The organism is Agrobacterium sp. CFBP 3001 (assembly GCF_027871605.1).
GTDB classification, from domain to species: domain Bacteria; phylum Pseudomonadota; class Alphaproteobacteria; order Rhizobiales; family Rhizobiaceae; genus Agrobacterium; species Agrobacterium leguminum.
Genome location: NZ_JAQAHD010000010.1, coordinates 113598 through 170130, shown reverse-complemented (window position 1 = coordinate 170130; position 56533 = coordinate 113598). Strand labels below are relative to the sequence as shown.

Sequence of the window (56533 nt, the reverse complement as noted above, 5' to 3'; positions counted from 1 at the left end):
ACGGACTGGATACCGGCCTTCTCGATTGCAGCCACGTCGGCTTCGTCGATCAGCGTGCCGGCCTTGACGATGTTCTCGCCGGAAACCGGATGATCGATGTCGTCCAGAGCCGTACGGCCGAGGATACGTGCGCCGAGCGAGGCAACGACCTGACCGGCATCGACAATGGCGGTCATGGTGAGGCCCTTGTCGGTGCCGCAATCCTTGGAGTTGACGATGCAATCCTGCGCGACGTCGACGAGACGACGGGTAAGGTAACCCGAGTTCGCCGTCTTCAGGGCGGTGTCTGCGAGACCCTTACGGGCACCGTGGGTCGAGTTGAAGTACTCGTTAACGGTCAGGCCTTCCTTGAAGTTCGAGATGATCGGCGTCTCGATGATTTCACCCGACGGCTTCGCCATCAGGCCGCGCATGCCGCCCAGCTGACGCATCTGGTTCGGAGAACCACGAGCACCCGAATGCGACATCATATAGATGGAGTTCATCGGCTTCTGACGGCCCGTTTCCGGATCGAACTCGACAGCCTTGATGCGTGCCATCATCTCTTCGGCGACCTTTTCGGTAGCCTTGCCCCAGGCGTCGACAACCTTGTTGTACTTTTCGCCCTGGGTGATGAGACCATCATTATACTGCTGTTCGTATTCCTTCACGAGAGCTTCGGTGTCGCCGACGATCTTCACCTTGCTGTCCGGAATGACCATGTCGTCCTTGCCGAACGAAATGCCGGCGCGGCAGGCATGGGCAAAGCCGAGCTGCATGATGCGGTCGCAGAAGATGACCGTGTCTTTCTGGCCGCAATGACGGTAGACCGTGTCGATCATCTTGGAGATGTTCTTCTTGGTCATTTCCTGGTTGCAGACGTCGAAAGGCACGTTGACGTTCTTCGGCAGAAGTTCGCCAATCAGCATACGACCGGGGGTCGTCTCATGAATCTTCGAAACCGGCTTGCCATCGGCATCCACGGTCTTGAAGCGGCCGCGGATCTTGGCATGCAGCGTCACGACCTTGTTTTCAAGCGCGTGATGCAGCTCACCGATATCCGAGAAGGCCATGCCTTCGCCCGGCTCGTTCTGGTTCATGATCGACAGGTAATACAGGCCGAGAACCATGTCCTGCGAAGGAACGATGATCGGGTGGCCGTTTGCCGGATGCAGGATGTTGTTGGTCGACATCATCAGCACGCGCGCTTCCAGCTGGGCTTCCAGCGAGAGCGGAACGTGAACAGCCATCTGGTCACCGTCGAAGTCGGCGTTGAAGGCCGTGCAGACGAGCGGGTGCAGCTGGATGGCCTTGCCTTCGACCAGCATGGGTTCGAAAGCCTGGATACCCAGACGGTGCAGCGTCGGTGCGCGGTTCAGGAGAACCGGATGCTCGCGGATGACCTCGTCGAGGATATCCCAGACTTCCGGCTTTTCCTTTTCAACCAGCTTCTTGGCCTGCTTGACGGTCGAGGAGTAACCCTTGGCGTCGAGGCGGGCATAGATGAACGGCTTGAACAGTTCGAGCGCCATCTTCTTCGGCAGGCCGCACTGGTGCAGCTTGAGCTCCGGACCGGTCACAATAACCGAACGACCGGAATAGTCGACGCGCTTGCCGAGAAGGTTCTGGCGGAAGCGGCCCTGCTTGCCCTTGAGCATGTCGGAGAGCGACTTCAGCGGGCGCTTGTTGGCACCCGTGATGACACGGCCGCGACGGCCGTTGTCGAACAGCGCATCGACGGATTCCTGCAACATGCGCTTTTCGTTGCGGATGATGATACCCGGCGCACGAAGCTCGATCAGGCGCTTCAGACGGTTGTTACGGTTGATGACGCGGCGATAGAGATCGTTGAGGTCGGACGTCGCGAAACGGCCGCCATCCAGCGGAACCAGCGGGCGCAGGTCCGGCGGAATGACCGGAACGACCTTCATGATCATCCATTCCGGACGGTTGCCGCTTTCCATGAAGTTCTCGACGATCTTCAGGCGCTTCATCAGCTTCTTCTGCTTCAGATCAGAAGTCGTTTCAGCAAGCTCGACGCGCAGGTCGCCGGCGATCTTTTCGAGGTTCATCGAAGCCAGCATCTCATAGATGGCTTCAGCGCCGATCATGGCGGTGAACTGGTCTTCGCCGAACTCGTCGACGGCGATCATGTACTCTTCTTCGGACAGAAGCTGGTTCTGCTTCAGCGAAGTGAGGCCCGGTTCGGTGACGATGTAGTTCTCGAAATAGAGAACGCGTTCGACATCCTTCAGCGTCATGTCGAGCAGGGTCGAGATACGCGAGGGAAGCGACTTCAGGAACCAGATGTGGGCAACCGGCGCTGCGAGCTCGATATGACCCATGCGCTCACGGCGAACGCGCGACAGCGTGACTTCGACGCCGCACTTTTCGCAGATGATGCCCTTGTACTTCATGCGCTTGTACTTGCCGCACAGGCACTCATAGTCCTTGATCGGTCCGAAGATGCGCGCGCAGAAGAGACCGTCGCGTTCAGGCTTGAACGTACGGTAGTTGATGGTTTCCGGCTTCTTGATCTCGCCGTAGGACCACGACAGGATTTTTTCCGGCGAAGCGATCGAAATCCGGATGGAATCGAAATGCTGCGCAGGCACCTGAGGATTGAAAAGATTCATGACCTCTTGGTTCATGCCTTGTCTCCTTGAGAGGCTAGCTGCTGCCCCTGTTTGCATCTGGACCGGCTTCTTCCCGGGTCACCGTCCAGAGCTTTAAATACGGATTAACCGCATAATGCGGCGAAAGTGTCCCGAACCGGCCAATGCCGCCCGGGAAACCGGCAGGCGCCCTTGAAGGCGCCCGCCTCTATCGTCTTATTCCGCCGCGTCGGGCAGCTGGTCTTCGGGCTGGTTCTCGATCTTCGAGTTTTCCAGTTCGACCGAAAGACCGAGCGACCGCATTTCCTTGACGAGAACGTTGAAGCTCTCCGGAATGCCGGCCTCGAACGTGTCGTCGCCACGGACGATCGCCTCGTAGACCTTGGTACGGCCCGCCACGTCATCCGACTTGACGGTGAGCATTTCCTGCAGCGTGTAAGCCGCGCCGTATGCTTCCAGAGCCCAGACTTCCATTTCCCCGAAGCGCTGTCCGCCGAACTGCGCCTTGCCGCCCAGCGGCTGCTGGGTAACGAGCGAGTAAGGACCGATCGAGCGAGCGTGGATCTTGTCGTCGACAAGGTGGTTCAGCTTGATCATGTACATGTAGCCGACGGTGACCTTGCGGTCGAACGGCTCACCGGTACGACCGTCGTAAAGGACGGACTGACCGGATTCATGCAGACCTGCCTTCTTCAGCATCGTGGCAACGTCAGGCTCATGCGCACCGTCGAAAACCGGGGTCGCGATGGAAACACCGCGCTTGGCTTCTTCGGCAAGCTTGACCAGCGAGTCGTCATCGAAACGCTGAACCTCGTCATTGGCTTCAGACGCGTAGATTTCCGTCAGCTCGCTGCGAAGCTCGCTGATGTCCATCGTCTTGCGATACTCTTCCAGCATCTCGCCGATCTTCTTGCCCATGCCTGCGCATGCCCATGCGAGGTGGGTTTCGAGGATCTGGCCGACGTTCATGCGCGAAGGCACGCCGAGCGGGTTCAAGCAGATGTCGACATGCGTGCCGTCTTCGAGGAACGGCATGTCCTCGACCGGAACGATACGCGAGACGACGCCCTTGTTACCGTGACGGCCGGCCATCTTGTCGCCCGGCTGGATCTTGCGCTTAACGGCAACGAAGACCTTGACCATCTTCATGACGCCCGGAGGCATTTCGTCGCCGCGCTGGACCTTTTCAACCTTGTCCATGAAGCGCTGTTCAAGGCGCGACTTGGATTCGTCGTACTGGCCACGAAGCGCTTCCAGCTCGGACTGAGCCTTTTCGTCTTCGACCGCGAACATCCACCACTGCGAGCGGGGATATTCGGAGACGACGGCGTTGGAAAGCTCGACGCCCTTCTTGAAGCCCTTCGGACCGGCAATGGAAACGTGGCCACGCAGCATGTCGATCAGACGGCCGTAGACGTTACGGTCGAGGATCGCCTGCTCGTCGTCGCGGTCCTTCGCCAGACGCTCGATCTCTTCGCGCTCGATAGCCATCGCGCGCTCGTCCTTCTCCACACCGTGACGGTTGAAGACGCGAACTTCCACGACCGTACCGAACGTGCCCGGAGGCATGCGCATGGAGGTGTCGCGAACGTCGGAAGCCTTTTCACCGAAGATGGCGCGCAGAAGCTTTTCTTCCGGCGTCATCGGGCTTTCGCCCTTCGGCGTGATCTTGCCGACGAGGATGTCGCCCGGCTGAACTTCCGCACCGATGTAAACGATACCGGCTTCGTCGAGGTTCTTCAGCGCTTCTTCCGAAACGTTCGGAATGTCGCGCGTGATTTCTTCCGGACCAAGCTTCGTGTCGCGCGCCATCACTTCGAATTCTTCGATGTGGATGGAGGTGAACACGTCGTCGGAAACGATACGCTCCGACATCAGGATCGAGTCTTCGTAGTTGTAGCCGTTCCAGGGCATGAACGCGACGAGCGCGTTGCGGCCGAGAGCCAGATCGCCGAGGTCGGTCGACGGACCGTCCGCGATGATATCGCCCTTGGAGATGTTGTCGCCGACGGAAACCAGCGGGCGCTGATTGACGCAGGTGTTCTGGTTCGAACGCTGGAACTTCTGCAGACGGTAGATGTCAACACCGGACTTGCCGGCATCGAGGTCTTCCGTGGCGCGGATAACGATACGGGTCGCATCCACCTGATCGACCACACCGCCACGACGGGCTGCGATGGCAGCGCCGGAGTCACGGGCAACGATCGGCTCCATGCCGGTACCGACGAACGGTGCCTCGGCGCGCAGAAGCGGAACGGCCTGACGCTGCATGTTCGAGCCCATGAGAGCGCGGTTGGCGTCGTCGTTTTCCAGGAACGGAATGAGAGCCGCTGCGACCGAAACGAGCTGCTTCGGCGAAACGTCCATCAGGTTGATGTTGTCGCGCGGTGCGAGCATAACTTCGCCCGAGTGACGGCAGACGACGAACTCTTCCGAGAACGAACCGTCTTCATTGAGCGGCGCGTTGGCCTGCGCGACGTAATACTTGGCCTCTTCCATGGCGGAGAGGTAGATCACGTCGTTGGTCACCTTGCCGTCGACGATCTTGCGGTACGGGCTTTCGATGAAGCCGTACTTGTTGACGCGGGCGAAGGTTGCAAGCGAGTTGATCAGACCGATGTTCGGGCCTTCCGGCGTCTCGATCGGGCAAATACGGCCGTAATGGGTCGGGTGAACGTCGCGGACTTCGAAGCCGGCGCGCTCGCGGGTCAGACCACCCGGCCCAAGAGCCGAAAGACGGCGCTTGTGGGTGATTTCCGAAAGCGGGTTCACCTGGTCCATGAACTGCGACAGCTGCGAGGAACCGAAGAATTCGCGAACGGCGGCGGCTGCCGGCTTCGCGTTGATCAGGTCCTGCGGCATCACGGTGTCGATTTCGATCGAGGACATACGTTCCTTGATCGCACGTTCCATGCGCAGAAGGCCCAGACGATACTGGTTTTCCATCAGCTCGCCGACAGAACGGACACGGCGGTTGCCGAGGTTGTCGATGTCGTCGATTTCGCCCTTGCCGTCGCGCAGTTCGACCAGCATCTTGACGACGGCGAGGATGTCTTCCTTGCGCAGCGTGCGCACGGTGTCTTCCGCATCGAGGTCGAGGCGCATGTTCATCTTGACGCGGCCAACGGCCGACAGATCGTAACGCTCTGCGTCGAAGAACAGCGAGTTGAACATCGCTTCCGCCGATTCCATGGTCGGCGGCTCACCCGGACGCATGACGCGGTAGATGTCGAACAGGGCTTCCTGACGGTTCTCGTTCTTGTCGGCAGACAGCGTGTTGCGGATATAGGCGCCAACATTGACGTGGTCGATGTTGAGGACCGGAATCTCGTCGAAGCCGGACTGCAGGATGAGGCCGAGGGTCTTCTCGTCGATTTCATCGCCGGCTTCGAGATAGATTTCACCCGTCTCGTAGTTGACGATGTCTTCGGCCAGATAGTTGCCGTAGAGGTCTTCGTCGGTCGCCTTCAGCGCCTTCAGGCCCTTCTCCGTCAGCTGACGGATCAGGCGCGGGGTCAGCTTCTTGCCACCTTCGACCACGACTTCACCGGTATCGGCGTCGATCATGTCGGTGATGACCTTGGCGTTCTTCAGCGTCTCGGGCTGGAACGGAATGCGCCAGCCGTCGCCGTCGCGCTCATAGGAAGCCTTGGTATAGAAGGTCGACAGAATGTCTTCGCCATCCATGCCAAGCGCCATCAGCAGCGAGGTCACGGGGATCTTGCGGCGACGGTCGATACGCGCATAGACGATGTCCTTGGCGTCGAACTCGATGTCGAGCCAGGAACCGCGATACGGGATGACGCGGGCAGCGAAGAGCAGCTTGCCGGAAGAATGGCTCTTGCCCTTGTCGTGATCGAAGAACACGCCCGGCGAGCGGTGCATCTGCGAAACGATGACGCGCTCGGTGCCGTTGACGATGAACGTACCGTTATTGGTCATGAGCGGCATGTCGCCCATGTAGACGGACTGTTCCTTGATGTCCTTGATGGACTTCGCGCCGGTATCTTCATCGATATCGAACACGATGAGGCGCAGCGTCACTTTCAGCGGCGCAGCATAGGTCAGATCGCGCTGACGGCATTCCTCGACGTCGAACTTCGGCGCTTCGAATTCGTAGGACACGAATTCAAGCATGGAGGCGCCGGAAAAATCGGTGATCGGGAATACGGACTTGAATACCGCATTCAATCCCTCGTCGGGACGGCCACCCTTGGGCTCGTCAACCATGAGAAACTGGTCGTACGAAGCCTTCTGAACCTCGATGAGGTTCGGCATTTCCGCTACTTCTGGAATTTTGCCGAAAAACTTGCGTACGCGCCTGCGACCGTTAAACGAAAGGGTCTGAGCCATCGTCGCTCCTTTAAAATTGCATCCGGGCCTGCAACGGACGGGAACCGATGGCCAGTCGATCCCGTCAAGCAATGGGTGTCATCAATCTCGTTCCACATCCCGGATCGATCAGGCCGGATTGCCTAGATGAGCCGGTTCGGAACCATTCTCTTGAAGAACCCATTACCCAAAAGCCATTTTCACGCGGCTTTTGGGTAATGAGTTTTAAAAACGATGACGACGGAAAGGGGCATGAAGCCCCTTCCCGCCAGCAATCGCAAGATTACTTAACGTCAACCTTGGCGCCTGCGTCCTCAAGCTTCTTCTTGAGATCAGCAGCTTCAGCCTTGGAAACGGCTTCCTTGACCGGCTTCGGAGCGCCTTCAACGAGGTCCTTGGCTTCCTTGAGGCCGAGGCCGGTGATGCCGCGAACTTCCTTGATGACGTTGATCTTGTTGGCGCCAGCGTCAACCAGGATAACGTCGAACTCGGTCTTTTCTTCTTCCGGAGCAGCAGCAGCAGCAGCGCCGCCAGCAGCAGCAACGGCTACCGGAGCAGCAGCGGAAACGCCCCACTTTTCTTCGAGAAGCTTGGACAGTTCTGCAGCTTCCAGAACGGTCAGCGAGGAGAGGTCTTCTACGATCTTTGCGAGATCAGCCATTTTGATAGTTCCTTTTGTTCAGTTCGAACCAGTTTGAATATTTACAGCGAAAAACCGCCTTAAGCGGCTTCGTCCTTCTTGGCGTAAGCCGAGAACACCCGTGCCAGCTGGCTTGCAGGTGCGGCGACAACCGTAGCGACGCGAGTTGCCGGGGCATTGAGAAGGCCCAGCAGCTTTGCGCGCAGCTCGTCCAGCGAAGGCAGGGTCGCAAGCGACTTGACTGCTTCGGCGTTGAGCGTGGTTGCACCCATGGCGCCACCGAGAACAACGACCTTGTCGTTGGTCTTGGCGAAATCCATGACGACTTTCGGAGCGATCATCGGGTCGACGCTGTATGCAATCAGCGTCTGGCCCTTGAAGAGATCTGTCATCCCTTCCGACTCCGTGCCCTGAAGAGCGATCTTGGCCAGGCGGTTCTTCGCGACCTTGACGGTGCCTCCGGCAGCGCGCATCTTCGAACGGAAGTCGTTCATCTGCGCAACGGTGACACCAGCATAGTGGGCCACGACAACCGAACCGGAAGCCTTGAAGACTTCGTTCAGCTCCGTGACGAATTCGCGTTTTTCCGCTCTTTCCACTGTCTGTCTCCAGTAGACGGGAACACAACATGTGAACCCGTCGGGTTTGCCTTTGCCCCAAGGGACCTTTTTACAAAGATCCCGAGCGACGCTCGAGGATCCTGTCCCCCGCTCTGTCGCCGCAAACGGCTTCAGGCACAGGCACACCAGGTTCGAACCGGACAGTCAGGCATCCACGATGCCTCAAATCCAGCCTCACCCGTCTCATGCAGGTTGAATGATTAAGGCCAGGTCCCGAAAGACATGGCCACCCGCAATCTCGGACAGGAGTTCCGGGTTTCCCCGGAAATCTCCGGCTCCTGGGAGCCGGAAATTCTTTTATTCACACTTCCCTCGGGAAGCGCGAGAATTGATTAAGCCGTAACCGACGAAGGGTCGATCTTGACGCCCGGACCCATGGTCGAGGAAATCGCGACGCGCTTGACGTAGTTGCCCTTGGCACCGGTCGGCTTTGCCTTGATGACGGCATCCGCGAAAGCCTTGATGTTTTCTTCAAGAGCCTTGGCGTCGAACGAAGCCTTGCCAACGCCAGCGTGTACGATACCGGCCTTTTCGACGCGGAACTCGACAGCGCCGCCCTTGGACGCCTTGACGGCGCCGGCAACATCCATCGTCACCGTACCGACCTTCGGGTTCGGCATCATGCCACGCGGGCCGAGTACCTTGCCGAGACGGCCGACGAGCGGCATCATGTCCGGGGTCGCGATGCAACGATCGAAGTCGATCTTGCCGCCCTGAACGATTTCAACCAGTTCTTCTGCACCAACAACGTCAGCACCGGCAGCCGTGGCCTCATCAGCCTTGGCGCCACGGGCGAAGACGGCGACGCGAACGTCACGGCCGGTGCCGTTCGGCAGGTTGACAACGCCACGAACCATCTGGTCCGCATGGCGCGGGTCAACGCCGAGGTTCATCGAAACTTCAACGGTTTCGTCAAACTTGGCAACTGCACGTTCCTTGACCATCGAAATGGCGTCGGTGAGGACGTAGAGCTTGTTCGGATCCACGCCTTCGCGGATCTTCTGAATGCGCTTTGCTACCTTGGCCATGATCAACCTACCACTTCCAGGCCCATGGCGCGGGCAGAGCCCTCAACCATTGCCATTGCGCCTTCGATGTCGGCTGCGTTCAGATCCTTCATCTTGGCTTCAGCGATCGTCTTGACCTGAGCCTTGGTAATGGAACCGACCTTGGCGCCCTTGCCAGGCGTCTTGGAACCGGAGGTGATCTTCGCTTCCTTCTTCAGCCAGTAGGTCATCGGCGGCTGCTTCATGACGAAGGTGAAGGACTTGTCCTGGTAATAGGTGATGACGACCGGAATCGGCATACCCTTTTCCATTTCCTGCGTGGCGGCATTGAACGCCTTGCAGAATTCCATGATGTTAATGCCACGCTGACCAAGTGCCGGACCGATCGGCGGGGACGGATTGGCCGCCCCGGCCTTTACCTGCAACTTGAGCTGGCCTGCAACTTTCTTAGCCATATCTCTCTGCCTTTCAATTCAAACCGGTTACCCGGCTTCTCTTAAGCCGGATTGCTCCGGCGGCTGCGGTTGCGTGGTGCGGCGCCCTGCCCCGGCTTAAAGAGCCAGTTAGCCTTCCACGCGCTTGGGGCATCGCCCCGCCAATCAGACCTTCTCGACCTGATTGTATTCCAGCTCGACCGGCGTAGCGCGGCCGAAAATCGACACTTCCACCTTCAGGCGCGAACGCTCTTCGTCGACATCCTGAACCACGCCGTTGAACGACGCGAACGGACCGTCGGAAACGCGAACCTGCTCGCCGATCTCGAACGAAACCGAAGACTTCGGACGCTCGACACCTTCCTGAACCTGACCGAGGATACGCTCGGCTTCATAATCGGGAATCGGAACAGGCTTGCTGTCCGAACCGAGGAAACCGGTAACCTTCGGCGTGTTCTTGATGAGGTGATAGGCCTCATCCGTCAGATTGGCGCGCACCAGCACGTAACCTGGAAAAAACTTGCGCTCGCTGTCGACCTTGCGGCCACGACGCACCTCGACCACCTTTTCGGTCGGCACGAGGATTTTCTCGAAAAGATGATCCAGACCCTTCTGACGGGCCTTTTCCTCGATCGACTCGGCGACCTTCTTTTCGAAATTCGAATATGCGTGAACGATATACCAGCGCGCTGCCATTTTTATTCTCCGTTCGATCCTTCCACCGGGCCTTTGACCGCGCCGTTACCGGCCTACGTTCAGCACCAGGCTGAGCAGCCAGCCGATGAGCTGATCCGCAGCAAAGAAGAACAGAGCCGCAAAAATGACCATCACCAGCACCATAGCCGTCGAAATCATGGTCTCGCGGCGCGACGGCCAAGTGATTTTTGACGCTTCGGCGCGAACCTGCTGCAGAAACGTAAACGGATTGGTTTTGGATGCCATTGACTGCCCACGCAATTACGGCGCGTAAAGCCGATACTGATCAGCCCCACGCACCGCGTGTCTGTTTTGACCCTACATAAACACCGATTCCCTTTTTAACAAGAGGAAATCGACATTCCGCGAAATTCGCCGGAAATCCGGCACCCATCTGCCATGCAGCGAGAACCCGCGCTTGCGAATGGAAAGTGGCAGGGGCAGAGGGGCTCGAACCCCCGACCTGCGGTTTTGGAGACCGCCGCTCTACCAACTGAGCTATACCCCTTAATCACCTGAACCGGCCGCGAAATCGCTTGGCCAATTCGGTATGCGCTCCTTTAAGGTGCAGGGAAAAGAATGGCAAGTGTGTTTTTTGTTTTTTCACATTGTCTGGCAAAATACCCCAGCATGCCCCTCCCACGGGTACATCGTTCAATTCGCTGATCTTCCCCGCATTTCACAGGAACGCCCATGAGCATCTATCTCGTCCGTCACGGCCAGACCGAATTCAACGCCGTTCGCCGCTGGCAGGGTCAGGTCGATTCGCCGCTGACGGAACTGGGGCGACAACAGGCGATGCGCATGGGCCGCAGGCTCGCCGCGCTGATCGAAACCGATGAAGTCCATATTTTCTCCAGCCCGCTCGGCAGGGCGAGGCAGACTTGCGAAATCGTCGCAGGCGAAATCGGCATGATCGACGGCATCACCCTCGATCCCGGCCTGATGGAGATCGGCTTGGGGGTATGGGACGGCATGACGGATTACGAGATCGATTATGAATATCCCGGCATGCGCGACGGGCTGGATCGATACGAATGGTTCTTCCACGCGCCGGGCGGTGAGACATTCGAAAGAATGACAAGCCGGGTGGCCCGCAGCCTGGAGACCATTCAGCAGCGACAGGCGCGCGACGCGATCGTCATCTGCCACGGCATCACCAGCCGCCTGTTGCGCGGCGTCTATGCGAACCTTCCAAAGGAGGACGCATTGCGCCTTGATGTGCCCCAGGACGCATTCTTCCATCTCAAGGATGGCGATATCGTCCGCATCGACTGCTGAGCCTTTTAGGGCAATAAAAAACCCCGCCGTTTCCAGCGGGGTTTTCTTCAATCCCTTGCGGGTTTGAAATTACTCGACGATCGAAGCGACGATGCCAGCGCCGACGGTGCGGCCGCCTTCGCGGATAGCGAAGCGCAGCTTTTCTTCCATCGCGATCGGAACGATCAGCTCGACGTCAACGGTGACGTTGTCGCCAGGCATAACCATTTCCGTGCCTTCCGGAAGCGTAACGATGCCCGTTACGTCCGTCGTGCGGAAGTAGAACTGCGGACGGTAGTTCGTGAAGAACGGCGTATGACGGCCGCCTTCTTCCTTCGTCAGGATGTAGGCTTCAGCCTTGAACTTCTTGTGCGGCTTGACAGAACCCGGCTTGCACAGGATCTGACCACGCTCGACGCCGTCACGGTTAACACCGCGAACCAGTGCACCGATGTTGTCGCCGGCCTGGCCCTGGTCGAGCAGCTTGCGGAACATTTCAACGCCGGTAACCGTCGTCTTCGAGGTCGGACGAATGCCGACGATTTCGACTTCTTCACCAACCTTGACGATACCGCGCTCAACGCGACCCGTCACAACCGTACCACGGCCGGAGATCGAGAACACGTCTTCGATCGGCATCAGGAACGGCTGGTCGATCGGACGCTCAGGCGTCGGGATGTAGGCGTCAACCGCAGCCATCAGCTCGCGGATCGCGTCTTCACCGATCTTCTTGTCAGAATCTTCAAGAGCAGCAAGAGCCGAACCCTTGATGATCGGGATATCGTCGCCCGGGAAGTCGTAGGACGACAGAAGTTCGCGAACTTCAAGCTCGACGAGCTCGAGAAGCTCGGCGTCGTCAACCTGGTCGACCTTGTTGAGGAACACGACGATCGCCGGAACGCCAACCTGACGGGCAAGCAGGATGTGCTCGCGGGTCTGCGGCATCGGGCCGTCAGCAGCCGAGCAAACCAGGATCGCGCCGTCCATCTGGGCAGCACCGGTGATCATGTTCTTCACGTAGTCGGCGTGGCCGGGGCAGTCGACGTGCGCGTAGTGACGGGCAGGCGTTTCGTATTCAACGTGTGCCGTCGAAATCGTGATACCACGGGCCTTTTCTTCAGGCGCGGCGTCGATCTGGTCATACGCCTTGAATTCGCCGAAGAACTTCGTGATCGCTGCCGTCAGCGACGTCTTGCCATGGTCAACGTGACCGATCGTGCCAATGTTGACGTGCGGCTTATTGCGCTCAAACTTGCTCTTTGCCATGTGAATTGCTTCCTGTGAACGTGAAGTAGTTTCCCCGGCGTACCGGTTTGGTGTCGCCGTTTAAGGCTTTGTAAGCGAATGCGCAAGACTTAATTGTGAAAGCGCCTTCGCGCGCGCCCTAAGCGTGCCTTGAGGCCCGTATATGGTATCTGATTTGCGACATTCAAACCTTCGCAAGGGCGAAGCGGACATCGGCCCGACGAGCCCCTCCCCCCGAATAGCCGATCACTAAATAAGATATTTCTATCACAACTTCTTTACCTGCACCGGCATGATGGCTTAAGGACATTTCATCGCCGGGGGGAGACGGGCGACTGGAATCCGGCGCAGGCGCGCCATCCCAAGCCATATCTCGATCCGTCGCTTCCCTCGCGACCTCTCTATCCGTTTCAGGACCATCCCATGGAAATCTTCACAGCCGCCGGTTTCACGGCATTCTTACAGGTCATCGCAATCGACCTCGTGCTGGCGGGCGACAACGCCATCGTCATCGGCCTTGCCGCCGCCGGTCTGCCCGCCCACCTCCGCCGCAAGGCGATCCTGGTCGGCATCATCGCCGCCACGGTTCTGCGCATCGGCTTTGCCGCCGTCACCGTGCAGCTTCTCGCCATTGTCGGCCTGCAATTGTTCGGCGGCCTGCTGCTCGCCTGGGTGTGCTGGAAGATGTGGACGGAACTGCGTGAGGCCGCAGGCTCCATCGAAGACGAGGTGACGGACGAAGAGGCCGACCTGACGAAGGGTCACAAGACCTTCTTCCAGGCCGCGACCCAAATCGTCATCGCCGATGTTTCCATGTCGCTGGATAACGTCCTTGCCGTCGCCGGCGCCGCGCAGGAACATGTGACGGTGCTCATCATCAGCCTCGTCGTTTCGATTGCACTCATGGGTCTTGCCGCCAACTTCGTCGCCAAGCTGCTGCACCGCTATCGCTGGATTTCCTATCTCGGCCTGATGGTCATCATCTACGTCGCCCTCAACATGCTGTATCACGGCACGCTCGAGGTTCTGCCCTATCTCCAGCCCTATCTGAGCTGAAACGACCAGCAGACACGCTTCTCCACGAGGCCCGGAAACGCCAGTTCCGGGCTTTTTTCATGGCCTGCGCCCATCAGGCCCCCTCACCCTCCTTGCCGTCGCAGGACAGGAAGAATCAATCGCCGCGTTTGCTGCAACATCGGGAGAAGACAGGGAAATCGTGAATTTTCGCCGATGGATTCTGGCAATTGAGGTCAGCCACGGGCAAGCCTAGGGAGCTAGTCAATAAGTCATAATAATAAAAAGAAAGGTAAAGCTGCCAATGGCTTATGACTGGAGCGGCGGTCGTACCCGCCGCCTTCGCAGGGTGAGGCTCGGTGTTGTCGCCAGCTCTCTTATCCTGCTGGCGCTTCTTGCGTCGCTCGTTCTTGGCTGAACGCGCCGCGCGCGCACTCCCACGCTGACCGGCGGCATGGCAAGGTTTTCAAAAAACCGCCCTGCCGCCGCTCCTTTGCGGGAAGGAGCAGATGCTCAGGATTTCCTGGCCTCGACGCAATGAACCGGCTTCTTCATCTCCGGATCCGCCATCAGATCGTAAAGATCCGCCTCCTCGCCCTTCGACCACCAGACATAAATACCGCCCTGATATTTGGCACCTGACCCGGCAATGACATTTGCGGCAACGGTGACGCCATCCTTCAGCCCAAGCCGCACGAGGCTGATCTCACCGGCATTGAAATAGACGGCCTCCACCTTGTCGGCGGCGCATTGGTAGACGGTCTCCACCTTTTCAACCGTCGTGTCATTCGGAAGCGGAATCACCAGCTCTTCAGCCATGGCGCCGGTAGCGACCGACATGGAGAAAGCTGCAAGGCATGTCGCGGCAACGGATTTTTTCATGATGACCCTTTCCTGATCTCACCGAACCATAAGGTCACGCCAGCAAAACCGAAATGGGGCGGCCGCCTCTCACCATATCAAATTTTCGGGAATATCGGCCTCGCAGGCATGTGGCGGCTTTATCGCCGCACAGGCCCTGCGGCACTTTCATTCAGGGCGGCAAGCTGTGATAAAACCTATCGAAACAGCCAATAAACGACGCCAAGGATCACCGTCCACATCAGCAGCGATATGGCCAGCACGGTGAGATAGTTTCGAAATCGTCTGGTCATCCGCCCACATTGCCGACGAGCCGTCATCGGACAGCCGCAGCCGTTGAATTGCTGGATGCGGATCAAGCCGCAGGGTCAATTCTTTCTATCAAGAGACTGAATCGCAAGCCATTCGCAGATTTTACCCGCCCGAAAACGGGGTTGCCCCATGCGACACGTTTCCACCCCTCAAGGAATGGACTCATCCGCGATCAGGACCTGATCGCGGCCAGGAAGGGATATCCGCATCTGCCGGCGAATGACGGGAAGGAGAAAAGGGGCGAGGAGAAACGATCGCGACCGAATCGACTCGCGCGTTATCCGAAACTCTGCCGGATAACGCGCTAACGCCAGAGGTAATCCGCCCCCGCCTGTCTCAGCTCTTCAGGGCCGTGTTGCACAGGCTCCAGTAGCCGCCACCCTTCTGGATCCATTTCAGATCGCCGAGCGTGCCGTCATTCTTGTTCTTGTGATAGGAGTCGACACAGGTTTTCAGGCGCGCCTTTGCGGGCGTCTCGCTTGAGTATTTCTTATCGACAGCACTCGGGAAAGCGACGCCCTTCGGGGCCTTTGTCGTCGCTTTTTCGGGTTCTTTTTCGGTGGTGGCCGCGACCTGCTTGTCGTCGGCCGCATCCTCGGCTGCCGCCTCGCTGCCGCAGAACTTGGCGCGATAGTCGTTCCACTTGACGTCCTTGGCCGACCCGTCGGCTTTCGCCGCCTGATATTTCACGCTGCACTCCTTCATGGTGAGTGCGGCTGCTGGGGAGACAAACGCCGCCGATGCCAGCAGCGCAAAGGATGAGAGAATGACAACCCTGTTAAACATTGAAGACTCCCGTTTGCATGATTGCCGGCCGACTATCTGACCGGATTTTCCGCTTGTCAACGAGCAGTGCGAAAGGACGGAGAAGCGAAGCAGGCGGGAACGGAACTTGCTCACCGGACACGCCATTTTCCCGTTGAAGGCAACATCGCACCGTCATCATGAAAGCCGTCGCAGGACGCGCAGCATCCCCACATTGCCGCTTCCACCGCCTCCCGCGCCCAGCCTGTAGAATCACGTGTTCGTGTGGCGTCAATCCTTCGCCGGAACGAATTTCCTAAGTTTTCGTTAGCATACCGAACGAATAACGAGGATTTATCGATGTTGAGGATGCCGAAGACCATCTCCGCGCTCGCTCTTGGCGTCGCGATATCTGCCGCTGCTGTCGTGCCCGCCCATGCGTTGAGCCTCATACAGCCGGCCTACGAAACACAGGCGCAGGCGCAGAATTCAAATCAGCGAGGCTACCCGGCGTCTGCCTTTGCGGCAGGCAAAGGCGAAGAAGCCGTGCCTAACGGCTACGCCCTGTCTCAAGCCGAGATCAACCATATAAAATGGTGTGCGGCGCGTTACACATCCTACCACCCCACCGACAACAGCTATATGGCGCCTGCCGGCACGCGGACGCAGTGCCGCTCACCCTATTGATTCGGTGAGGCCCGGGGGAACATCTCCAGCCCGGGCCGTTGCCGACAAGATAAAATTTACCTTAAATTCGACTGATCTGAACCTTTTGCCCGGCGAACCGTTTGAACGCGTGCCAACGGGGAAAATGCGATGTTCTGGAATCTGGAAAAGCTTGAGCAGGAGCGACTTGATCTGATCGAGGTCATCACGGCCCTGCGTCGCGTGGAGCGCCTGTCGAAAACGGATCGCACCTCGATCTTTGAGGAAATCACGGCGCATATGGGAAGGCTGAGTGAACTGGACGCGGAAAAACTGCGGATCCAGTCGGCGCTGGAGCCATCCTGAACACGCGTTCTGCATGGCCGCAGCTCCCAGACGCAGTCAGACCTCATAACAGGGCGCTCAGGAAGAACGCTTCCTACAGGTGGAAAATGCCAGAAGACGGCCGCATGTTTCCGCCGAGGCTAAAGGCACCAACCCGCTTGTGGCTGAGCTTGCGACAACCGACAGTCAGGTCAATCTCCTTGCGTCCTACGATGCGGAATCGGGCCGGATGCGTATCGTACCGGTCGCAACCGGCAAGACGGACGAAAAATCGTTAGAATTGTGGCTCGTCATGGATGGTTCAAGACACTCTCGCTTGGCGTTTTCCAGCCGGGCACGAACGGCGACCTCGTCATTCCCGCCGACATGCACGGCAGCATAACGGATGGCACGACCTTCGCAATCAGCGTGGAGCCTTTCGGAGGCTCTTCGACCGGTCAGGCAACCGGCCCGTTCATCGCTATCGGCACGGCGCGGCATCTGTGAGTTTTCAAACCGGTTTAGCACCGCCAGAGAGAAGCTTCTGCGCCGCTCTCATTATTGGCGGTGGTAACAGCGGAAAATCAATCCTGCCGCTTCTCATGCCATGTCATCGTAAAACGCGTTCCCTGCCTCAGCTCGGGATGCGTATGGGTCTGTTCGACACGTGCACCGATATTCTGCGCCATCGCCATGATCAGCTTGGTACCGAGGCCTGTGCCACGCGGAGTCGAATTTGACGGCACGCCGACGCCGTCATCCTCCACCAGCAGAACAAACTGTCCATTATCTTCGGAGAGTTTGACGCGAACCGTACCGGTCTGGTCAGGATAAGCATATTTCAGCGCATTGGTCAGAAGCTCGGTTATGATGACACCAAGCGCCACGGCATGATCCGCCTTGAGATCGATTTCGCAAAGCGAAGTCTCGACCGTGACGGAAGAAGAGCCGGGCACCGCCTGGAACAGGTCGCCGATGATGGAGGTTAGATAGGAACTCAAGGAGACCAGCCCGACATTGGCGGTATTATAGAGGCTGCGGTGCACGCCGGCGATGGCCGAAATTCTGCTTTGCGTTTCCAGCAACGCGGTTTCCGCTTCCTGCGATTTCAGGGTGTTTATTTGCAAGCGGATCATGGCCGACACCAGCGATAGGCTGTTCGCGACACGATGGTTCATCTCCTTCACCATCATTTCCGCGTGTTCTTTGGCCTTTACCAGCAAACGATCGGCCTCTTCCTTGGTCTGGCGCAGGCGATGGTTTTCCAATGCCTGCTCGATTGCCGTGAGCAGAAGCGGAAAGAAGTCGTCCCCGACATTCTTGATGACGTAGTCGGCAGCACCCGCCTTGAGCGCGTCTATGGCGATCTGGGCCTCGTTGGACCCCGTCACATAGAGAACTGGAGCCCTTGCCGGTATCGTCTGGATCGCGGCAAGAAATTCCATGCCAGTTGCCGTCTGGAAATAGTGGTCGAGAACGACGACATCGAACTGCCCGTTTTGAAAAAGCTCGAGACCGGAAGCGACCGAGGTGGCGTGAACCACCTCCATACCGTGACGACCAAGAACGCGGCTCGAAAGCCGAGCCAAAGCCGGGTCGTCATCGACGTACAAAACGCGCAAAGCCATCATGCCTTCAAGGTATCTGAATTACGGAAAAGAACAGGCCGAGATTTTTGATGGCGTTGGCAAAGCCCTCATAGTCGACCGGCTTGGTTATATAAACATTCGCGCCAAGATCATAGCATTTCTGAATTTCAGTCTCATCGTCGGTCGTTGTCAAAACCACCACAGGCAAGCGGCGGGTATATTCATTGCTCTTGATCTGCTCGAGAATGTTAAGGCCCGACATATCCGGAAGATTGAGATCGAGCAGGACGAGAAGATAGCGGTCCTTGCTGACAAGCCCATCCCGACTTTCGCCTAATATGAAATCCAGCGCCTTGGCGCCAAGCGTAAAAGGCACGATCTCGTTGTTCACGCCGGCACGCCGCACGTTCTTCTCGATCAGCCGGGCATGGCCTTCGTCATCTTCGATCATCACGATCGTTACTTCCTGACCGGTCGCTTTCATTTTTCGCCTTCCTTGGTGACTCGTCTGAGATCGCTCGGCATCAGCAGGATGAATGTACTGCCCTCACCGAGTTTAGACTCGACTTTAATGTCACCTCCTAAATTTCTGATTAGCGAACGAACATGCGCGAGACCAATGCCCTCTCCCGGCTGGTCCTGACTGCCCGCCCGGCGAAAGAGCTCGAAAATCCGTTCAAGATCCTGTTCGCCGATACCGCGCCCGTTGTCGGCGACCTCGATACAAATCGCCCCCCGCCCGGCTGGATAGGCTCGTGCCGTCAGCCTCAGCGGACGGCCAGGCATCTGGTATTTCACCGCATTGTCGAAAAGATTTCCAAGAATCTGATCAAGGGATATTCGATCGGTCACGATCGTCAGCTTCGGCGTATCGACCTCAATCTCACCGCCATTGGCGTTGATCTGGTGACGCACCGTCTCAGACAGCGACGAAAGCAACATTTCGATATCAACCTTTTCCGGCTGTAGCTTTCGCTGGCCGTCGCGGGATATTTTAAGGATGGCGTTGATCAGCTGATCCATTTTGCGGGTAGACGAGCGAATGAAGCCGATAGCCTCTGGAATATCCTCTTCAACAGCCAGCCGCGCCTCACGGATAACATCTTCCGGCAGCGACTCGCCATCTGCGAGAACATAACGGCTCACCGGCTTCAGCGATGTATCGAATTCGGAGAGGAAGCCCATGATATTGACGAGCGGCGCGCGCAGGTCATGCGTTACGATATAGGCGAAGCGCTGAATTTCCTGATTGGCTCGCCGGAGATCGCGCGTTCTTTCCTCTACACGTTCTTCAAGATGACGATTGAGTTCATCGACATCCTCCCGCGACCTTGTCAGGGCGCGGATATAGGTGAAGACAAGGAAGATCGAACCACCCACCACAATGAGGATGGCGAGCGCACCGCCGACCGTCACCCACCGCAGCGTATTGGCAGCCCCCAGCTGATCCGCAACGATGATGCGCAAGCGATCATCTGTGTCCGATTGCAGGTCAGACAGAATACTCCTGATCTCGTTCATGAAGCGTTTGCCGTCATTATTGCGGACGACCTCAACCGCCTCCGTTATTCGGCCCGCACGCTGCAGATCTATGGTCTCGCGGGTCTCGGCCAACTTCGCGTCGATTGCCTGCCTCAGGCCCGAAAGAGACTGCTTGTATTGCTCGTCTTCCGTCAGAAGATCGAAAAGTCTTGACTGGCGTTGAGGCAAGCCACGCAGGGCTTCTTCATAAGGCAGAAGATAATCGCGATTATTGGTCAGCAGATATCCCCTCTGGCCGGTTTCGATGTCCTGCATCGTCGTCAGCACATCCAAAACAGCGGCACGGAAACGTCGGAGTTCCGCTGTTTCCTGGGAATAGCGGTTATTCACCTGCACAAGCCACAACGACATGGAGACCATGCCAATCAAAATCGCAACACCCACGGCAAGCATCAAAAGGCTTCGTTGGGCAAACGGTGAAAAACCAGTCACAGAAACACATTCCCGGTAGGCACGAATTGAGTTTGCAAACTAGAGTACGACGACATCACAGGCGACTGTTTTCTTTTTATTTATGGAAGGAACCAGTTGGGGACTTAGGGGTTTTGCAATGTTGATTGGCGGTGCCAGACTGAGTCCAAATGACGAAAATGCGGTAACAATGAGCTATAGTTTCCAGGGAAAACAAATCCTCGTGTTGGAGGACGACGCGCTTCTGGCGATGGATATGGAGGATTTCCTTTCCGATCTGGGAGTCAATGTCGTCGGGCCGGTTTCGCACATCGGTGCCGCCCTGGAGAAAATAAGCGACACCGATCTGGATGGCGCCGTCATCGATCTCAATTTGCGAGGCGAATTGTCCTTACCCGTCATTGAAGAGCTCAAGGCGGCAAACATCCCCTTCGTCATCTGCAGCGGATATGCGGAGATACCCGGGGTCCGCGCGCAGCTCGACGGGCTGACGGTCGTCTCCAAACCCTGCGATTTCGACAATCTGTCGCGTGTTCTGGCGAACGAGTTTTCACTGACCAACTAAGTGCGGGGCCAATCTCGGTCTGATGCCCCACTCCGCTTCTTTTCGTCTGGCGACTTAGTCCAGGGGAAAAATGACCTGATATCGCAAGCCGTCGCGATCATAGCGAATTTCGCTTTCCGCCTGCAATTCGTATTGCACACCCCTTGTTATAAGGGTTGTTCCAAATCCGGTATCCTGCGGCACGGAAACAGGCGGGCCGCCGCTTTCCTGCCACCGCAGGTCGATGCAGTCATGGCCGTCTCCGTTCAGAATCTTTTTCCAGACAACCTCGACCTTTCCGTTTGCGCCGGAAAGAGAACCGTATTTCTGGGCATTTGTGGCTAGCTCGTGCAGGATCATTCCCAGCGCCAGCGCCGATTTCGGCGACACCTGTACGTCATCCGGACCGTCGAGCTCGATCCTGCTCGCAAAGGTATTATGCGGCTCGATCGCCCGCGTCACGACATCCCTCAGATTCGTCTCACCCCAATTACTCTGAAAAAGCAGCGCATGGCTTTCCGCAAGGGCACTCACACGGGCCACCAGCCGTTCTTGGTAATCCTTGATGGAGGTGCTGCCTTTGGCCGTTCTGCGAATGATTGAAACGACCATCGCCATCGTGTTCTTGACGCGATGGCTGAGCTCACGGACGAGCAGCTCCTTGTGCAGCTCCGCCCGCTTTCGCTCCTGTTTCTCCCGGGCTTCCGCCAGCGCGCGCTCGACAGCGGATGGCAGTCTCACAAGCCGCTGCTTGAGAACATAATCCGTCGCCCCGCGGCGGAATGCATCGATCGCCGCGTCCTCGCCTAAGACACCGGACACGAAAATGAACGGCGTATCGGGTCTTCTCGCCATAACGACATCGAGCGCCGACATGCCATCGAAGTCCGGCAAGGAGAAATCCGCGAGAATGATATCGAACTGCTGTTTTTCCAACGCCTCAATGAACGATGCCTTGCCGACGGCTCTCGTTACCGCAGGTGGCGGCGAAAGGCGTGAAAGCTGTTCTTCGATCAGTTCGGCATCCACAGAACTGTCTTCCAGGAGAAGAAGTCTGCTTGCCTCCATTCGCGACACCGCCTCATCCGCCATTGCGATGTGCACCCGGTGGCGGTTCGTTCAGAAGAGCCCAGAAGACGCCAAGATCCTGTATCGCCTTGAAGAACTGGTTGAATTCCACAGGCTTGACGACAAAAGCGTTCACGCCGAGTTCGTAGCTCCTAACGAGATCCTGTTCTTCTCGCGAAGACGTCAGCATGACGACCGGAATGTGCCGCAAGTGATCGCTGCCCTTGACCGTCTGCAACACCTCAAGCCCATCCACTTTCGGCAGTTTGAGGTCGAGAAGAACTACTGCCGGATCACCAGCCGAGCGGTTATGATAGCTACCGGTTACATTCAGATAGTCGAGTGCCTCGGTGCCATCGCGTGCCACCACCTCATTCGCCAATTGGCATTTTTCAAGAGCGGTCAGCGTTAGTTCCAGATCGCGTGGATTGTCTTCCACCAGCAGAATGGGTCTGAGTTCAGGCAATTTTTTCCTCTTCAACTTTCATAACCGGCAATGTGAAGAAGAACGTGGCTCCCTCACCGACAGTTCCCTCGGCACCGACCGAACCGTGATGGCGTTCGACAATTCGTCGCACCAGCGCCAGTCCAATGCCCGTTCCCTCGAAATCCTCTACCCGCTGCAACCTCTGGAACACACCAAAAAGCTTGCTGTAATAGGCCATATCGAAGCCAACACCATTGTCTTCGACCGAATAAGTGACGTCATCCTCGGTTTCAACCGCAGAAATGGTGATGATCGACACCGGCTCCCGAGACGAATATTTGATGGCATTTTCGATGAGATTGTACCAGACCTGCCGCAGCAGGGTCGCATCCCCGAATATCACCGGTAACTCTCCGATGCGCCACTCGATCTGGCGATCCGCAACGGCGGGCGCCAGAGAGCGACGAACTTCGCTCACCACCTTCTGCATATCCACCGGTTTCAGGGTGAGTTGCGTGCGGCCAAGCTGTGAAAAATTCAGGAGATCATCCACCAGCCTGCCGGCACCCAGCGCCGCCTCTGATATCATCTGCAGATAATGCAGGGATTTCTCGTCCAGAACATTGCTGCGCTCCCGCAGTAACTGCGCAAACCCGACAATATGACGGAACGGGGCACGCAGGTCGTGCGAAACGGAATAGGAAAATGCCTCCAACTCTTTGTTGGTCCGCTGCAATTCCCGCGTCAGATCCGCCATCTCCTCGGCCTTGCGCAGGACAATGCCGATGATCGCGCTGCGAAGCTCCCTCGCCGCCGCAAGCTCGGCCTCCGACCAGGGAGATGACGTATTGCGCAATTGCTCCTTCCAGATTTCAAAGGACTTGCGCGGATGAATGCGCCCGCTCTCCTGCACCGTTTTGTGCGGATCACCGCCCCAGCGCACCGTTTTTATGACTTCCGGCCGAAACCAGATAAGCCAACTGCCGTGCAATTCCGAAACCCGCATCGCAATAATTCCGCTTGCGGCGGCAGCATAGGCCTCAGCGGCAGCGTAATCGCCGGTCAGATTGTCGGTTGCAAAAACATCCACAACGTCCTTCTCTGCGAACCATAAGACAAGCTCTTCAACTTGCTGCCGTGACGGCGTTCTGCCGACAAGCTCATAGTCGTCGCCAAGGACGAGTGCAGCGCCGTCCGCTCCCACCTGTTTCAGCAGGTCGTTTTTTTCGTCGTCACCCGCAAGCAGTCCATCAACCCATTTTTCGGCGGCGGCCATGCCTTTCAAGAGACGCGCCTGAATTTGGCCAAGCTCCACCCGGCGGAATGCATCCTGGGAACTCTGCTCGGCCGCGATCCGCATAGACAGGAGCTGTGCCGCAAAATCACAGGCTTCACGGACGGCAAAGGATGCCGAATGGGGTGTCGCATGGTGGCAGGCGATCAAGCCCCAGAGAGTGCCATTAACGATGATCGACACGGACATCGAAGCGGCCGTGCCCATATTGCGCATATATTCGAGATGAACCGGCGACACGCTGCGGAGCTGCGAAAAGCTCATATCGAGCACCGCTCCCGTTTCCGCATTGACCGGCGGTCTGATCGGGACAGGCTTATAATCGACATCGGGAATCATCCGCAGGCGATTGATGGTGTAGAGCTGCCGCGCCTGCGGCGGGATGTCGCCCGCCGGAAAGCGAAGTCCGAGATAAGACGGCAAAGTCCCGCTTCCGGCTTCCGCCACGACATGGCCGCTCCAGTCCAGTCCGAAATCATAAATCAAGGTACGATCATAACCGCTGATCGAGGACACCAATTGCGCGGTCCGCGAAAGAGCGTCCTCCAGCGATGGCGCGCTGTTCAGATATTGCGCCAGATTGGTAAGTTCGCCCATCAGCTTTTCAGCCGACTCGCCCTCTCTTGCCTTTTCCACCTCGAGAATAACCAAAGTCCCTGATCGATGCGCCGAAACATCGAGTTTCTTTTCGGCCCACGCATATCGGAAGTTGCTCTCTTCGGAGGAATACCAGACGGAGAGTGCGGAGATGAAAGGCAAGATTTTTTCGGTGACGACGACCCCGATTGGCAGGGCCACACCAATATAGTCGGCAAGATTATCGCTCGCCTGCACCAGGGAAAATTCCCGCGCGGACAGAGCCAGAAGGGCCCCATGTTCCTGAATAGCACCGGGAATGTGGATGGGCTCGGCGCCGCAACTATCCAGTTTCGGCGTATTTGAACTCATAACTTTCTCCAGCCGCTCTCTTTGCAAGAACGTTCAACCTGCTCAAAAGATGCCGCCAACCTATTGATTATTGCGAAGATGTAAACGCTCGTTTTGGCAAGAGGTTGAAATGGCGCCCATATGACGTCAATGCGATTCATGGTTGGCAGAACCGTGACGGTGAAAAGCTCGCGTGCCGGACCATCCCACAGAAATAGGCGCTACACGCGCACGGCAAAGCGAAGGGAAGCCAGCAATTGAGGGAATTTATCGATTTTTTCAGGGCTAGCTGGAGCGGGTAGCGGGAATCGAACCCGCGTATTCAGCTTGGAAGGCTGCTGCTCTACCATTGAGCTATACCCGCGGTGGTGATTTCGATCCGTGCAGAATGGTGGAGGGAGTTGGATTTGAACCAACGTAGGCGTAGCCAACGGATTTACAGTCCGTCCCCTTTAACCACTCGGGCATCCCTCCAGCTTTCTGCTAGGATCGAGCGACCAAGCTCTTCAGATTTCGCTGCGGCGAAGCGCCGTTGCGTCGTCTGTGGCGCGTATATGACGGCCTCATTCGTTTCTGTCAACACGCCCTTTCACGAATTTTCGGGAAAAAATTCAAACCTCTTTACGGCCCTGTGAATTATCGCGGGGGCTGGTGCGCGCCTCCCGGCGGAGATATAAGGCGCCATGAGCAAAGACGATCCCAAGAACAAATCCACCCGCGACACGCACTATGCCAACCTGCGCCGCGCCGTGCGCGACGCCAAGCGGGAGCGCGGCGAAATTCCGACCCCGCAGCAGCCGAGGCGCAAGAACCGCGGCGCGGACGACTGGAAGCCGCCGCAGCTAGCGCCCGATCAGGTGCATCTTTACGGCCTGCATACCGTGCGTGCCGCACTCGCCAATCCCGAACGGCAGATCGTCAAGCTCTCCGTCACCCAGAACGCCTTTGCGCGTCTCGATATCGGCGAGGCCGATGCCCAGCCCTTCCCGGTCGAGATGGTTTCCCCTCAGGATATCGACAGGGTCCTCGGCCCCGAGGCCATCCATCAGGGCGTGATGCTGGAAACCCGGCCGCTGCCGGTCAAGCGTCTCGGCGCGCTGAAGGACAGCCCGCTCATTCTCGTGCTCGATCAGGTCACCGATCCGCACAATGTCGGCGCCATCATGCGCTCGGCGGTCGCCTTCAACGCCGGCGCCGTCATCACCACCATGCGCCACAGCCCGACCGAGTCGGGCGTGCTGGCGAAATCGGCTTCCGGTGCGCTGGAGCTCATTCCCTATATCCAGATCACCAATCTGGCCGATGCGCTCGGCGAGCTGCACAAGCTCGGCTTCTTCTCCGTCGGTCTGGATTCGGAAGGCCCCGCCCCCATCGAGCAGACATTCAGCGGTGAAAAAATCGCTCTGGTGCTGGGCGCCGAAGGCAAGGGCCTGCGCCAGAAAACGCGCGAAACCGTCTCGGCGCTCGCCCGTCTCGATATGCCCGGCGAGATCAAATCGCTCAACGTTTCGAATGCGGCAGCCATCGCCCTTTATGCAACGCAGCAATTTCTGGGCAAAGCGTCGTCCTGACGCTTCGCCTTCCTTGCGAAATCACAAAGCGCAACGCATGCTGCGCTTTTTCGCAAGGAGCAAATTTCAACATGACCGAGCAGACCATCAAACCGACCGGCGAGCTGACGCTCAGAACGCTTGCCATGCCGGCCGACGCCAATCCCGCCGGCGATATTTTCGGCGGCTGGGTCATGTCGCAGATGGACTTGGCGAGCGGTATCCGTGCAGCGGAGCGTTCCCGCTGTCGCGTCGTCACCGCGGCGGTCAAGGAAATGGCCTTCGAACTGCCGGTGAAGATCGGCGACACGCTGTCCATCTATACCGACATCGCCCGCGTTGGCCGCACCTCCATCACCCTGACGGTGGAAGCCTGGGCGCAGCGGTCGCGTTATGACAAGCTGGAAAAAGTCACCGCCGGAACCTTCATCATGGTGGCGATGGACGAAAACGGACAACCCACGCCCATTCCGGCAGCGGAATAAGCGCGCTGCGGCGCTGGGCTCCAGCGCCGCTCAACAACAAGCAGCATCGGCATCCCACGCTTTGTCGGGATCGTTATTGCCCCTCACTTCCCGTCATTGTGTCGCGGTGACATTTCGCCGCAAATATGACATTCCGATTGCATGGGATTTATTCGCAGGATCATGCAGGACAGAAGTTCGGCTGGCGCCATCGCCATGCTGGCGGTTCTGCTTTTCCTTTTGCAGGGCCTCGCCAACGGCCTGACAAGCGGCAACATGGCGATGGCCGCGCTGGCGGCGGATGAGATCATCTGTTCCAGCCATTTGCCGGAAGGCGGCTCCGGCAAACAGAACCCTGCCGGCAAGATCGCAGACGACTGTTGCGGCACGCTCTGCCGTCTGGCTTCGGCCACAGCCGCCGCTCTTCCGGTTATTCCCGTCGAGCGCGCGGACAATATTCTCCCTGCGGTCGAAGTCACCTTCCTGAACATCGACGCGGCGTTGCCGCCATCGCCGCCCAATCTGGAATCGCGCCCACGCGCACCCCCCTCAGCTCCGCGACGCTAGAACACTGTCCGGCCTGCCGGAAAATCAATTCTCTTGCGGAGACATCCATGTCTGTTACGACCTCTTTCGAGGGCGAGCGTGCGCCTGCGCATTCCTCGTCCGCAAATCTTTACCGCGCCGTATGGCGCTGGCATTTCTACGCCGGTCTCTTCGTCCTGCCCTTCATGATATCGCTCGCCGTCACCGGTGCGCTTTATCTCTTCCGGGACGAGTTCGATAATCTCATCCACCCAGACCTGAAGCGGATCGAAGTGGTGCAAAACGCGCCGAAAGCGCTGCCTTCCGAGATCGTGAGTGCAGCACTTGCGGCCGTTCCCGGCGCAGCCGTCAAATATATCACCCCCGCCGATCCGGGCGCGTCGGCGGAAATCACCGTCAATACGGCGGATGGAAAGCGGGCCGTCTACGTCAATCCCTACACTGCTGAGGTTGCCGGCTCCCTGCCGGATCGCGGCACCGTCATGTGGACGATCCGCTATCTCCACAGCCTGAAATATTTCGGCACCTATGCCCGCTATCTGATCGAAATCGCTGCCGGCTGGTCCATCCTTCTTGTCGCCACCGGCATCTATCTCTGGTGGCCGCGAAAACAGACCGGCGGTGTCGTGACCGTGCGCGGCACGCCGAAAAAGCGGGTGTTCTGGCGCGATACCCATGCCGTCACCGGCATTTTCGTCGGCTTTTTCATCGTTTTCCTTGCGGTCACCGGCATGCCCTGGTCGGGCGTCTGGGGTGCGAAGATCAATGAATGGGCGAATGGCAGCAACTTCGGATATCCGGCGGGCATTCGCACCGATGTTCCGATGTCGGGCGAACATCTCGACCACGTGGCGAAGACAAGCTGGTCACTGGAGCAGGCGAAAATACCGGAATCCACCCATTCCGCCGAAGACCAGCCTATCGGGATCGACGAGGCGATAGCACGTTTCGACGCGCTCGGTCTTGCCGCCGGTTACGCTGTCTCCCTTCCGGGAAAACCGACGGGCGTTTATAGCGGCTCCGTCTATCCCGACGATCTGGCGCAGCAACGGGTCGTCCATCTCGATCAATATAGCGGCGAGCCGCTGATCGATATGAGCTACGCCGATTACGGCCCGCTCGGCAAGGCGCTGGAATGGGGCATCAACGTGCATCTGGGCCAGCAATATGGCCTTGCCAACCAGATCGTGCTTCTAGCGGCCTGTATCGGCATTGTGCTGCTTGCAGTGTCTGCCGGCATCATGTGGTGGAAACGCCGTCCGAAAGGGTCACTCGGCGTGCCGCCCCTCCCGCAGGAAAAACGCGTCCTGCACGGTCTGCTCGCCATACTCGCCATCGGCGGCATCATTTTCCCGCTGGTGGGCGCGAGCCTGCTGGCCATGATGGCGCTGGATCTGATCGTACAGTCGCGCCAGAAACGACGCGCGATCTGAAATGAAAACAGCCGGGCGAAAATCCCGGCTGTTCCCTGTTATCGGCAATGCGACGGCAACGGCTCTCAGAACATCGTATTGGTGTTCGCCGCCTTTTCCGGCACCTCCTGGATCACGTCCCAGTGCTCGGTGATCTTGCCGTCGGTAACCCGGAAAATATCGACGATGGCCCTGCCGCGATCGCCTTCATTTTCCGTCGAATGGATGTGCAGATAGACCAGATCGCCATCCGTGGCGCTACGCACGATCCGTGCTTTCGACTGCGGGTTTTCCTTGAAGTGGCCGGTGAAATAATCCACGAACGGCTTCTTGCCATCCGGCACCATCGGGTTGTGCTGCTTGTAGCTGTCGACGAGGACGGCGGCGCCCTTGTCAACCTCATGCTTGTTGAAGACCGTATCGTAGAACTCGATCACCAGTTTGCGGTTGGCTTCTTCCTGCGCGAAGTCCCGTGCTGCGGTTTGCGCCAGAACGGGCGCTGCCATCAAGGCGGGCACGAGAGCGAATGCGGCGATGGCAAGACGGCGTGTTACGAAATTCATGGGTGTTACCTCTCAATAACCGACGGTGAAACGCTGGCGGGAATGCTGCGGCTTCTCGATTTCATCGACAAGCGCGATGGCATAGTCTTCGAAGGAAATGCGGCTGCCCTCATCGTTGCTGAGGAGATTATCCTTGCCGATGCGGAATTTGCCCGTTCTTTCGCCCGGCACGAATTCGGCGGATGGCGACAGGAAGGTCCAGTCGAGCTGCTTTTCCTGTTTCAGCCGGTCCAGGAACTCCGCGCCCTTGGTCGCTTCGGCCTTGTAGGCGGCCGGGAAATCCGGCAGGTCGACCACACGCTGGCCCGGCGCAATTTCAAGGCTGCCGGCGCCGCCGACGACGAAATAGCGCTGAACGCCGGAGGCGCGCACTGCCTCGATCAGCGTTGCCGGATCGCTGGCGGTGAAATGCACCGAACTGATCACGGCATCGTGACCCTTCAGCAGTTCCGAAAGCCCTGCCTGATCGAAAACATCGCCCTTCTTTGCCACCACATTCGGCAGGCTGGCGATCTTTTCGGGATTGCGGGCGATTGCCGTCACCTGATGTCCCCGGTCGGAAAGTTCCTTCAGAATACGGGACCCGGCATTGCCGGAAGCGCCGATGAGCGCGATTTTAGCCATGGCTTCTTTCCTCTTGTCACTATCGTTACCGGTCTAGATTATAGACCGCGAAGAAGAGCTATGGTATCGCAGCCATAGCCGCAAGAAGTCAGCGGCGGCTGATCTGGTCACATGGCGATGACCTGCAAGGGTAAAAGGGCAAGGGGTAAGGACATGGCGGATACGCAGACGAAAGAGGTTTTTGCCTTCGACCAGCCCTGCCCCATCCGCGATGTGCTCGACCGTATCGGCGATCAATGGAGCCTTTTGGTTCTGGAAGCCCTGCAGGGCGGCGTGCTGCGCTTCAACGAGCTGAACCGCAGGATCGACGATATTTCCAAGCAGATGTTGTCCCGCACGCTGAAACGGCTGGAAGAAGATGGCTTCATCCGCCGCACGCTTTATGCGGAGGTGCCGCCGCGCGTGGAATATGAGCTGACCAATCTCGGCCGCTCGTTTCTGGTGCCGATGCAATTGCTGGTGCAATGGGCTGACGAGAACCACGTTCGCATCTGCAAGGCCCGCCTGCAATATTCCGAAAACGACAATCGCGGCTGATCCGGAAGCAGGCCGCGTCTAGCCCAGCCGGTAAACCTTGCAGACCAGCCCTTCCGGTTGGCGATAGGTCGTAAATCCCATAGCGTCGTAATAGCTTTGGCCGAGCATGTTGTCCGCACCGATACTGGCATCGATATTCTGAATACCCCGCGCCTCCGCCGCCCTGCGCGTTGCCGCGAAGAGGGCGGATCCCACACCTCTTCGTGCCGCCTGCGGGCTGACATGGGTGCCGATGATGCCCCAGCCTTCCGCCACGCCATAGGGATTGTCCGTGCGCGCATAACGCAGCGACTGGAAGCCCAGTATACGCCCGTCATCGTCCTCGGCGACCGAGCATTCGATACGGTCGGCGTGCTGGAGGTAATTCTCCAGCACGGCCGTAATGTCCGTCGGCGCTTTTCGGAGGCCGGCCGAGAATATCTCATTCTGAACCGCCGCCATTCCCGTTGCATCGTCAACTGTCGCAGGCCGTATTTTCATCGATACATCACCTCATATCCGTTGCGACTGGTTCCGGGCCGGCAAGCGCCGGGTATTTATTCCTTTTCAGGAGCGGAAAATGAAGGACGCACCGAAAGCGATCAGCGCGAAACCGATCACGTGGTTGATAGTGATGCTTTCCTTAAGCCAGAAGATCGAAAACAGCGCGAAGACCGCGAGCGTGATGACTTCCTGAATGGTTTTGAGCTGCGCGGTCGAATAGACCTCCGAACCGATGCGGTTGGCGGGAACGGCAAGCACATATTCGAAGAAGGCGATGCCCCAGCTGGCGACAATCGCCAGGAAGAGCGCGCTGCCCTTGTGCTTGAGATGGCCGTACCAGGCGAAGGTCATGAAAACATTGGAGGCGATGAGCATCAGGACAGGCCAGATATGGGCAGGGCTGATTGAGAACGGCATGATGGGTCCTGGAAAAAAGGGAGGGATGTCATGAAATGCGGCAGGAGAAGGCAGTCAGAAGGAAACCCTCATTCCGCCCGTATGGATTTGCTCTAGCGCATCCGCCCGAAAACCGAAATCGATTTCCGACGGATTTGAACAAAGCTGTCTTCAGCCGCTACGCAACGCATCCGGCCGAATTTTGTTCCGCACGCTTCGTTTCCTTTTTGTACTCATTTTTTCACCACATCCCCTTCCCTTTATGCGTGACTCCCTCCATATTTCGCCTATGGCCAGATCACCGAAAAACTCCACCTCCTCGCCCTCGGGCTTCGAGGAAGCTCCGCAATCGTCCTTCGAAGGCGCGCCGCTCAGCGGCAGCGTCGCCGATTGGGTGAAGCAGCTCGAGGCGGAAGCGGAGGCTTCCTCCGTGGAAACCCAGCGCGAAATCGCCTCGAAGGCGGGCAAGCACCGCAAGAAGATCGAGATCGAAGCGCGCAAGGAGGCCCAGAAAGCCCCCCCGAAGACGGCCAAGAACACCACGGCCTCCAAGACCGCACGCGGCGTTTCCATCGGCGCATCGAGCGATCCGAAAACCCGCGCCGCCGCCGGTCTCAATCCGGTCGCCGGCATGGACGTATCGCTGGAGGATGCCGCCAACCTCGCGCCCGGCGCCGTCACCGCCACGGTGGACGCGCTGTCGAAACTGATCGAGAGCGGCAATCCGCTGTTCAAGGACGGCAAGCTGTGGACGCCGCACCGCCCGGCCCGCCCGCCAAAATCCGAAGGCGGCGTCGCCATCCGCATGGCTTCGGACTACAAGCCCGCCGGCGACCAGCCGACGGCCATCAACGACCTCGTAGAAGGTATCAATTCGGGCGAACGCAGCCAGGTGCTGCTCGGCGTTACCGGCTCGGGCAAGACCTTCACCATGGCCAAGGTGATCGAGGCGACGCAGCGCCCGGCTGTCATCCTCGCGCCCAACAAGACGCTGGCCGCGCAGCTATATTCGGAGTTCAAGAACTTCTTCCCCGATAATGCGGTGGAATATTTCGTCTCCTACTACGATTATTATCAGCCGGAAGCCTATGTGCCGCGCTCCGATACCTTCATTGAGAAGGAATCCTCGATCAACGAACAGATCGACCGGATGCGCCACTCCGCCACCCGCTCGCTGCTGGAACGCGACGACTGCATCATCGTCGCCTCGGTTTCGTGCATCTACGGTATCGGTTCGGTCGAGACCTATACGGCCATGACCTTCCAGATGCAGGTGGGTGACCGGTTGGACCAGCGCCAGCTTCTGGCCGACCTCGTGGCCCAGCAATACAAACGCCGCGACATGGATTTCCAGCGCGGCTCGTTCCGCGTGCGCGGCGATACCATCGAAATCTTCCCCGCCCACCTTGAGGATGCCGCCTGGCGCATATCGATGTTCGGCGACGAGATCGATTCCATCACCGAATTCGACCCCTTGACGGGCCAGAAGACCGGTGACCTGCAATCGGTGAAAATTTACGCCAATTCGCACTATGTGACCCCACGCCCGACGCTGAACGGCGCGATCAAGTCGATCAAGGAAGAATTGAAGGGCCGCCTCGCCGAACTGGAAAAGGCCGGGCGTCTGCTGGAAGCCCAGCGGCTGGAGCAGCGTACCCGCTACGATATCGAGATGCTGGAAGCGACCGGCTCCTGCGCCGGCATCGAGAACTATTCGCGTTATCTCACCGGCCGCAATCCCGGCGAGCCGCCGCCGACTTTGTTCGAATATATCCCTGATAATGCCCTGCTGTTCATCGACGAAAGCCACGTCTCCGTCAGCCAGATCGGCGGCATGTATCGCGGCGACTTCAGGCGCAAGGCGACGCTGGCCGAATATGGCTTCCGCCTGCCCTCCTGCATGGACAACCGGCCGCTGCGCTTCGAGGAATGGGACGCAATGCGCCCGCTCACCGTGGCGGTTTCGGCAACCCCCGGCTCATGGGAGATGGAACAGTCCGGCGGCGTCTTCGCCGAACAGGTCATCCGCCCGACCGGCCTCATCGACCCGCCGGTGGAAGTGCGTTCTGCCCGCAGCCAGGTCGACGATGTTCTCGGCGAAATTCGCGAGACCGCCGCCAAGGGTTATCGCACGCTGTGCACCGTGCTGACCAAACGCATGGCCGAGGACCTGACCGAATATCTGCATGAACAGGGCGTCCGCGTCCGTTACATGCACTCGGATATCGACACGCTGGAGCGCATCGAAATCATCCGCGACCTGCGCCTCGGCGCCTTCGACGTGCTCGTCGGTATCAACCTGCTGCGTGAAGGCCTCGACATTCCCGAATGCGGTTTCGTCGCCATCCTCGATGCAGACAAGGAAGGCTTCCTGCGCTCGGAAACCTCGCTGATCCAGACCATCGGCCGTGCCGCCCGTAACGTTGACGGCAAGGTCATCCTTTATGCCGACAACATCACGGGCTCGATGAAGCGGGCGATGGAGGAAACCTCCCGCCGCCGCGAAAAGCAGATGGCCTATAATGCCGAACACGGCATCACGCCGGAATCGGTTAAGGCGAAGATTTCCGACATTCTTGATTCTGTTTATGAGCGCGATCACGTAAGGGCCGATATTTCTGGCGTTTCCGGCAAGGGCTTCGCCGATGGCGGCCATCTCGTCGGCAACAATCTTCAGGCCCATCTCAACGCGCTGGAAAAATCCATGCGCGACGCCGCAGCCGATCTCGACTTCGAAAAGGCCGCCCGCCTGCGCGACGAAATCAAACGCCTCAAGGCCGCCGAACTGGCGACCATGGACGACCCGATGGCCAAGGAAGAGGCCCGCGCCATCGAAGGCGGCGGAAAAAACAACAGACGCAGCCACTTGTCGATCTCCCCACCGGAGGGCGAGACATCCGGCGGGACGGAGACGGGTGCCGCAGCGAACGAAAGCGGCAAATCCCTCTTCGCCAAACCCTCGCTGGATGAAATGGGCCCCGGCTCGGATGCGGGAAAACCGCTGTTCCGCAGGAACACGCTGGATGAGATGACGGTGGGCAGGACCGAAAAACCCGTGCGCGGCGCAGTGCCCGACAAGCCCGAGACCGAGCCCGGCAAACGGTTCTCACCGTTGCTGGAAGGCCAGCCGGAGCGCGCCACGGACGATCCCCGACCGCTGGTTCGTGGCAAGATCGGCGCAGGTTCCTATGAGGACGCCGGCGAGCAGAAGCGCAAGAGCCGAACCAAGGGCAAGACGGGCCGGCCGGGGCGGTGACGCACGCGCCCGCGATATTCGATGCCAGCAGGCATATGTATTGCGAAACACATGACCGGAGCACCCGCGCGCTCCGGCAGCGGCGATCAGCTTTCGCACTGCCTGATCCGCGCTGCGACCTGATCCGGACCAAAAACTTTCACCAAGTCGGCATCCAGGGCCATGGCAATGTAGTCATCATTTTCCGCCGACTTGATGTAGGTAGAGAAATAGATCGGACCGGTCGGGAGGACCCCCGCGACACAGGCGCGCAATATCTCGATCTCCGTGCTTCCCCTGATGCGTTGACCCTTGATGCGGGAACGGCGCACGTTGATATGGTCTGGAAATGGCAGCAGGGAGCGACCGCATGTATCAAAAAAATCTGGCGGCATTCTGCCTCCTCGTCACCTACACTCCGGCCTTTGCCGGACAGATCGAGGATGCGACCTTCCATAGTCCCGCCCTGAACGCGCCGCTCCCCGTCAACATCTATCGCCCGGACGGCGTGCCGCCGGGAAACGGCTGGCCGGTGCTTTACCTCCTGCACGGCCACGATGGCGACCAGAACAGCTGGCGCGATCTCGGCAATATCGAAAAGACGCTCGATACGCTCATCGCTGCCGGCGCCATCCGCCCGCTGGTTGTCGTCATGCCCGGCGTCAAGAACAGCTGGTATGTGGATTCCGCCGCTGTCGGCGGCCCCGGCGATTACGAAACGGCCCTGACCGGCGATCTGCGCCACCAGATCGAGAAAACGCTGCCGGTGCGGAAAGATCGGCAAGGCCGCGCCATCGCCGGCCTCTCCATGGGCGGTTTCGGCGCCCTGCATCTCGCCTATGGCCATGAAGACCTCTATGACGCAGTGGCCAGTCTGTCGGGCGCCATCTGGCAGAATGTCCCCGCCTCCGATCTCGACAAGACGCCGGCCGAACTCAAGCTCATTCAGGACAGCGCCTTTTTCCACCGGGTCGACCGCACCACCGTCACCAGCGGCATCGTGCTTCCCTCAACCGGGGACCATTTCTCCGGAGCCTTCGGCACACCTTTCGATGCAAGGCTCTTCAACGAAAAGAACGTATTCACCCTCGTTGCACAGCATGTGGCCGAAAGCCAGGATTTGCCTGCCACCTATCTGACCGTCGGCGACGATGACGGCTTCTTTCTCTGGCGCGGCGCCATCGCCCTGCACGAGACGCTGCAAGCCGACAAACGCAAATCCGAGCTGCGAGTGACCGACGGCGATCACGTCTGGTCGGTGTGGAAGGTCTCGATTATCGACGCGCTGAAGTTCATCGATGGGGAATGGGACAAGGCTGCCGACAAAGCCAAGGATTGAGGCGTGGGCCTCTTTCTCGTCGCCGGATAGGTCCATTACTTTCCGGCCCGCTTTTTCCCGCTCTTCCCCACCGCGTTCAACGCCACCGCTGCCCGGATCAGCGCCGCCAGCGCCTCCTCATCCACGACATCCCCCTCGTGAAAATCAATCGCCCGCCGTGTGTTTCCCTCCAGACTTGAATTGAACAGGCCTGCCGGGTCCTCCAGCGAGGCTCCTTTGGCGAATGTCATCTTCACCGCGTTCTTGTAGGTTTCGCCGGTGCAGAGGATGCCCGCATGCGACCAGACCGGCACGCCGCGCCATTTCACCTCTTCCACCACCTCCGGATCGGCCTTCCTGATCACCGCGCGAATATGCGCGAGCGTCTCACCGCGCCAGTCGCCGAGTTCCGCGATCTTCCGGTCGATGAAGTCCGATGGTGCGGTCTCCTCTGCATCTTTCGCCACCGTGTTTTTCGCCATGACATCCTCCCGATTTCGACGCACGCCTGATCCTTTTTTTCAGCATAGACGAAATTTTCCTGTCCTCCCATGAGGAACCAAATCCGCCTCCCGCCGTTTCCTCCCCGAACGCAACGTTCAGCATACAAAGGGAAGAAACATCATGAAAATCAATGTCATCGCTCTCGCTGCCGCAGCAGCGCTCTCCTCTTCCGTGGCTTTTGCCCAGACGGCCGCCACTGCTCCTGCTGCCGGCGCGGACGCCACTTTGTCCGGCCCCGGCATTACCATGGGCACCAAGGCCAGCGGCCCGCTGAAGTTCGTCAATGTCCAGAAGACCGACCTCACCGCCTCCCAGCTCGATGGCATGGACATCTATAACGCCCAGAACGAAAACATCGGTGAAATCGAAGATGTCGTCATCGGTGACGGCAAGTCCGTGATCGGCCTTGTGGCCAGCGTCGGCGGCTTCCTCGGCATCGATAAGAGCTATGTGGTGCTCGACCCGGCTTCCGTTGCGGTCCACAACGACAACGGCACCTGGAAGGCCTATGTCGACACCACCAAGGAAGCGCTTCAGAACGCTCCGAAGCTCGATTACGACAAGCTGGACGACTGATTACCCCTGCAGTCCGCAAGCTTGTCCCCCCGCGCCCTGTCGCGGGGGTTTTCATATGTGGCGACCTATCGGAAAACCCGGCACTCCCCGCAGGAGGGCCCTTGCCTGAGGGCGCGGCTCTCGCCTATCTTCGGCGCGCAAATCACCAAGGATCGCTGCGTGCCCGCCAATAGCCTCTTTTCCTTTGCCATCAGCACCGCCATCACGCTCGGCGCCCTGCCGCTGTCAGCGCAGGCGGCCGACTGGAAACCGGCCGAGCAGATAAAAACCTATGCCATCAGCGGCAATACGGGCGGCGCGCTTTATCAATCGATCGGCGAGCGCGGCCCGACCGCCGGCGTGCAGGCCATCGCCCACACCACCTTCAAGCTGACATGGCGGCGGGATTACCGTCCGCAGCCGGATGGCGCCTGCGTGCTGGCCACCGCAAGGCCCAATCTCACTATCATCTACACCTGGCCGAAAGCGCCCGCCAATCTGCCGCCCGCAGTCGCCGCCAGCTGGAGGACCTTCATTTCCGGCGTGGAAACCCACGAACGCGTCCATGGTGACCATATTCTCGACATGGTGAAAAAGATCGAAGCCTTCAGCATCGGGCTGAGGGCGGAGAACGATGCCAAATGCCAGAAGGTGCGCGCCGTTCTGCAACAGCGTCTGGGTGAGCTTTCCAACGAGCAGCGCCAGCGCGGCCGCGATTTCGACCGGGACGAGCTTTCCCCCGGCGGGCGGGTGCATCAGCTCATCCTCGCCCTCGTCAACGGCCCCTGAACGGCCGCCTATTCCGCCGCCTCGCCTTTCAGCAAGGGCTCGGCCAGCGTCACGCTTTCCAGCTCGTAGGAATAACCTTCGAGCATCGTATAGGCCTGTTCGATTGCCTCGATCTGGGCTTCGGCATTACGGATGGCTTCGGCGATGGACTGGCTGCGGGCGCGCAGCATCGAACTCAGCACATCGGTTTCCGGCTTGCGGCCGAGACGGTCCATATGTTTGCGAACCCGGGTGCGGTGCCGTTCCAGCTCGAGAATATGGAAACGGCTTTTCAGAATATCGTCGGTCAGCTTGCGGCGCATGGCGGCCACGGGGTCGAAACTGCCAGGTTCGCGTTCGTCCAGAATGAATTCATTCACCAGCGTTTCCAGCATCAGCAGGCCCTTGAGGTCCTTGGCGTCGGCAAGCTGCGGATCGTAACCGGTATCGTCGAATACCTTACGGCGCACCGGATCCTTCAGCAGCTCATAGGCCGTCTGCAGACGCGCGAATTGCTCGGCATCGCCGCCGCTATCGGGATGCGCGGCCTTGGCCACCTTGCGGTAGGCCGACTTGATCGCCGCCTCGTCGGCATCGCGCTCCACGCCAAGCAAAACATAGGGATCAATCACAAAAACACCTTCAAACGCAAACTGTTACCCGCATGCCCAACACCGCTCCCGTCTGGCACGCGGGCGGATCATAGGCCAATTCCGCCCGGCGCGGCACCCCGCCCCGGCGGTTAAACCGGCAAAGCCCACACAAAGCCTCGCCGCGCGCCGCATCGGAACGGGCGGAAAAGCCCTTGATGCCGAAATTTGTCGGACCCAAGGCGACTATAATGACAGGCAGGACAAAATTGTGGAAAGCGGCGGCAAAACATGCCGCACGGTTTCGCACAGCACCTGCCGCAGCCGGCGGAAAAACACCGCAGGAAGAAGCGTAACCGGCGCGTTTTCAGGGGGTTATGGTGAAAAGACGTCAACGGGTGTAAGCTTGGCCTTTGGATTAGAAGGGAGGATGATCCGATGCCGCAAACGATTACCCAGACCGTCACGGACTATGTCCATGCCATGGCCTATGCGGATGAGAGCCTGATGCGTGACGTTTTCGACCCGCGCGCCAGCATCGTCGGAACCTTCGAAGGCGAGATCGAATGGCTGTCCCTGGAGGACTTTGTCGACCAGATGCGCAAAAGCGAACGCGGCCTCCCCGATCACGATCCCGCTTTTGAAATCATGGGCATCGACAAGGAAGGCGACAGCGCCTCGGTGAAGCTGACGACCCGTTTCGACGGTATGGATTTTTACGAATATCTGTCCCTGCTGGAACGCGACGGCAACTGGTCTATCGTGCACAAGCTCTATCACATAAAGCCGTAGGCGATCATCGAAACCGCCACGCTGCATTGTGCGCTTGCGCGTTCCACTCGCAGGGCCGTCCCGCGATCCGGTTATTTTGCCGCTGAAAGAACTAGAACAGGTCGCTGTAGATCGCTGTTATCCAGAGCGCGTTAAAGAAGAGCCAGATAACACCGAGCCACATGATTTTGCGGCTGCTATCGGTTCTCATCGCCACAATCGCGATAAGCAGACCGCCGACTATCCTTGCCAGATACCATGGCCCGAGCTGTTCGAAATGTTCCCTGCCCTTGATGTAGGTGTCCACCAGATCAAAGACGAACGAGGCGGCAAACAGGGCAAAGAACGCATGTCGCCTGCGCACGAAAAAACTTTCCCGTTCGGACAGCTCCTGAATGTGATCGGGATAAAGCAGCGTCGACATCAAAAAGAACAGCGACGTGTAGACCAGAACGAAAATGTAAATCCAGAAATTCCAGTTGTGGATCAGCCGCAGGGCAAATTCCCACCACCAGAAATGGACAGCTCCCAGAAGCAGGGCAATCGACCAGACGATCTGCGCATGCATACGGTCGGTTTTCTGCGGCTCCTGCAGCCTTCTGGAAAGTCCGGACAACACCCTGGTAATGGCCAGGCCGAGGATGAGGCTTACCAATATCCGCAAATGACCATATGCATCCATTGAAAGCGCCCGCTGTTGCTCAACTTATCTGCCGAACAATATGCTTAAACCTTGGGGCTTTACAACTCTGGCGGATGCCCCGCCCTTCCCGATCTCGCCTTCTAGTGGGCTAAACCGGCTTCCCGATGCGAGAGTCTCCCGGGCTGGCAGGCCGAAGCCAGTCACTCCAGTTTCATCAGGGCTCAACCACCGGCAGCGGCAAACGCAAAGCGTCACCCGTCACACGGTTCATTCAACCAAATAGATTTCAGGATTAAGCGATTGATTTTACTGGTGCCCCCGGCAGGGTTCGAACCCGCGACCCCCTGATTACAAATCAGGTGCTCTACCAACTGAGCTACAAGGGCAAGCCAGTGCCTTGCCAACTATCAGATTCTGACTTGGTGTAAAGTAAAAACTAACGCCGTGGCATCGACAAACCGCTTTTCCACACCGTCGCCGGCCGGGCTGTCTTCATGATCGCAATTGTAGCAGAAGGCCCGGAAAATAAGCGAAGTATTTACGCAGCACCACTAGAATGGCGATGAAACATAACCATTCCAGTGAGAACAACGCATCATATGCGCGCGAGCATACAGAAAATCCAGCTGACGGGCACGATCATCATCGCCGTAAGCTCCATCCTGCTGGCAACCCTTGCCGCGCTGCCCAGCGTCTATAATTATCTGCGCTATCGCACCAATGCCGCGCAGCTCAGCCGCTTTGAAACCGCTCTCCAGTCCGCATGGCTGGTGTCGGCCGAGCGAGGCCCCGCCAATAATTTGATGGGTGCATCCGTGCCGGATGCAAGGCTGACAGAAGGGCTTGCCGCCGCGCGCAAGGCAACGGACGACAAGCTGTCGGAGCTGGAGAAATCCTTCGCCAACGATATCAGAACACAGCCTGAACTGGCGAAGTCGCTTGCTGATACCCGCCAAAAGCTCGAGCAATCGCGAGAGCTGGTCGATCAGGTTGCCGCGCTCCCCCCTGACGCGCGTAACCACGGCGCGATGTCCAATGCGATTGCATCAATGTTCAAGGCGGCGGACAGCGTCAATCTGCTGCGCGGCAGGGCCGCACGCGCCATCATCAAGGTGACGCCCGACGTGGCGATCGACATCGCCATGACGGGCACGGCGGGCGTGATGCGCGACCGTATCGGTCGCCTCGGTTCCTATGTCATCATGAGTCTCAAGGCGAACAGGCAGGAAAAGCTCGGTTATCGCGCCAAGTTCGATACCGAGATGCAGAGCCTGCTGTCGCTGAAAGCATCGCTGACCAATTATACCGCCGCCTATCTCTCGACGCCGCGGCTGGACGGCGCATTGCGCGATCTTGAAACCCAATATTTCGGTCAGGCTTTACGTTACGCGCAGAACACGATCGTGATGGCGGTGCCATCCGCCCAGCCAAGCGCACTTGAGTTCTCCAGAAACTATATTGCCGGCATGCGGTCGTCCGACACCCTGCGCGACCTTATTCTGTCCGAAACGCGCGCGCGGATCGAAAAGAAAAAGCAGGAGGCCCTGATCTATGGCGGAACCTCGCTCTTTCTCGCCGGCATCGCTGTGCTGGTGCTGTTGCGGCTGACATCCGTTTACAAAACCGCGCTGTTCCGTCCCATGCAATCCGTCCAGACGCAGATCGCCGCCATCGCCGGCGGTGATCTTTCCGAGGGCCGTCATGAGGACAGGGTTGCGCCGGAAGTGAAGAAGATGTTCGAGGAACTGGATTTCCTGCGCGAACAGCTTCGCCAGAAGGGCGAAATGGAAAACCAGCAGCGTGCGCTGGCCGAGCAGCTGCGCACCCTTTCCGAAACCGACGCACTGACGGGCGTCTTCAACCGCCGCGCACTCGAAAAGGCGGTTCGCTCCATATTGACGGGCGAGGAGCAATGTCAGTCGCTCGGCGTGATGATTGTCGATATCGACCATTTCAAATCGATCAACGACCGTTACGGCCATGCCATGGGTGACATCGCGCTTCAGAAGACCGCTGGCCTGTTGCGCAGCGCATTGCGCAAGAACGACATTCTCGCCCGATATGGCGGTGAGGAATTCGTCGTCGTGCTGCAGGATGTCAGCCACGCCACGGCGACGGCCACGGCCGACCGCCTTCGCCGCCTGATCGAAGCCCAGACCATCGATGAGCAAAGCGGCCTGTCGCTGACGGCAAGTTTCGGCGTGGTCTGGCAGGAAGCGCGTGCGATCAACAGCTGGGACGAGTTGATCGCCATCGCCGACGACCGGCTTTACGAAGCCAAGCGTGCGGGCCGCAACCGGGTCTGGGCAACCTATTTCCCAAAGGTCGCGAACGGCTAACAACATCGCCGGCGGCGGACTTCGCTTCGACTAGATCAAATCCAGTGTCATGACCACGGGGCAATGATCGGAAGCCTTGGGGCGATCCCAGCCGGTGCGGGGATAACGTTCGACCTCCTGCCCCGGCGGGAATATCGTCCGGAAAGGTTGCCCATTGCGAATGATTTCGGGAACATGCGTGGCGTTCGTCTCCGCCAGACGCGGGGACAGCCAGATATAGTCGAGCTGGCACAGATGCTGCTCCTGCGGCCCGCGTGAATGGTAAAGCGTCCAGCGATCCATGACGTCACGGCGCATCATCGGATTGACCACGAAACCATCGGCCGAGAGGATATCGAGCGCGCTGCGCTCCTCCTCGACGGGCGCGAAGCTGTAACCGCTGCGCCTGTCGCCGGAAATCGCGACACGCTCCTGATAATCGTTCAGATCGCCGCAGATTGCGAAATTCTTGTTGTGGGTATTGCCCACACCCCAGCGGTTTTCAATGATACGGCGCACGGCCATGGCCTCCGCCTCGCGGATCGGCATGGTGGCGATGCGGGCGTCAACCGCATCGCGGGCATTGGTCATGGATTTGAAATGCGTGACGTAAAGCGTCAGCGGCTTGCCACCGATCCTCAGATCGATTTCCAGGCAATCCCGTTTGAAAATCTTGTCATCGATCTGGTTTGTGGCGGCAAGCGCTGGATTGAAGAGATCGAGATTGCGATAGGTCAGCGCCGCATGGCTCTTGATGTCGACCACCTCGATCCTGTCGCCGTCCCGCGTCTCCTCGCGCATGACGACGGCGACATCGATGCCGCGGCTGTCATTGCCCTCGACCAGATATTTCTGCAGGTAGCCATTGCCGACCATGCGATAGAGATAGCCATATTCGAAGGCCTGCAGCGCGGCCATGTTGTCCACTTCCTGCAGGCAGAGAATATCGGCATCCGCATCGGCGATGGCGAGTGCCGAAAGCTGGCGCGTGTCGTCGGTGGAAGAGACCATCCGCGCGCTTTCCAGCGCCTGATAGGTCGCCTCGTCGCGAATATCGAAAAGCTGGATCGCCCTGTCGCGCCGCGTCTGGTTGCGAAAGCCGGTGAAATCGAAACGGGTGAGGAGATTTTCGATATTGAAGGTGGCAAGCCGAAGCGACATGAATCAATCCTATTGCTACAGGGAAGCTTAGCCGGTGTCGCTCCGCCTCGCCAGTAGCCAGGGCAACGTCCTTCACCCGCCCTTGTTCCTGTGCATGGCACAGGAAGCCAGTCACCCCATGTCCTTGGGCTGAAAGGACTCTTTTCGCCGCGCAGACGCGCGTCGGCTGGATACCTGTGACAAGCACAGGGATGAGGGACGGAACGCCTATCAGCCCCGAATACCGATACACTGTCCTTGCATGTTAGAGCCGCCACGCCGCGCGAATGGCCACCGGCAGACGGTCTCCGACTGCAACCGCTTCGCGCGAATAGGCTCTGAGCGCCTGCCCATCCGGCAGGTGGAGACGCAGGGCATAACGCTCGCCCTCGTAGAGAACCGAGGTGACGGTGCAGGCGATGCCCTCTGCATCCCGCACCACATCCTGTGGCCGCACAAGAATATCCGCGTGCGGCGATTGCCCGCCGCTCTCCATCGCTGCCCTAAGCAACGACCAGTCGAGATCGCGCGAAGTCCCTTCGGGCGCCGGCAAGGTCACGATCGCCCCCTGCCCCACCAGCGAGCCGACCAGCCTGCCTTCGGGCCGCGCATAAAGCTCCGCCGGTGGCGCGACCTGCAACAGCCTGCCCTGCGACATCACGGCGACATCGGTTGCCAGCGCCATGGCTTCCGCCTGATCGTGGGTGACATAGATCATCGTCGCACCGGAGCGGATGTGGAACTCGCGGAATGTCTCCTCCATCTCCTGCCTGAGATGCCGGTCGAGATTGGCGAGCGGCTCATCGAGCAGCACCACGTCAGGCTCGGTAACGAGGCAGCGCGCGAGCGCCACGCGCTGCCGCTGGCCACCGGACAATTCGGCGGGACGGCGATCGGCGAAGCTCTCGAGGCGGACGGCGGCAAGCGCCTGACGCACCTTGTCGCGATATTTCTCACCTGAAATACCGCGCACCTTCAAGGGATAACCGGCATTGTCGGCAACCGACATATGCGGCCACAGCGCATAGGACTGGAACACCATCGCCATGTTGCGCCGCTCCGGCGGCACCATGCTGCCGGCATCGGCCAGCACCCGCTCGCCGAGCAGGATGGAACCGTCGGTCGGCTGTTCGAAACCGGCGATCATGCGCAGCACCGTCGTTTTGCCGCAGCCGGAAGGCCCGAGAAGAGCGAGAAAACCGCCGTCACGCACCGTCAGCGACACATCGTCCACGGCTGGTTTCGAACCGGCACCAAAACTCTTCGACAGGCGGTTGAGGATCAGTTTCGCCAAGGGACCACTCCTTTCGGCAGATGGCGCCCCAGAATTTCCAGCAGAGCCATGAGGAAAATCACCATGATGACGACAAGCACCGAAAGTGCCGAGGCAAGATCGAAGCTGCCGCTGTCATCGAGGTTGTAGATGAGCACGCCGAGCGTCTGGGTGCCGGCCGACCACAGCAGCGCCGAGACTGTCAGCTCGTTGCAGGCGATCAGGAAAACGAGGATGACCGATGCCCCCGCCGCAGGCCCGACCAGCGGCAGGATGATATCCTTCAGCCGCCGCCAGAAACCGGCGCCGGAGAGCCTTGCTGCCTCTTCCAGCGACGGATCGAATTGCAGGAAGGCGCTGACCATGGGTTTCAGGCTGACGGCGAAGAAGGAGGAGAAATAGGCGAGCAGAATGATCCAGATCGTGCCGTAAAGCGTGATGCCGACAAGCGGGATGGGGGCCGCGAAAAGCAGCACGAAGGAGACGGAAATCACCACCCCCGGCAACGCATAGGGAATATCCACCAGCGCCGAAAGCAGGAACATGAAACGGCTCTTGCCGCGCACCAGAAAATAGGCCGTCAGCACCGTCACCGCCAGCAAGCAAAGCGAGGTGGCGGTCGCCAGAAACAACGAGTTGCGGAAGGCGGTACGCGTCACGCTCTGGCGGTAAAGCAATTCCTCATAGGCATGCAGCGTCGCTGTCTTGAGGCTGAGCGGCACGCCATAGGCAGGCGCAAGCGAGCTTGCCACCAGTGCCGTCAGCGGCGCCACCAGCATGAAGAACAGCACGAGCCACAGGGCAAGCTCCGCCGGCACCCGCCACAGCCCAAGCCGGAATGTCGCCGCCTTGCCGGAAAGACCGATGATGCGATAGTCCCTGCCCTTCATCGCCCGTTCCTGAAGCGCAAGCCCGGCGACGGAGATGATTGCGATCATGGTGGAGAGGATGGCAATATCGCCGAATGTGCTGGTGCCGAAACTGGCAAAACGGCTGTAGATCAGCGTCGGCAGGGTAAAGATCGAGGCGGGGATGCCGAGGATCGCCGGAATGCCGAAATTGCCCACACTGGAGACGAAGGAAATTGCCGCCCCGGCGATCAATCCCGGCGTCGACAGCGGCAGGATGATATCGAACAGCACCCGGCGCGGCGAAGCGCCGGAGAGCTTCGCAGCCTCGATGCCGTCCTGCGGCAAAGCGAGCAGACCGGCCCGCAGCGACAGATAGACGAGCGGCGCGTGCTGCACACCGAGCAGCAGCGCGATACCCGCTATCGAATAAAGCGGCTGCGGCGATCCCATCGGCGGCGCAAGGCCAATAGCCTTCAACAGCGTGCTCGAAGGACCAGTCATGCCGATCCACGACAGCGCCGTCACCTGCGGCGGTATCATCATCGGCAGCATGAACAGGAAGCTTAGGATCGACTTGCCGCGAATATCGCAAAGCGTCAGCGAAAGCGCGAAGGCACCGCCGATGCCGAGCGAAATCAGCATGCCGAAAAACGAGGTGGAGAGCGTGTTCAGCGCCGAATCCCAAAGGGCAGGATCGGCGAGAAGCCGCCATATGTCACCATTAAGTGACGAGATGACGCCGGTATAGGCGAGCCGCCCGAGCGGCAGGGCGCTGAGCGCAAAAACAACGCTGACCACAAAAGGAAACAGCCAGCGCGGCTGGCTGCTTCCATAGGCATTGGAACGGGTCATTCCGCTATATCAGCCCTTGGAGCCGAAGATGTCGGAGAAGGTCTTCAGGTCCTGTTCGGAATTCTTCAGCGCATCGGCAGCGTTGAGCGGCAGAACCTTGATCTTGTCGCGGGCCGGGAAACCTTCCGGCATGCCGGCATCGGCACGCACGGGAATGTAACCGAGCTTGACGAAGCCCTGCTGGCCCTTTTCGGACAGCACGTAGTCGACGAACTTCTTCGCGGCTTCCTCGTGCTTGGTGCCCTTGATGATCGCGACCGGCTCGGTGACGGCCGAAACACCCTCTTCCGGGAAAACGAACTCGACCGGCGCGCCCTTCGCCTTTTCGCGGATCGGCATGTAATCGACGACCACGCCATAGGCCTTTTCGCCCGACGCGACGGACTTCAGAACCGCGCCGTTGCCACCGCCGGAGATGGCTTCATTGGCCTTCAGTTGCTTGTAGTAATCCCAGCCGAGGCCGTTTGCGGCGGCAAGCGTCTGCGCATGGATCAGCGCTGCACCGGACGTCAGCGGGCTTGGCATGGTCACCAGCCCCTTGGCTTCCGCCTTGGCCAGATCCTTCCAGCTCGTCGGCTTCATTGCGGCGGCTGTGTTGTACATGATGCCTGTCGTGATGAGCTTGGTGGAATAATAGAAGCCGTCCGCATCATAAAGCGAGGCGTCGATATTCTTGGCTTCCGTGGACTTGTGGGCGAGAAGCTGGCCAGCCTGCTTCATGCGCTCCAGCGTCACGGTATCGGCGATCAAAAGCACGTCGGCAACCGGATTGCCGGCATTGATCTCGGCCATCAGCTTGGCCATGATCTTCGGCGTTCCGTCACGCACCCATTCAACCTCGAGACCGGGATTGGCGGCCTTGAAACCATCAACGGTCGCCTGCGCGTCCTCGTTGGGCTGGCTGGTGTAGAGCACCAGATCGGCGGCATTGGCGGCGGTGGCGATGAAGCCGAGCGACACGATGGCGGTGAAAGCGGAGAGCAGCGTTTTCATGGGTCCAGTCCCTGTTGTTTGGTGGGACCGCTAAAACATGATTGCATAACATGTATGTGACAGGCAGGATTTTTGGGGTGGGATCTTTTGGGGCCATCGCGGTTAGGAGTAACAATGCCCCTTGGCGCCTGCGGCTCACCCCCCTCTGCCCTGCCGGGCATCTCCCCCTCAAGGGGGGAGATCGGCAAGAGGCGCTGACAGCACTTCATTTTCAACTGTTGCGATAGGCAATAACTTACCGCGAGTCGATCTCCCCCCTTGAGGGGGAGATGTCCGGCAGGACAGAGGGGGGTAAGCCGCACCCTCTACCGCTGCCGTAAGCCGCCGCCCTCAAATCGCCGGCAGCGCCTCGCCCGTTTCCGCCTGCGCCGTCGCGATCAACCGGCCAAGCCGCTTCATGCCTTCCTCGATCATCGCCTCGTTGGCGCAGGAGAAGCTGATGCGCAGCGTATTCGTGCCGGAGCCATCCGCGAAGAATGCTCGGCCGGGAACGAAGGCGACCTTTTCCGTGGCGATGGATTTCGCCAGCAGCGCTGCGCCATCCATGCCCTCAGGCAACGTCACCCAGATGAACATGCCGCCTTCCGGCTTCGTCCAGCGCGTGCCCTTCGGCATGTATCTGTCGAGTGCGGCCAGCATCGCGTCACGGCGGGCGCTATAGGCTGCCTTGATCTTGGCGACCTGTTTGTCGAAGCCGCGCGAGGCGACACGTTCGATGGCGATCTGGTTGATGGTCGAGGAATGCAGGTCGGCTGCCTGCTTCATCAGCACCAGCTTGCGAATAACCGGCGCGGAAGCGACGATGTAACCGACACGAAGGCCGGGTGCGAGCGTCTTCGAAAAGCTGCCGCAATAGATGGTGCGGGTGTTTTCGATGCCGCCCGAGCGGGCGATGTCGAGCGCCATGATCGGCGGAACAGCCTCGCCATCGTAACGCAGCGACTGGTAAGCGGCGTCTTCGATGACGGCGATATCCAGCTCATCGGCCAGCGCCAGAACCTTTTCGCGGCCGGCCAGATCGACGGTTTCACCAGTCGGGTTGGAGAAATCGGCCGAGAGATAAGCGAACTTCACCGCGCCGCCGAGCTTGGCGGCGGTTTCGCGGTAAGCCTCGGGCGTGCGGTTGCCGCCGGGGTTCAGCTGGTCGTAGTTCGGCTCATAGGCGTTGAAGGCGGAAAGCGCGCCGAGATAGGTCGGCCAGGTGACCAGCGCCGTATCCTTCGGCGACAGGAACAGCTTGCCGAGATAATCGAGACCCTGCTGCGAACCGGAAACGATAAAGACGTTATCGGCGGTGCAGTCGATGCCGATCTCGGCCATTTCGCCCGCCAGCCATTCGCGCAGCGGCTTGTAACCTTCGCTCACCGAATATTGCAGCGCCGAGTTTACCTGCGAACCCGAAAAAATTTCCGCATAAGCCTGCTGGAATTCCTCTGCGGGGAAAAGAGCCGGGTCCGGAATACCGCCGGCAAAGGAGATGATATCGGGCTGCTCCAGCAGCTTCAGCAACTCGCGGATTTCGGACGCTTTCATGCGCGAAGAGCGCGTGGCGAAAATTTGTTCCCAATTGAGCATGGGTACGTTTCCTCTTGTGTCGTTTTTATGCGTGCATCTTTACAGAAATGTCGATACGTCAGCAATACTGACTTATCAGTTTTTCGAATTATTTCTGCCTCCCTGCACATTGCCCGCAACCGACCTGCCTTAAGGCCGGATTTTGCGGACAAAGCCAAATACACCCTTGCGCAAAGCTTCACAATCACACCTTTGCGATTGACGCGGCATGGTTTTCCAGCTGGATTGCGCGCGCGCCGCAACACGGCGAAAGCATCATGGGAGTTTGACGACATGCTGAAAAATATCGACCCGGCGCTGAATGCCGATGTCCTGCACGCGCTGCGCGCCATGGGTCACGGCGATACGCTGGTGATCTCCGACACCAACTTCCCCTCCGATTCAGTTGCCCGCCACACGACCGTCGGCAAGGTGCTGCATATCGACAACGTCTCCGCAGCCCGCGCCATGAAGGCGATCCTCTCCGTCCTGCCGCTCGACACGCCGCTGCAGCCTTCTGTCGGCCGCATGGAAGTGATGGGCGCGCCGGATCAGCTGGAGCCGGTACAGGTGGAAGTGCAGAAGGAAATCGACGCGGCGGAGGGAAAATCCGCTCCCATGTATGGCATCGAGCGCTTCGCCTTCTACGAGCAGGCAAAAAAAGCCTATTGCGTCATCACCACGGGCGAAACCCGGTTTTATGGCTGCTTCCTTCTGACGAAGGGTGTCATCCCGCCGGCGAAGTAAGGCCAAAAACGGGAAAATTGCGCCGGCCGCCCACCTTCATGACAATTTCAAGTTGTTATGGCAAAAACTTCCACTAGGCTTGAAAAACCAACCGGAGGTGTGCGGATCATGACCCAATATGTCCTGGCGTTCTGGAATGTCGAAAACCTGTTTGCGCCGGAGGGTTATCCGGCGCGCGAGCCGTGGATTGCCGAGCGGCTGAAGAACGACCTGAAAGGCTGGACCGAGGACCTGTTCAAAACCAAGGTCAAACAGCTCGGTCTGATCATAAGCCAGATCGGCGGCGCGGGACCGGATCTGCTCGGTGTCTGCGAAGTCGAGAACCGTTTCGTTCTGGAGACGCTGGCGGAACATCTGAACGACCTCATGCCCGCGCGCTCCTACCGGGTCGTGCATGCCGATTCCAGCAAGGACCAGCGCGGCATCGATACCGCCTTCATCTATGACAGCAAAAAGCTGCTGATCAACGAGAACGAGATTTTCAGCCATTTCGTGATGCGCCGCACCGGCACACGCGACATTACCCAATGCACCTTCATCACCAAGGGCGGCCGCCAGCTTATCGCGCTCTCCAATCACTGGCCGTCGCGCTCTGGCGGCGCGGTGGAAAGCGCCGGTTTTCGCATGACGGCAGGTGAAACGCTAGGCTATTGGCATCAGCGCATCAGGGAAGAAAAAGGCAACGACATCGCTGTCATCGCCTTCGGCGACTTCAACGACGATCCTTCCGATGCCTCGCTGCGCTACCACGCCAATTCCACCCGCGAGCGGGACGATGTCGAAAACTCGCAATCGGCCATGTTCTACAATCTCACCTGGAACTACCTGCGCCAGCCGGTGGTCGATTCCGTCGGCACGGCAAGAACGATCTACGGCACGCTCTATTTCAACGGCGATGCCAATATCTTCGATCAGATCCTCGTTTCCCTATCGCTTCTAACCGGTAGCAGCGGCTTCAACGCGCGTGAGGAGACGGCAAAAATAGAAGCCATTGCGGCCATGGTCAGCCACAGCAAGAATGAGGGGCCCATCCGCTTCGGCCTGTCGAAAGGCGATGCGGTCAAAAACGTCAATCTCGGTGGGTTCTCCGATCACTTCCCTGTTTCGGTGGTTATCGAGGAAGACGATACCGTCGTGTGAGCACGGACCACGCAAAAAAGGCCGGAGCTTTCGCCCCGGCCTTCATATCTTCCACCAAACAATAAAGCTTAGTTGACAGCCTTGTCGACCAGCTTGTTCTTGCCGATCCAGGGCATCATGCCGCGCAGCTTGGCGCCGACTTCTTCGATCTGGTGGGCGTCGTTGTTGCGACGAATGCCCTTGAAGCGTGCGCCGCCGGCCTTCCATTCCTGCATCCACTCGGAGGTGAACTTGCCAGTCTGGATGTCGTGCAGAACGCGCTTCATTTCAGCCTTGGTGTCGGCGGTGATGATGCGCGGGCCGGTGACGTATTCGCCCCACTCGGCCGTGTTGGAGATCGAGTAGTTCATGTTGGCGATGCCGCCTTCATAGATCAGGTCGACGATCAGCTTCACTTCGTGCAGGCACTCGAAATAGGCCATTTCCGGTGCGTAACCGGCTTCGACCAGGGTTTCGAAACCGGCGCGGATCAGTTCGACGAGACCGCCGCACAGAACGACCTGTTCGCCGAAGAGGTCGGTTTCGCACTCTTCCTTGAAGTTGGTTTCGATGATGCCCGAACGGCCGCCGCCAACGCCGCAGGCGTAGGAGAGAGCGAGTTCAAGCGCATTGCCGGAAGCGTTCTGGTGAACGGCAACGAGGCAGGGAACGCCGCCGCCCTTCTGGTATTCGCCGCGAACCGTGTGGCCGGGGCCCTTCGGTGCGATCATGACGACGTCGAGCGAAGCCTTCGGCTCGATGAGACCGAAGTGAACGTTGAGGCCGTGTGCGAAAGCGATTGCTGCGCCATCACGGATGTTGCCGGCGATGTCGGCCTTGTAGATGTCGGCCTGGAGCTCGTCCGGCGTCGCCATCATCAGGAGGTCGCCCCACTTGGCGGCTTCGGCAACGGTCATGACCTTGAAGCCGTCGGCTTCGGCCTTCTTGACGGTCGGCGAACCGGCCTTCAGGGCGATGACGACGTTCTTGGCGCCGGAATCCTTGAGGTTCAGCGCATGGGCGCGGCCCTGGGAGCCGTAACCGACGATGACGACATTCTTGGACTTGATGAGATTGAGATCGGCATCACGATCATAATAAACGCGCATTTTATGGTCCTTCCCTAATGCTTGTCTCTCAGTTGTCTAAACCGGAATGTCAGGCGGGTTTGCCGCTGAGTTCCGAATGTACCTTTTCCGTGCCGTAGAGGGTCAGAAAGGCGACGACCGCCTTCTTCGCCCGGGCGGAAAAATCCTTGTCCGGCGCCTCGCCCAGCAGCATGCGCACATGCAGATCCGAAACGATGAGGCCGTAAAAACTGCGATATGCCTCCTCGGCATCATCGAAACGCAGATAGCCGGAACGGCGACCTGCCTCGATCAGCCCACGGGCGCGGCGGTCGATCTGGCGACGGCCGCGTTCCAGCAGCAGATCGCCGAGCTTCGAGCCGTCGCGGCTCGCCTGCCCTATCGCCAGACGGTTGAGCGCCAGCGACACATCGCCCGCCAGCACATCCAGCAGATCATGCGCGAAAACCTCGAGGTGATCGGCAAGCTGCGGTGCGGAGACGCGGTCACCTGCCTTTTCGAAGGTGCGGACCTTGCTCTGCTGAAAGGTGATCATCGCCGCCAGCAGGCCGTCCCGGTCGCCGAACCACTTGTACAGGCTTTCCTTGGAACAGTTGGCGGCACGCGCCAGCCCCGATGTGGTGAGCGCTTTCTCGCCGCCCTCGACCAATAGACGCAATGCCTGGTCCAGAACGGCGTTCTGGCGCGGCGAAAACTCCTGCGCTGTGATCGGGTCGGAAGCCAAGTCTTTTCCACTCCAGGGGCTCGATTAATGTACCGTACGGTACGGTTCGAGCGCCATTTAAGCGGAGGCTGCGTTGGGGTCAAGCGGATTCTTCAGGGGAGGATGAGAATTGACGCGGTGCGGCGGAGTATCACGGCAAGCTTGAGGTGAACCTCTAGGAGGTTTTGCGTTGGTAGCGGACCGAAGGTGCGTGGAGCCTTACCCCCTCTGTCCTGCCGGACATCTCCCCCTCAAGGGGGGGAGATCGGCAAGGGTCCCTTTTGTCGCTTCATTCCAAGCTTCGAGATGGGCGAGACCTTGCCGCAGATCGATCTCCCCCCTTGAGGGGGAGATGCCCGGCAGGGCAGAGGGGGGTAACGCCGCGCTCCTCAGGCAATGGAAAACCTTCCCAAAGAACCAATCTACCCAGCCGCGCTGATCTCCCGCGAGGCGTCGATATCCCGTGACGGCGACAATCCGTAGAAACGGCTATATTCACGACTGAACTGCGACGGGCTCTGATAACCGACACGGTGGCCGGCGGTGCCTGCATCCAGCCGCTCCAGCAGCATCAGCCGCCGCGCCTCATGCAACCGCAGCTGCTTCTGGTACTGAACCGGCGTCATGGCCGTGATCGTCTTGAAATGATGGTGGAAGGACGAGACGCTCATGCCGATATGATCGGCCAGATCCTCGATACGCAGCTGGCGTGCGAAATTCTCGCGCAGCCAGGCGATGGCGCGGGCGATGCGGTTGCCATGGCTGCCGGCCGCGATGATGTTCATAAGCTGCCCGCCCGCCGGTCCTGTCAGAATGCGATAGAGGATTTCCTGCTCGATCAGCGGCGCCATGGCGGCAATGTCTGCCGGACGGTCGAGCAGGCGCAACAGGCGGATAGCCGCATCGAGAAGTTCCGGCGTGGCGGTATTGACGATGATGCCGCGCTGCGCATTCGCCGGCTCCGCGGGCGGATCGATGGGCACGCGCCGCATGAGATCGAGCAGCTTCTCGCTGTCGATAGCAAGCGAGATGCAGAAATGCGGCACCTCCCTGCTCGCCTCCACCACCCGCCATGCAACCGGCAGATCAAGGGAGGTCAGGAGATAATCCCCCGCCCCATAATTGATGGTGTCCGTCCCCAGTTGCACGCATTTCGCGCCCTGGATAACCATCGCGAGACAGGGGCGATAGCTGCCGTGGCATGGGGCGCTCGGTGTCGTGCGCCGGCTGATGCCGAGGGAGTCGATTGCCGTCTGCACCTCGCCGTCCTGGGTAGCATGCCGCGCGGCAATGGAGGCGATCTCCTGATAGACATTGAACGGCAAGGACATAGGGGAAATCCCGTAACTGAAGGAAGAGATGCGTCGGATGCCTTTTATCTAGAAGGCCGCGCGGCCCGCGCAAAGAGTGCGCCACCATATTTTTGCAGGATCGTGCAAAAAGCTCGGAGGATCGCTCTAACGCCGTCCCGCGCTTCCATCGCATATTCCGTCGTCCCCAACTCCCGAAAGGATATTCAGATGGCTATTGCTAGAGGTTACGCTGCGACAGATGCGTCGAAGCCGCTTACCCCGTTCACCTTCGAACGCCGCGAGCCGAACGATGACGACGTCGTCATCGATATCAAATATGCCGGCATCTGCCATTCCGACATCCATACCGTCCGCAACGAATGGAAGAACGCCGTCTACCCGATCGTTCCGGGCCATGAGATCGCCGGCGTCGTGAAAGCCGTCGGTTCCAAGGTCACGAAGTTCAAGGTCGGAGACCATGTCGGCGTCGGCTGCTTTGTCGATTCCTGCGTCGGCTGCGCCACCCGCGATCTCGACAATGAACAGTACATGCCGGGTCTCGTGCAGACCTACAACTCCGTCGAACGCGACGGCAAGACCGCCACGCAGGGCGGATATTCCGACCATATCGTCGTGCGGGAAGATTACGTCCTCTCCATTCCGGAAAACCTGCCGCTCGACGCCTCCGCTCCCCTGCTCTGCGCTGGTATCACGCTTTATTCGCCGCTTCAGCACTGGAATGCCGGCCCGGGCAAGAAGGTGGCTATCGTCGGCATGGGCGGTCTTGGCCATATGGGCGTGAAGATCGGTTCAGCCATGGGCGCGGATATCACCGTGCTTTCGCAGACACTCTCCAAGAAGGAAGACGGCCTTAAGCTTGGCGCGAAGGAATATTATGCCACCAGCGACGCCTCGACCTTCGAAAAGCTCGCCGGCACATTCGACCTGATCCTCTGCACCGTTTCGGCGGAAATCGACTGGAATGCCTATCTCGGCCTGCTGAAGGTCAACGGCACCATGGTGCTTCTCGGTGTGCCTGAACATGCGATCCCCGTGCACGCCTTCTCGGTCATCCCCGGCCGCCGTTCTCTGGCTGGCTCTATGATCGGCTCTATCAAGGAAACCCAGGAGATGCTGGATTTCTGCGGCAAGCACGACATCGTGTCCGAAATCGAAAAGATCGACATCAAGGACGTCAACGAGGCTTATGAGCGCGTGCTGAAGAGCGACGTACGTTACCGCTTCGTCATCGACATGGCGTCGCTCGACGCTTGATGCGTCCGGAAGCGGCGAAACAGGGAACGGCGGGAAGCCATGCTTTCCGCCGTTTCTTTGTCGCTTGCCTCACGCCTCGTCCTTCAGCGTCTCTTTCTGGGTAATCAGCCGCGCGCTGTGCTGGCCGCTCAGGTAAATCCACAGCCAGCTCCACGCCACGGCCAGCCGCGAACGCGTTCCGATCAGGAAGTAGATATGGGCAAGCCCCCATATCCACCACGCCAGCACGCCCTTGAGCTTGAACCTGCCGAAATCGATCACCGCCGCGCGTTTGCCGATGGTCGCCAGATTGCCTTGATGGCTGTAGCGGAACGGCGATGGTGACGGCTGGCCGGCCAGCCGCGCCTTGATGACCTTCGCGACATAGGCGCCCTGCTGCTTTGCCGCGGGCGCAATACCCGGCACCGGCTTGCCGTTTTCCTGATTGACGGCGGCCGTATCGCCGATGACGAAGATATTCGGGTCGTCTTCCAGATTGAGATGAGGTCCGACGATGGCCCGTCCTGCCCGGTCGGCGGCGGCGTTGAGCCATTTCGCGGCGGGCGACGCCTGCACGCCGGCAGCCCAGACCACAGTGCGGCAGGGGTAATAGGTCTCGCCCACCGTCACGCCCTCATCGCTGCACGCCGTAACCGGCGTGCCGAGCAGAACCTCGACGCCAAGTTTTTCGAGGGCTTCCTTCGCATAGGCCGAAAGATCCTCCGTGAAGACTGGCAGAACGCGAGGGCCGGCCTCGACGAGCAGCACCCGGGTTTTTCTGGTATCCACATTGCGGAATTCTGCCGGCAGCGCCTTGTGCGCCAACTCGGCAATCATGCCTGCCATTTCCACGCCCGTCGGGCCTGCGCCGATGATGACGAAGGTCAGCAGCGCCCGCCGTTCTTCTTCACTGGTGGCGAGTTCGGCGCGCTCGAAAGCCAGAAGCAGGCGGCGGCGAATTGTCGTTGCATCTTCGAGCGTCTTGAGACCGGGGGCGGAACGTTCCCACTCGTCGCGGCCGAAATAGGCGTGGCGGGCGCCAGTGGCCAGCACCAGCGTATCGAAGCCGATGACCTGACCCGAACTTAGATGCACGGTCCGCGCCGCCCGGTCTATGCCATTCACCTCCGCAAGCAGGGTCGTGACCTCCTTGCGGTCGCGGTAGAGATGGCGGATCGGCCAGGCAATTTCGGATGTCGCGAGAGCCGTCGTCGCAACCTGATAAAGCAATGGCTGGAACAGGTGGTGATTGCGACGATCTATCAATGTGATGCGGACAGGGGCCCCCTCCAGCCCATGTACCAGTTGCAAACCGCCGAAGCCTCCACCCACGACGACAACATGATGTTCTTGCATATGTCTTTTGCCTTCATAAGCTCGCGCACGGAGCATGCGCAGCCAAAGCATAGGCGAAAAAATTGACTTTGGTTATGAAATAGCCTGACCGCAGGCGTGACAAAAACGCCTGACTGTTTCAGCCATGCCATATTCCAGCGCATCCGCCGTCAGCCCGTGGCCGATGGAAACCTCGGCCAGATAAGGGATACGTTTCATCAGCTTGGGCAAGTTTGCGACGGTGAGGTCATGGCCGGCATTGACGGCAAGTCCAAGCGCTCTGGCATGATCCGCCGTCCGCCCGAGCTTTTCGAGAAGCGCGTCGCCCTTTTGCGGATCGTCAAAACAGCCGCCATAGGGGCCGGTGTAAAGTTCGATACGCGCCGCCCCCGTTTCCGCCGCCAGTTCCACCGGCTCGCGCTCCCCATCGCCATCGGCAAAAAGCGAGACGCGCATGCCGCCGGCCTTCAGGCGTCCCACCACGTCTTTCAGGAAAACGCCGTGCTTGCGGAAATCCCAGCCATG

Annotated in this window: 54 protein-coding genes, 4 tRNA genes and 1 pseudogene (2 of these 59 only partly in view); 20 read left to right on the top strand and 39 right to left on the bottom strand. The window is 59.1% G+C overall.

The window, feature by feature from the left end:
• The 9 genes from rpoC to PH605_RS14715 all read right to left on the bottom strand — a co-directional run.
• On the bottom strand, positions 1 to 2630 hold the 5' portion of the coding sequence (gene rpoC / locus PH605_RS14755; protein ID WP_065655887.1) for a DNA-directed RNA polymerase subunit beta'. It extends 1579 nt beyond the left edge of the window; only the first 2630 of its 4209 coding nucleotides appear in the window; it begins with the start codon at positions 2628 to 2630; its stop codon lies beyond the left edge, outside the window.
• Positions 2631 to 2810: 180 nt separating this feature from the next.
• Positions 2811 to 6947 (bottom strand): DNA-directed RNA polymerase subunit beta, encoded by a 4137-nt coding sequence (gene rpoB, locus PH605_RS14750; protein WP_142845321.1) that lies wholly within the window; start codon positions 6945 to 6947, stop codon positions 2811 to 2813.
• 262 nt (positions 6948 to 7209) lie between these two features.
• Positions 7210 to 7587, bottom strand: coding sequence for a 50S ribosomal protein L7/L12 (gene rplL, locus PH605_RS14745; RefSeq protein ID WP_004442635.1), 378 nt, complete (start codon positions 7585 to 7587; stop codon positions 7210 to 7212).
• Positions 7588 to 7646: 59 nt separating this feature from the next.
• A complete protein-coding gene (gene rplJ / locus PH605_RS14740; RefSeq protein WP_003523725.1) occupies positions 7647 to 8165 on the bottom strand; it encodes a 50S ribosomal protein L10 in 519 nt (172 codons plus the stop codon).
• A 353-nt stretch (positions 8166 to 8518) separates the two neighbouring features.
• Entirely contained in the window at positions 8519 to 9214 is a 696-nt protein-coding gene (gene rplA, locus PH605_RS14735; protein ID WP_003523724.1) for a 50S ribosomal protein L1, read from the bottom strand.
• Positions 9215 to 9216: 2 nt separating this feature from the next.
• Complete coding sequence (gene rplK, locus PH605_RS14730) at positions 9217 to 9648, bottom strand: 50S ribosomal protein L11 (RefSeq protein ID WP_003523723.1); 432 nt, start codon at positions 9646 to 9648, stop codon at positions 9217 to 9219.
• A 144-nt stretch (positions 9649 to 9792) separates the two neighbouring features.
• Entirely contained in the window at positions 9793 to 10323 is a 531-nt protein-coding gene (nusG, locus tag PH605_RS14725; protein WP_003523721.1) for a transcription termination/antitermination protein NusG, read from the bottom strand.
• A 45-nt stretch (positions 10324 to 10368) separates the two neighbouring features.
• The gene (secE, locus tag PH605_RS14720; RefSeq protein WP_003523719.1) at positions 10369 to 10569 is read right to left on the bottom strand and encodes a preprotein translocase subunit SecE; all 201 of its coding nucleotides are present in this window, start codon (positions 10567 to 10569) and stop codon (positions 10369 to 10371) included.
• A gap of 186 nt (positions 10570 to 10755) precedes the next feature.
• Positions 10756 to 10831: transfer RNA gene (locus PH605_RS14715), tRNA-Trp, on the bottom strand.
• A 185-nt stretch (positions 10832 to 11016) separates the two neighbouring features.
• On the opposite strand from PH605_RS14715, the gene PH605_RS14710 reads away from it, so the two are divergent.
• On the top strand, positions 11017 to 11604 hold the full coding sequence (locus PH605_RS14710) for a histidine phosphatase family protein (RefSeq protein WP_142845320.1): 588 nt from the start codon (positions 11017 to 11019) through the stop codon (positions 11602 to 11604).
• A 69-nt stretch (positions 11605 to 11673) separates the two neighbouring features.
• Here PH605_RS14710 and tuf read toward each other — a convergent pair whose 3' ends face one another.
• On the bottom strand, positions 11674 to 12849 hold the full coding sequence (gene tuf, locus PH605_RS14705; protein WP_003525183.1) for an elongation factor Tu: 1176 nt from the start codon (positions 12847 to 12849) through the stop codon (positions 11674 to 11676).
• 402 nt (positions 12850 to 13251) lie between these two features.
• Between tuf and PH605_RS14700 the strand changes: the two genes are divergently transcribed.
• Positions 13252 to 13884 carry a TerC family protein gene (locus PH605_RS14700; RefSeq protein WP_271040150.1) on the top strand — a complete coding sequence of 211 codons (633 nt, stop codon included), beginning with the start codon at positions 13252 to 13254 and terminating at the stop codon, positions 13882 to 13884.
• 471 nt (positions 13885 to 14355) lie between these two features.
• Here PH605_RS14700 and PH605_RS14695 read toward each other — a convergent pair whose 3' ends face one another.
• Positions 14356 to 14724: an MliC family protein gene (locus PH605_RS14695; RefSeq protein ID WP_142845319.1), complete on the bottom strand. Its 369-nt coding sequence runs from the start codon at positions 14722 to 14724 to the stop codon at positions 14356 to 14358.
• A 627-nt stretch (positions 14725 to 15351) separates the two neighbouring features.
• Positions 15352 to 15801 (bottom strand): hypothetical protein, encoded by a 450-nt coding sequence (locus PH605_RS14690; protein WP_065655883.1) that lies wholly within the window; start codon positions 15799 to 15801, stop codon positions 15352 to 15354.
• A 318-nt stretch (positions 15802 to 16119) separates the two neighbouring features.
• Here PH605_RS14690 and PH605_RS14685 point away from each other — a divergent pair, with 318 nt between their 5' ends.
• From PH605_RS14685 to PH605_RS14675, 3 genes and pseudogenes are all read left to right on the top strand, one after another.
• Positions 16120 to 16446 carry a BA14K family protein gene (locus PH605_RS14685; RefSeq protein WP_078051907.1) on the top strand — a complete coding sequence of 109 codons (327 nt, stop codon included), beginning with the start codon at positions 16120 to 16122 and terminating at the stop codon, positions 16444 to 16446.
• Positions 16447 to 16575: 129 nt separating this feature from the next.
• A complete protein-coding gene (locus tag PH605_RS14680) occupies positions 16576 to 16770 on the top strand; it encodes a hypothetical protein (protein ID WP_035263387.1) in 195 nt (64 codons plus the stop codon).
• Positions 16771 to 16891: 121 nt separating this feature from the next.
• Positions 16892 to 17235 (top strand): annotated as a pseudogene (locus PH605_RS14675) (anti-sigma factor); the annotation flags it as partial.
• A 77-nt stretch (positions 17236 to 17312) separates the two neighbouring features.
• Here the strand turns inward: PH605_RS14675 and PH605_RS14670 are convergent.
• The 3 genes from PH605_RS14670 to PH605_RS14660 are packed head-to-tail and all read right to left on the bottom strand — an operon-like array spanning position 17313 to position 20252.
• The gene (locus PH605_RS14670; RefSeq protein ID WP_065655881.1) at positions 17313 to 18359 is read right to left on the bottom strand and encodes a sensor histidine kinase; all 1047 of its coding nucleotides are present in this window, start codon (positions 18357 to 18359) and stop codon (positions 17313 to 17315) included.
• A 4-nt stretch (positions 18360 to 18363) separates the two neighbouring features.
• Entirely contained in the window at positions 18364 to 18801 is a 438-nt protein-coding gene (locus PH605_RS14665) for a response regulator (protein ID WP_006316407.1), read from the bottom strand.
• Positions 18798 to 20252, bottom strand: a complete 1455-nt coding sequence (locus PH605_RS14660) for a sensor histidine kinase (RefSeq protein WP_078051905.1) — start codon at positions 20250 to 20252, stop codon at positions 18798 to 18800. The genes PH605_RS14665 and PH605_RS14660 overlap by 4 nt, the downstream gene beginning before the upstream one ends.
• A gap of 157 nt (positions 20253 to 20409) precedes the next feature.
• Between PH605_RS14660 and PH605_RS14655 the strand changes: the two genes are divergently transcribed.
• A complete protein-coding gene (locus tag PH605_RS14655; RefSeq protein ID WP_236776196.1) occupies positions 20410 to 20835 on the top strand; it encodes a response regulator in 426 nt (141 codons plus the stop codon).
• 54 nt (positions 20836 to 20889) lie between these two features.
• On the opposite strand, the gene PH605_RS14650 is transcribed toward PH605_RS14655, so the two are convergent.
• The 5 genes from PH605_RS14650 to PH605_RS14630 form a co-directional block, all read right to left on the bottom strand.
• Complete coding sequence (locus PH605_RS14650) at positions 20890 to 21882, bottom strand: sensor histidine kinase (protein ID WP_142845318.1); 993 nt, start codon at positions 21880 to 21882, stop codon at positions 20890 to 20892.
• A 13-nt stretch (positions 21883 to 21895) separates the two neighbouring features.
• The gene (locus PH605_RS14645) at positions 21896 to 22348 is read right to left on the bottom strand and encodes a response regulator (RefSeq protein WP_142845317.1); all 453 of its coding nucleotides are present in this window, start codon (positions 22346 to 22348) and stop codon (positions 21896 to 21898) included.
• Complete coding sequence (locus PH605_RS14640; RefSeq protein WP_142845316.1) at positions 22341 to 24551, bottom strand: sensor histidine kinase; 2211 nt, start codon at positions 24549 to 24551, stop codon at positions 22341 to 22343. Before PH605_RS14640 ends, PH605_RS14645 begins: the two co-directional genes overlap by 8 nt.
• A gap of 269 nt (positions 24552 to 24820) precedes the next feature.
• A tRNA-Gly gene (locus PH605_RS14635) sits at positions 24821 to 24894 on the bottom strand.
• Between the two features lie 25 nt (positions 24895 to 24919).
• Positions 24920 to 25004 (bottom strand) — tRNA-Tyr (locus PH605_RS14630).
• Positions 25005 to 25213: 209 nt separating this feature from the next.
• Between PH605_RS14630 and rlmB the strand changes: the two genes are divergently transcribed.
• From rlmB to PH605_RS14610, 4 genes are all read left to right on the top strand, one after another.
• A complete protein-coding gene (rlmB, locus tag PH605_RS14625; RefSeq protein ID WP_065655876.1) occupies positions 25214 to 26101 on the top strand; it encodes a 23S rRNA (guanosine(2251)-2'-O)-methyltransferase RlmB in 888 nt (295 codons plus the stop codon).
• Between the two features lie 71 nt (positions 26102 to 26172).
• Positions 26173 to 26565 (top strand): acyl-CoA thioesterase, encoded by a 393-nt coding sequence (locus tag PH605_RS14620; protein WP_063949081.1) that lies wholly within the window; start codon positions 26173 to 26175, stop codon positions 26563 to 26565.
• Positions 26566 to 26706: 141 nt separating this feature from the next.
• Positions 26707 to 27111 carry a DUF2946 family protein gene (locus PH605_RS14615; protein ID WP_142845315.1) on the top strand — a complete coding sequence of 135 codons (405 nt, stop codon included), beginning with the start codon at positions 26707 to 26709 and terminating at the stop codon, positions 27109 to 27111.
• A 47-nt stretch (positions 27112 to 27158) separates the two neighbouring features.
• Positions 27159 to 28523 (top strand): PepSY-associated TM helix domain-containing protein, encoded by a 1365-nt coding sequence (locus tag PH605_RS14610; RefSeq protein ID WP_142845314.1) that lies wholly within the window; start codon positions 27159 to 27161, stop codon positions 28521 to 28523.
• A gap of 65 nt (positions 28524 to 28588) precedes the next feature.
• Here PH605_RS14610 and PH605_RS14605 read toward each other — a convergent pair whose 3' ends face one another.
• Positions 28589 to 29065 carry a nuclear transport factor 2 family protein gene (locus PH605_RS14605; protein ID WP_065655873.1) on the bottom strand — a complete coding sequence of 159 codons (477 nt, stop codon included), beginning with the start codon at positions 29063 to 29065 and terminating at the stop codon, positions 28589 to 28591.
• Between the two features lie 12 nt (positions 29066 to 29077).
• Entirely contained in the window at positions 29078 to 29689 is a 612-nt protein-coding gene (locus tag PH605_RS14600; RefSeq protein ID WP_065655872.1) for an NAD(P)-dependent oxidoreductase, read from the bottom strand.
• A 153-nt stretch (positions 29690 to 29842) separates the two neighbouring features.
• On the opposite strand from PH605_RS14600, the gene PH605_RS14595 reads away from it, so the two are divergent.
• Entirely contained in the window at positions 29843 to 30226 is a 384-nt protein-coding gene (locus PH605_RS14595; RefSeq protein ID WP_065655871.1) for a winged helix-turn-helix transcriptional regulator, read from the top strand.
• An 18-nt stretch (positions 30227 to 30244) separates the two neighbouring features.
• On the opposite strand, the gene PH605_RS14590 is transcribed toward PH605_RS14595, so the two are convergent.
• Both PH605_RS14590 and PH605_RS14585 read right to left on the bottom strand, forming a co-directional pair.
• Entirely contained in the window at positions 30245 to 30667 is a 423-nt protein-coding gene (locus PH605_RS14590; protein ID WP_080856533.1) for a GNAT family N-acetyltransferase, read from the bottom strand.
• Between the two features lie 105 nt (positions 30668 to 30772).
• A complete protein-coding gene (locus tag PH605_RS14585; protein WP_003507620.1) occupies positions 30773 to 31126 on the bottom strand; it encodes a DMT family protein in 354 nt (117 codons plus the stop codon).
• A gap of 268 nt (positions 31127 to 31394) precedes the next feature.
• Here PH605_RS14585 and uvrB point away from each other — a divergent pair, with 268 nt between their 5' ends.
• The gene (gene uvrB / locus PH605_RS14580) at positions 31395 to 34361 is read left to right on the top strand and encodes an excinuclease ABC subunit UvrB (protein ID WP_142845313.1); all 2967 of its coding nucleotides are present in this window, start codon (positions 31395 to 31397) and stop codon (positions 34359 to 34361) included.
• Between the two features lie 86 nt (positions 34362 to 34447).
• Here the strand turns inward: uvrB and PH605_RS14575 are convergent, their stop codons facing one another.
• A complete protein-coding gene (locus tag PH605_RS14575) occupies positions 34448 to 34735 on the bottom strand; it encodes a hypothetical protein (protein WP_236780872.1) in 288 nt (95 codons plus the stop codon).
• On the opposite strand from PH605_RS14575, the gene PH605_RS14570 reads away from it, so the two are divergent.
• Positions 34711 to 35679 (top strand): alpha/beta hydrolase, encoded by a 969-nt coding sequence (locus PH605_RS14570; protein WP_142845312.1) that lies wholly within the window; start codon positions 34711 to 34713, stop codon positions 35677 to 35679. The two genes, PH605_RS14575 and PH605_RS14570, sit on opposite strands and share 25 nt — an antisense overlap.
• Before the next feature lie 35 nt (positions 35680 to 35714).
• Here PH605_RS14570 and PH605_RS14565 read toward each other — a convergent pair whose 3' ends face one another.
• Positions 35715 to 36140 carry a DUF1801 domain-containing protein gene (locus PH605_RS14565; protein WP_080857048.1) on the bottom strand — a complete coding sequence of 142 codons (426 nt, stop codon included), beginning with the start codon at positions 36138 to 36140 and terminating at the stop codon, positions 35715 to 35717.
• Between the two features lie 142 nt (positions 36141 to 36282).
• On the opposite strand from PH605_RS14565, the gene PH605_RS14560 reads away from it, so the two are divergent.
• Both PH605_RS14560 and PH605_RS14555 read left to right on the top strand, forming a co-directional pair.
• Complete coding sequence (locus tag PH605_RS14560; protein WP_142845311.1) at positions 36283 to 36738, top strand: PRC-barrel domain-containing protein; 456 nt, start codon at positions 36283 to 36285, stop codon at positions 36736 to 36738.
• Between the two features lie 159 nt (positions 36739 to 36897).
• Positions 36898 to 37506, top strand: coding sequence for a DUF922 domain-containing Zn-dependent protease (locus PH605_RS14555; protein WP_065655865.1), 609 nt, complete (start codon positions 36898 to 36900; stop codon positions 37504 to 37506).
• An 8-nt stretch (positions 37507 to 37514) separates the two neighbouring features.
• Here PH605_RS14555 and PH605_RS14550 read toward each other — a convergent pair whose 3' ends face one another.
• Positions 37515 to 38117 (bottom strand): J domain-containing protein, encoded by a 603-nt coding sequence (locus PH605_RS14550; RefSeq protein ID WP_003522436.1) that lies wholly within the window; start codon positions 38115 to 38117, stop codon positions 37515 to 37517.
• A 396-nt stretch (positions 38118 to 38513) separates the two neighbouring features.
• Between PH605_RS14550 and PH605_RS14545 the strand changes: the two genes are divergently transcribed.
• Positions 38514 to 38867 carry a nuclear transport factor 2 family protein gene (locus PH605_RS14545; RefSeq protein WP_003522435.1) on the top strand — a complete coding sequence of 118 codons (354 nt, stop codon included), beginning with the start codon at positions 38514 to 38516 and terminating at the stop codon, positions 38865 to 38867.
• Positions 38868 to 38958: 91 nt separating this feature from the next.
• Here PH605_RS14545 and PH605_RS14540 read toward each other — a convergent pair whose 3' ends face one another.
• Both PH605_RS14540 and PH605_RS14535 read right to left on the bottom strand, forming a co-directional pair.
• Entirely contained in the window at positions 38959 to 39528 is a 570-nt protein-coding gene (locus PH605_RS14540) for a hypothetical protein (protein ID WP_065655864.1), read from the bottom strand.
• A 271-nt stretch (positions 39529 to 39799) separates the two neighbouring features.
• Positions 39800 to 39875: transfer RNA gene (locus tag PH605_RS14535), tRNA-Thr, on the bottom strand.
• A gap of 213 nt (positions 39876 to 40088) precedes the next feature.
• On the opposite strand from PH605_RS14535, the gene PH605_RS14530 reads away from it, so the two are divergent.
• The gene (locus PH605_RS14530; RefSeq protein WP_065655863.1) at positions 40089 to 41828 is read left to right on the top strand and encodes a GGDEF domain-containing protein; all 1740 of its coding nucleotides are present in this window, start codon (positions 40089 to 40091) and stop codon (positions 41826 to 41828) included.
• 30 nt (positions 41829 to 41858) lie between these two features.
• Here the strand turns inward: PH605_RS14530 and PH605_RS14525 are convergent, their stop codons facing one another.
• From PH605_RS14525 to PH605_RS14505, 5 genes are all read right to left on the bottom strand, one after another.
• The gene (locus PH605_RS14525; RefSeq protein WP_065655862.1) at positions 41859 to 42968 is read right to left on the bottom strand and encodes an endonuclease/exonuclease/phosphatase family protein; all 1110 of its coding nucleotides are present in this window, start codon (positions 42966 to 42968) and stop codon (positions 41859 to 41861) included.
• A 244-nt stretch (positions 42969 to 43212) separates the two neighbouring features.
• Positions 43213 to 44241 (bottom strand): ABC transporter ATP-binding protein, encoded by a 1029-nt coding sequence (locus PH605_RS14520; RefSeq protein ID WP_080856538.1) that lies wholly within the window; start codon positions 44239 to 44241, stop codon positions 43213 to 43215.
• Positions 44229 to 45923 carry an ABC transporter permease gene (locus PH605_RS14515; protein ID WP_142845310.1) on the bottom strand — a complete coding sequence of 565 codons (1695 nt, stop codon included), beginning with the start codon at positions 45921 to 45923 and terminating at the stop codon, positions 44229 to 44231. The genes PH605_RS14520 and PH605_RS14515 overlap by 13 nt, the downstream gene beginning before the upstream one ends.
• A 9-nt stretch (positions 45924 to 45932) precedes the next feature.
• Positions 45933 to 46916, bottom strand: coding sequence for an ABC transporter substrate-binding protein (locus PH605_RS14510; RefSeq protein WP_142845309.1), 984 nt, complete (start codon positions 46914 to 46916; stop codon positions 45933 to 45935).
• 330 nt (positions 46917 to 47246) lie between these two features.
• The gene (locus PH605_RS14505) at positions 47247 to 48491 is read right to left on the bottom strand and encodes an aminotransferase-like domain-containing protein (protein WP_059756777.1); all 1245 of its coding nucleotides are present in this window, start codon (positions 48489 to 48491) and stop codon (positions 47247 to 47249) included.
• Positions 48492 to 48764: 273 nt separating this feature from the next.
• On the opposite strand from PH605_RS14505, the gene PH605_RS14500 reads away from it, so the two are divergent.
• Both PH605_RS14500 and PH605_RS14495 read left to right on the top strand, forming a co-directional pair.
• Positions 48765 to 49217, top strand: coding sequence for an RbsD/FucU family protein (locus PH605_RS14500; protein ID WP_003522400.1), 453 nt, complete (start codon positions 48765 to 48767; stop codon positions 49215 to 49217).
• Between the two features lie 108 nt (positions 49218 to 49325).
• Positions 49326 to 50357 (top strand): endonuclease/exonuclease/phosphatase family protein, encoded by a 1032-nt coding sequence (locus tag PH605_RS14495; RefSeq protein ID WP_142845308.1) that lies wholly within the window; start codon positions 49326 to 49328, stop codon positions 50355 to 50357.
• A gap of 68 nt (positions 50358 to 50425) precedes the next feature.
• On the opposite strand, the gene ilvC is transcribed toward PH605_RS14495, so the two are convergent.
• The 3 genes from ilvC to PH605_RS14480 form a co-directional block, all read right to left on the bottom strand.
• Positions 50426 to 51445, bottom strand: coding sequence for a ketol-acid reductoisomerase (gene ilvC / locus PH605_RS14490; RefSeq protein WP_046798127.1), 1020 nt, complete (start codon positions 51443 to 51445; stop codon positions 50426 to 50428).
• 49 nt (positions 51446 to 51494) lie between these two features.
• Entirely contained in the window at positions 51495 to 52148 is a 654-nt protein-coding gene (locus tag PH605_RS14485) for a TetR/AcrR family transcriptional regulator (RefSeq protein ID WP_003507581.1), read from the bottom strand.
• Positions 52149 to 52549: 401 nt separating this feature from the next.
• A complete protein-coding gene (locus tag PH605_RS14480) occupies positions 52550 to 53458 on the bottom strand; it encodes an AraC family transcriptional regulator (RefSeq protein ID WP_142845307.1) in 909 nt (302 codons plus the stop codon).
• A gap of 189 nt (positions 53459 to 53647) precedes the next feature.
• Between PH605_RS14480 and PH605_RS14475 the strand changes: the two genes are divergently transcribed.
• Positions 53648 to 54694 (top strand): NAD(P)-dependent alcohol dehydrogenase, encoded by a 1047-nt coding sequence (locus PH605_RS14475; protein WP_065655856.1) that lies wholly within the window; start codon positions 53648 to 53650, stop codon positions 54692 to 54694.
• Positions 54695 to 54763: 69 nt separating this feature from the next.
• On the opposite strand, the gene PH605_RS14470 is transcribed toward PH605_RS14475, so the two are convergent.
• Both PH605_RS14470 and PH605_RS14465 read right to left on the bottom strand, forming a co-directional pair.
• Positions 54764 to 56029, bottom strand: coding sequence for an NAD(P)/FAD-dependent oxidoreductase (locus PH605_RS14470; protein WP_078051883.1), 1266 nt, complete (start codon positions 56027 to 56029; stop codon positions 54764 to 54766).
• Between the two features lie 72 nt (positions 56030 to 56101).
• Positions 56102 to 56533, bottom strand: partial view of a pyridoxine 5'-phosphate synthase gene (locus PH605_RS14465; RefSeq protein ID WP_142845306.1) — the 3' portion only. The gene runs 324 nt beyond the window's last position; the window shows 432 of its 756 coding nt (coding positions 325–756); the start codon falls outside the window, past its right edge — the gene reads right to left on this strand; the stop codon is at positions 56102 to 56104.

Bases quoted from the DNA above. Each gene is read 5' to 3' on its own strand.
- rpoB (WP_142845321.1), bottom strand. From the start codon at position 6,947: ATGGCTCAGACCCTTTCGTTTAACGGTCGCAGGCGCGTACGCAAGTTT.
- rplL (WP_004442635.1), bottom strand. From the start codon at position 7,587: ATGGCTGATCTCGCAAAGATCGTAGAAGACCTCTCCTCGCTGACCGTT.
- rplA (WP_003523724.1), bottom strand. From the start codon at position 9,214: ATGGCCAAGGTAGCAAAGCGCATTCAGAAGATCCGCGAAGGCGTGGAT.
- rplK (WP_003523723.1), bottom strand. From the start codon at position 9,648: ATGGCTAAGAAAGTTGCAGGCCAGCTCAAGTTGCAGGTAAAGGCCGGG.
- nusG (WP_003523721.1), bottom strand. From the start codon at position 10,323: ATGGCAGCGCGCTGGTATATCGTTCACGCATATTCGAATTTCGAAAAG.
- secE (WP_003523719.1), bottom strand. From the start codon at position 10,569: ATGGCATCCAAAACCAATCCGTTTACGTTTCTGCAGCAGGTTCGCGCC.
- PH605_RS14710 (WP_142845320.1), top strand. From the start codon at position 11,017: ATGAGCATCTATCTCGTCCGTCACGGCCAGACCGAATTCAACGCCGTT.
- tuf (WP_003525183.1), bottom strand. From the start codon at position 12,849: ATGGCAAAGAGCAAGTTTGAGCGCAATAAGCCGCACGTCAACATTGGC.
- PH605_RS14700 (WP_271040150.1), top strand. From the start codon at position 13,252: ATGGAAATCTTCACAGCCGCCGGTTTCACGGCATTCTTACAGGTCATC.
- PH605_RS14695 (WP_142845319.1), bottom strand. From the start codon at position 14,724: ATGAAAAAATCCGTTGCCGCGACATGCCTTGCAGCTTTCTCCATGTCG.
- PH605_RS14690 (WP_065655883.1), bottom strand. From the start codon at position 15,801: ATGTTTAACAGGGTTGTCATTCTCTCATCCTTTGCGCTGCTGGCATCG.
- PH605_RS14685 (WP_078051907.1), top strand. From the start codon at position 16,120: ATGTTGAGGATGCCGAAGACCATCTCCGCGCTCGCTCTTGGCGTCGCG.
- PH605_RS14680 (WP_035263387.1), top strand. From the start codon at position 16,576: ATGTTCTGGAATCTGGAAAAGCTTGAGCAGGAGCGACTTGATCTGATC.
- PH605_RS14670 (WP_065655881.1), bottom strand. From the start codon at position 18,359: ATGATGGCTTTGCGCGTTTTGTACGTCGATGACGACCCGGCTTTGGCT.
- PH605_RS14665 (WP_006316407.1), bottom strand. From the start codon at position 18,801: ATGAAAGCGACCGGTCAGGAAGTAACGATCGTGATGATCGAAGATGAC.
- PH605_RS14660 (WP_078051905.1), bottom strand. From the start codon at position 20,252: ATGCTTGCCGTGGGTGTTGCGATTTTGATTGGCATGGTCTCCATGTCG.
- PH605_RS14655 (WP_236776196.1), top strand. From the start codon at position 20,410: ATGTTGATTGGCGGTGCCAGACTGAGTCCAAATGACGAAAATGCGGTA.
- PH605_RS14650 (WP_142845318.1), bottom strand. From the start codon at position 21,882: ATGGAGGCAAGCAGACTTCTTCTCCTGGAAGACAGTTCTGTGGATGCC.
- PH605_RS14640 (WP_142845316.1), bottom strand. From the start codon at position 24,551: ATGAGTTCAAATACGCCGAAACTGGATAGTTGCGGCGCCGAGCCCATC.
- rlmB (WP_065655876.1), top strand. From the start codon at position 25,214: ATGAGCAAAGACGATCCCAAGAACAAATCCACCCGCGACACGCACTAT.
- PH605_RS14620 (WP_063949081.1), top strand. From the start codon at position 26,173: ATGACCGAGCAGACCATCAAACCGACCGGCGAGCTGACGCTCAGAACG.
- PH605_RS14615 (WP_142845315.1), top strand. From the start codon at position 26,707: ATGGGATTTATTCGCAGGATCATGCAGGACAGAAGTTCGGCTGGCGCC.
- PH605_RS14610 (WP_142845314.1), top strand. From the start codon at position 27,159: ATGTCTGTTACGACCTCTTTCGAGGGCGAGCGTGCGCCTGCGCATTCC.
- PH605_RS14605 (WP_065655873.1), bottom strand. From the start codon at position 29,065: ATGAATTTCGTAACACGCCGTCTTGCCATCGCCGCATTCGCTCTCGTG.
- PH605_RS14600 (WP_065655872.1), bottom strand. From the start codon at position 29,689: ATGGCTAAAATCGCGCTCATCGGCGCTTCCGGCAATGCCGGGTCCCGT.
- PH605_RS14595 (WP_065655871.1), top strand. From the start codon at position 29,843: ATGGCGGATACGCAGACGAAAGAGGTTTTTGCCTTCGACCAGCCCTGC.
- PH605_RS14590 (WP_080856533.1), bottom strand. From the start codon at position 30,667: ATGGCGGCGGTTCAGAATGAGATATTCTCGGCCGGCCTCCGAAAAGCG.
- PH605_RS14585 (WP_003507620.1), bottom strand. From the start codon at position 31,126: ATGCCGTTCTCAATCAGCCCTGCCCATATCTGGCCTGTCCTGATGCTC.
- uvrB (WP_142845313.1), top strand. From the start codon at position 31,395: ATGGCCAGATCACCGAAAAACTCCACCTCCTCGCCCTCGGGCTTCGAG.
- PH605_RS14570 (WP_142845312.1), top strand. From the start codon at position 34,711: ATGTATCAAAAAAATCTGGCGGCATTCTGCCTCCTCGTCACCTACACT.
- PH605_RS14575 (WP_236780872.1), bottom strand. From the start codon at position 34,735: ATGCCGCCAGATTTTTTTGATACATGCGGTCGCTCCCTGCTGCCATTT.
- PH605_RS14565 (WP_080857048.1), bottom strand. From the start codon at position 36,140: ATGGCGAAAAACACGGTGGCGAAAGATGCAGAGGAGACCGCACCATCG.
- PH605_RS14560 (WP_142845311.1), top strand. From the start codon at position 36,283: ATGAAAATCAATGTCATCGCTCTCGCTGCCGCAGCAGCGCTCTCCTCT.
- PH605_RS14545 (WP_003522435.1), top strand. From the start codon at position 38,514: ATGCCGCAAACGATTACCCAGACCGTCACGGACTATGTCCATGCCATG.
- PH605_RS14540 (WP_065655864.1), bottom strand. From the start codon at position 39,528: ATGGATGCATATGGTCATTTGCGGATATTGGTAAGCCTCATCCTCGGC.
- PH605_RS14530 (WP_065655863.1), top strand. From the start codon at position 40,089: ATGCGCGCGAGCATACAGAAAATCCAGCTGACGGGCACGATCATCATC.
- PH605_RS14525 (WP_065655862.1), bottom strand. From the start codon at position 42,968: ATGTCGCTTCGGCTTGCCACCTTCAATATCGAAAATCTCCTCACCCGT.
- PH605_RS14515 (WP_142845310.1), bottom strand. From the start codon at position 45,923: ATGACCCGTTCCAATGCCTATGGAAGCAGCCAGCCGCGCTGGCTGTTT.
- PH605_RS14510 (WP_142845309.1), bottom strand. From the start codon at position 46,916: ATGAAAACGCTGCTCTCCGCTTTCACCGCCATCGTGTCGCTCGGCTTC.
- PH605_RS14505 (WP_059756777.1), bottom strand. From the start codon at position 48,491: ATGCTCAATTGGGAACAAATTTTCGCCACGCGCTCTTCGCGCATGAAA.
- PH605_RS14500 (WP_003522400.1), top strand. From the start codon at position 48,765: ATGCTGAAAAATATCGACCCGGCGCTGAATGCCGATGTCCTGCACGCG.
- PH605_RS14495 (WP_142845308.1), top strand. From the start codon at position 49,326: ATGACCCAATATGTCCTGGCGTTCTGGAATGTCGAAAACCTGTTTGCG.
- ilvC (WP_046798127.1), bottom strand. From the start codon at position 51,445: ATGCGCGTTTATTATGATCGTGATGCCGATCTCAATCTCATCAAGTCC.
- PH605_RS14480 (WP_142845307.1), bottom strand. From the start codon at position 53,458: ATGTCCTTGCCGTTCAATGTCTATCAGGAGATCGCCTCCATTGCCGCG.
- PH605_RS14475 (WP_065655856.1), top strand. From the start codon at position 53,648: ATGGCTATTGCTAGAGGTTACGCTGCGACAGATGCGTCGAAGCCGCTT.
- PH605_RS14470 (WP_078051883.1), bottom strand. From the start codon at position 56,029: ATGCAAGAACATCATGTTGTCGTCGTGGGTGGAGGCTTCGGCGGTTTG.